Raw genomic sequence first — 57671 nt, 5'->3', positions numbered from 1 at the left:
CAATCTGCGGGAGGATCAGCATCAACGACAGGCTTTCCGGATGGCCCTCCAACGGTAAGCGCTGCGGCATTGGGGGACAGTAATACGGGTATGCATTTATTGATAGGCATACTGACAGCATTATTACACCGTGAAAAAACAGGTAAAGGGCAACGTGTTACGATGTCGATGCAAGATGCAGTGCTTAATTTATGTCGTGTGAAATTACGTGATCAACAACGTTTAGAAAAACTCGGTTTCTTAGAGGAGTATCCTCAATATCCCAATGGAACATTTGGTGATGCGGTTCCCCGTGAGGGAAATGCGAGTGGGGGTGGCCAGCCGGGCACGATGCTCAAATGTAAAGGCAGTGATGTTGATCCAAATGCCTATATTTATTTTATTAATCAAGATCATAATTGGGAAAATACCTGTGATGCAATTGGGCGCCCAGAATGGAAAACTGACCCTGTTTTTGCTACTACACAGGCACGTGCAAGCCATATCCAAGATGTATGGGATGCAATCGAAGAAATCGCCAAAGACAAAGATAAACATGCACTAACCGACTATTTTGATCAGTTTGATGTGCCATGTTCCGCAGTATTAAGTATGAAAGAAATTATGGAAGACCCTTCTTTGCGTCGTAGTGGCTCAATTGTCGAGGTTCAGCAACCAAAACGAGGCTCATATTTAACGGTGGGTTGCCCAATGAAGTTTTCAGCGTTTATCCCTGAAATTAAAAGTGCTCCATTGCTAGGGGAACATAATAATGAAGTGTTAAAAGAGCTTGGTTATAGTGATGAACAAATTATGGAAATGAAAAAAAATAATGTTATTTAATTAATAACATTAAATTCGCTCTTAATATGATTCTCTAAAAAAGAAAATTAATATTAGCGGCTATATTTAGATACTCGATGTACTCAAATATAGCCGCTGCACTCAAGCTATTATTACCTAAATTATTTGGAATTATAGAAATATTCTTCCTGTTTAGTATTTATTTTTATTAATAGCAAAAATTATTTATTTACTAATAAATTCTTTGAATAAGGATTATTGTATGAGTATTGCTGAAATAAAAAAAAGTAGTAAGGTGGCAGCCGTTGATTTTATTCCTGCATGGGGAGATTTAAATGGAAATATTCAACGTTTAGTTGAAGCGGCAGAAAAAGTGGCCGCTCAAGGGGTAAATTATGCCGTATTTCCAGAGACGGCTGTGAGTGGTTATTTATTTTCGGACTCTACAGAATTAGCGCCTTATTTAGATACTATCCCTGGCAAAACGACCGCTGCAATACTACCCGTACTGGCTCGAACAGGAATGTATATGAGTGTGGGTATCGCGGAGCGCGATAGCGAAACTGGGCTGGCTTATAATTCAGCCGTTTTGATGGGGCCGGAAGGCATTATTGGTAAATATCGTAAAATAGGCCTAAATTCTCAAGATCAAAAAGTGTTTGCTCCTGGTAATACCGGCGTCAAAACCTTTGAAACACCGATTGGCCGTATCGCATTACTGATTTGTTATGATGATACCTACTGGCAATATGTACGGTTAGCCGCATTAGAAGGGGCACAAATCATTGGTTGGCATTCAGTATCCGACCGCATGATGCCTAACGCGAGTCCTGCTGAAATGCTTGGGGATCACTCAACCGTTGCGCATGTACAGCATATGAGTGCTTTCAATGGTGTCTGGGTAATTTGTGCAACACGTAGTGGAATTGAAACTAATCCAATTACCAAAGGGCAGCTCTATTATAATGGTGGTTCGAGCGTATGGGCACCATCAGGACATAAAGTGGCTCAATCTCCAGTGCTTAGCCCATTAGAGTTAGAACCGGGATTAAATGGCATATACAGTGCGATGATTGACTTAGATGAAGCGGATAAACAGCGCGATGCATTACTGGCGAAGCGTCGGCCTGAATTATATTTCCCAATGCTTGCTTTTCATCGTAGCCCGACAGATATCAATGCCACATCAACAATAACGCAAACAACGCTGATTGCGGCGCAGTGGGAAAAATCGCTTTCTAAGCTAAACTCAGTCCTAGTGGGAGAAAATGAGTTGCTGGTTCTTCCTGAGCTTTCTGCGCTACCTTATACCAACGATCCCAACATTATTTTGTCTTATGCCGAACAACAAGGGGGCACTTTTGAGCAAACATTGAGTCAGGCGGCTCAAAAGGGGAAAGGGTATATTGTTGGAAGCTACCCTGAAATTGAAACGGATAAATTGTTCCATACGGTGGTGCTTGCAGGGCCATTAGGGGAAATATTAGCGCGCTATCGCGTTACACATCTTAATGAGCGAGATAGTGGCTGGGCAACAGCGGGTAGTTCTGTGAGTGTGACAGCAACGCCAATTGGGCGTATTGCACTGGCGGCTGCACATGAATTAGATGTTCCTGAATTAGGGGGGTTATACAGTACGTTACGCGCTGATATCCTTGCTGCACCAGCCGGTATCCCGAGTGATTTAAAAGTAGAAATTGATAGCCATCTTTTTTCGGTTGAAGAGCCGCCGACAGGACGTGCCGATTTTATCCCTTATGCCATCGCGACATTAAACCAATTATGGGTGGTTTGTGGAGGACGAAACGAACGTGATTCGACGTCAGCGGCTATTTATGGGCCAGAGCCTGTCGTGCTTACTCCAACCTTAACCGCACAACGAGGGGCTGAAGATGTGCGTTTGCAAGCTCAGGTACCTGCTCCTTTTACGTGGATTAACCAAGAACGATTGGTGAGTGGCCAGCAAGCTATTTGGTTTCCCCCGTTAACACAGTAATGTTTATATTTTCCCGTTGTTGTTAGAAAAATAGCAACGGGATCTTATCATGAATAAAAGCCCTATTAATGGCTTCAATAATTAGATTATTAATATGCTGACTTTTCGACAGTTTGGTAGTCAAGAAACGTGGATTAAAACACTTCATTTTTTAGGGATTGTGGCCTCGTTGGTTTTAATAGCGAGTATTTCTATTGAAACCTTTAATCATGACCCCTTTCTCAAGCGGTCAATTTATTTTGATATTCAATTTTGGATCTGCATTTATTTTACATGTGATTTTTTTATTTTTTTATTTATTTCAAAAAACAAAAAAAAGTTTGTCAAAAAATACGCGATTATCGTTTTGTTATCTGTTCCGTATTTAACCATATTGGATTACACATCGATAAAATTTACTGAGGAGCAAATTTATCTTATTCGGTTTATCCCCTTATTTCGTGGTGGTGCAGCGTTTGTCATGCTTATGATGATGGTTGTAAAACGAAATACGACGGCATTATTTTTATCTTATATGATTTTGTTATTTTCAACGGTTTATTTTATTAGCTTAATTTTTTACATTTTCGAACGGGGTCTTAATGTTGATGTTAAAACTTACGGGGATGCCATTTGGTGGGCGGCAATGACTGTCACCACATTGGGTTCAAATATTATCCCAGTGACGAGTGCTGGTAAAGTCATTACCACTATTCTGGCGGCTACTGGTATGACGGTTTTTCCTATTTTTACGGTATACATCACCTCGATTATTAGTCGACTAAGTCAGTCAGAAAAAGAATCATCAAGACAGGTAAGTAAACTATGATTTCCTCTCCTAAAGTCCCTTTTATGCAGTTACCCACGATCGCATTTTTATTAGCTATTGCATCAGGAATGCTTGATGGGTATGCCTTTTTTACGACTAAATCATTCGCTACTTTTCAGTCAGGCAATATTATTATGTTAGGTTATGAGTTTGCTAAGCACGGCCTAACCGCAGTGATGCCTTATATTATTTCTATTATTTCCTTTGGTGCGGGAGCAATGCTGTTGGCATGGATCCGTTATCGCTATAATACTGATGAAAAAACCTGGACATTTACGTTATTGTCATTGGAAATTGTCCTTTTATTATTACTTATTATTTATATTTTCTTATTTAACGTGCAGTCAAATGGGTTTCATGCTGTTTGGGCTCTTTCTTTTATTGCGGGAATGCAAGGTAATGCGTTTCATAAGATTAATGGCATGCTATATGGCAATATTGCGGTGACCTTGAATGTGCAACTGGGCTTTAGTTCATTGGCAGAGTCTATTGCATTTAAAGGTCAAGAAAGAAAAAGTGCATTATATAAAAGTTATTGTTATTTTCTGACGCTATTGGGCTTTGCTGGCGGGGCTTTCATGATGGTGTTATTAGCTGATTATGCAAAGGAATATGCTTTATTTGCCACACTAATTCCATTGTGTTTGATATTTTTCTTTGGACATCAGTTTTCGAAAGAAAATAAAGGAATGCCAATAGATTCAAACTAGTTTGGATGAAAGAGGCGGGGAAGCCCCGCCTGCTAAGATGTTGTTATAGGTCGTGCTGGTGGTTGAGCGCTTCAACTGTTTTTTTGGCACCGTTATCACGTAGTGAAAGGTAGAATGCAGTCACCTTTTCAGTAAATAACGAATTATTAACCAGTTCGTCGGTAAACAAACTGTTGAGAGAAAGCAGTGCGCGAACACGGCTTTCATCATCAGTGCTGTTTGCAACTAGCTCAGCCAATTTTACAGCCTGTGGGTCGCTGACTTGAATTTCTGCGCCATGATCATCTTTTCCGCTGACATAACGCATCCATCCCGCAACCGCTAAGGCTAAATAATCAAATGATTGGCCGTTTTTAAGATGAATTTGGATAGAGTCGAGTAAACGTTGAGATAATTTCAGCGTTCCATCCATCGCGATTTGCCAAGTACGATGTTTCAACCCCGTATTTTTGAAACGCTCAATCAGGGCATTAGCATAGGCGGGTAAATCCACATTTTTGATGGATAACGTTGGTGCTTGCTCATTGACCATCAGGTGATAAGCCGCTTTTTCATAAGCGCTATCCTGCATGCACTCATTAATGTATTGGTAACCAGCCAAATAACCTAAATATGCAAGGAAAGAGTGGCTACCATTTAACATGCGCAGTTTCATTTCTTCAAATGGAATGACATCTGTCACTAATTGAGCGCCCGCTTTTTCCCACTCAGGACGGCCCGCGACAAAATTGTCTTCAATCACCCACTGGCGAAATGGCTCACAGGCAATGGCGACTTTATCGACGATAGGGCCCAGTTGAGATTGAATTTTCTCTGCAGTGTCTGGTGTCATGGCAGGTACAATTCTATCCACCATGGTAGATGGAAAAGTGACGTTGGCTTCAATCCAATTGGCCAGTGTGACATCCTGTTTTGCGGCCATCGCTAAAATGACATTTTTCGTAATATGGCCATTTTCAGGCATATTATCACAGGACATGACTGTAAATGGCGCAATACCTAGTGCTTTACGGCGTTTTAACGCCTCAACAATCAGGCCCGGCAATGATTTAGGGGTATCTGGTGAGGCTAAATCATGTGCGATAGCGGGGTTAGAAAAATCAATTGAGCCTGTCGCGGGTACATAGCAATAACCTTTTTCAGTAACAGTCATGGAAACGATGGCAATGTTAGGATCTAACATGCGATTGATAACAGCATCAATTCCGTGAATGGTTGGGTGTAATGCTTCTTTTACCACCCCCACCGTACGGGTTTGCCAATTATCGCCTTGCATTTCAACTACGTTATAAAGGCAATCTTGAGCGAGTAAATCTTCAATTTGTTGCTCGCCACCGACTAAATTGACTTCGCAAAAACCCCAATTACTCTGCTGTTCTGTGGCTAAAATATCGGCAAAGATGGCTTGGTGGGCGCGATGGAACGCGCCGAAACCTAAGTGAAGCATTTTTACCTTTATCTGCTCCCTATCATAGCTTGGTACTTTGATAGTCGCAGGTAATTGGTTTAGGTTATTGGTTGACAGTTGCATATTTCACTTTACCTTTTTGTTGTTCAGCCTCTTCAACAGCATCCAACGTACTGGTTAAATCACGATCTTTCACTTCAGGCATAATGATGGCGCTGATTAATGAAATGGCAGAGTAAATGATGATCATGATGGCAATTGGCCACCAGCTTCCGGTGACGCTACAGAAAATACCTGCTAGAACTGGGCCTAAGCCAGAGGCAATTAAGCCACCAATTTCTTTGGCCACAGCCATACCGGTGAAGCGGTTACGTGAGTTGAACATTTCAGCCATCGTAATATTTTCTAAGGCAAATAATCCGAGTACTGAACAGTTATGAACGATAATAATACAGATGGTAATTAAGCTAACGCTGTTCGCACCATCGACGATGACAGATAACATCGGGTAGGCGAGCAACATGGCAGATAAACTAAGAATAATATAAGGAATACGACGACCAAATTTATCGGATATCAGACCAATCACAGGAATAGTTAGGAAACCGACAACGGAGCTGATCATGATCGCATCAGTTGGAATACTCTTATCAAACAATAGGCTTTGAACCAAATATCCTGCTAAGAAAGTTTGAATTAACCCAGAGTTACCTGCTTGACCGAAACGAATGCCAGTCGCTAACCAAAATGCTTTAGATTTAAACATGGCAAAGAAACTTTCTTTCGGTGGTGTTTGTACTGCAACTTTGGCTTCTTGTTCTTCCGTATTTTGCACTTTCTCAAATACAGGGCTTTCTTTCAGATTCAGTCGTAACCATACAGCAAACAGCATTACCACGAAGCTTGCCAAGAACGGTACACGCCAGCCCCAAGCCAGTAAGTCTGACTTATCTAACCAGAAGAACATGACTGCCCAAATCGCAGTTGCGCTTAATGTGCCACAGTTTGTTCCCAGACCCACTAATGAGGCCACAATACCACGGCGGCCTTTTGGTGCATATTCTGCCAGCATGGTACCTGCGCCTGAAATTTCAGCGCCTGCCCCTAAGCCTTGAATAATTCGCAAGAGAACTAATAACAGCGGTGCGAGGATACCTACCTGTGCGTAGGTTGGTAATACCCCGATTAATGTAGTACACACCCCCATCATGGTGATGGTGATAAAGAGTACTTTTTTACGACCGATTCGGTCGCCCATTTGACCAAAGAAAATCGCACCAACAATACGTGCGACATATCCGGCACCATAAGTTCCCATCGCAAGAATTAATGCCATTGAAGCGGATTGTTCAGGGAAAAATATTTCATGGAAAACAAGTGCTGCACCTAACGAGTAAAGCTGGAAATCCATAAACTCTAGAGCGGTTCCTAGCCAGCCTGAAACTGCAGCTTTGGTTAGATCGCCAGAACTGCGTTCCACTTTCCCTGATGGGTCAATTGACTGAGTATTCATATTATTATCCTATTAATCACGTAGGGTAGTATCCAAATCGAATTTATTTTTTTTAATTAAATTAAAAGGTTAAAAGAATTTTACAGCAGGTTTTCTGGTCTTTTTCAAAGGTTAAGATTGCCTCTTGTGCTTCAGTGAATGGGAACTGATGCGTCAAGATTTTCGTTGGGTCAATTTTTTTAGATTCTATCCAGCTAATCACCTCAGGGAATTTTTTGGCATTCAAACGTGAAGAAAACAATGAAATCTCTTTGCTGGTGATACTTTGCTGTGTAACGGCACTTGCTTCACTTGAAAAGCCCATAATAGAAACTCTTGCTGCGGGGGAAGCAATCAAGATAGCTTCTTGTAAGATAGCGGGATGGCAAGCGGCATCAAGTACTAACGTTGGGCGAAGCCCCAGTGCTTTGAGTTGCTCTGGTAGTGGGGTTTGTGAGTTATCAATGACAATATCAGCACCACAATCTTTTGCTCTTGCTAAACGTTCAGCCACACGGTCAACCATAATCAAGGTTTTGACTTGATAAACCCCTTTGAGAACCTGTGCGCAGGTTAACCCAATCGTACCCGCACCATAGACTAATGCGATGTCATCTTGAGTTGGGTGAACATGCGAAGTCACGTTGGCGGCAATAGAGTATGGCTCAACGGTAACGGCACATTCATCGCTGATTGAATCAGGAATAGTATAAGCATTGGCCGCAGGGACATTGACATATTCAGTGAACCCGCCATCAGTATGAACACCCAATACTTCTAGTGTTTCACACACATTTGGTTTACCAATTGAGCATGGGTAACAATGACCACAGCTAAGGACTGGGTCGATAGAGACACGTTCACCAACGCGTTTACTGTCTACGTCTGAACCCACTTTTTCAATGACACCGAAAAATTCATGGCCAATCACACGTGGATATTTTGCAAATGGGTTATGGCCACGGTAGATATGGCTGTCAGAACCACAAATACCGGCTAAGCGAACTTTTATTTGTACTTGATTTTCAGCCGGTTCAGGAACTGAACGTTCTTCAATCAATAACGTATTGGGTTCTTTAATTACTACCGATTTTACAGCTTTCATATTTGACTCCGAATAAAATAAAAATTACCAGTTCCACAACGTGCCGTCTTCGAGACGAGCGACTGGAAGATAAGCTGGGTTGTACGGGTATTTCGCTGCCAGTTTTTCATTAAAATCGATACCTAAACCGGGCTTATCACTTGGGTGCATATAACCATCGTTGAACGTCCAGTTGGTCGTAAATACGGACAACATTTCTTCTGAATAGCCCATAAACTCTTGAACGCCGAAATTGGGTACCCAAAGGTCAAAGTGTAAGGCGGCAGCATGGCAAATTGGGGATAAGTCAGATGGACCATGAGAACCAGTTCTGACTTGGTAAAGTGAAGCAAAATCAGCAATTCGGCGCATTCCCGTGATCCCACCAGCATGCGTGATTGTGGTGCGGATATAATCGATGAGTTGCTCTTCAATCAATTGTTTACAATCCCAAATGCTATTAAAAACTTCACCTACGGCGATTGGGGTGACGGTATGTTGACGAATTAATCTAAAACAAGCTTGGTTTTCCGCTGGTGTTGGGTCTTCCATCCAAAATAATCGATAATCTTCAATACTTTTACCGAAGCGAGCCGCTTCAATAGGGGTCAAGCGATGGTGCATATCGTGTAAAAGGTGCTCATTGAAGCCATATTTGTCCCGAACGGCTTCAAACAGTTTGGGCATAAAGTCCAGATATTTTTCGGTTGACCAAAGTTGTTCTTCAGGGTGATGGCCTTTTGTGGCAGGTTCATAAGCAAGGTTTTTTCCTTTACTCTGTCCATAGGTGGTTGCCATTCCTGGAATGCCACATTGCACACGGATCGCTTTAAAACCTTTTTCTTTATATTTTGCGTAGTTATCTAGTGTTTCAGCAATATCGGTACCCGTGGTGTGGCAATAAACCATCACTCCTTCACGAGAAGCGCCACCGAGTAACTGATAGACCGGAAGGTTGGCAATTTTGCCTTTAATATCCCACAGTGCCATATCAATCGCAGAAATGGCGGACATCGTAACTGGGCCTCTACGCCAGTAAGCTCCCTTATAGAAGAACTGATAAATATCTTCAATTTTATGTGGGTCACGGCCTATTAGCTGAGGACAGAGGTGATCTTGAAGATAGGATGCTACAGAGAGCTCTCTCCCGTTAAGGGTGGCATCACCTAATCCATATACGCCTTCATCGGTCGTAATTTTTAATGTGACAAAATTACGACCGGGGCTACATACAAAGACTTCTGCTTTTATGATTTTCATTTTGGCCCGAATCCCTATTACGTGTTAACCAACTGATCAACCAAATTACCGTGAAATACTCAAAGTGGTTTATTTATTGGTTGACCAAATTCTCTTTTTTTCACTCTATCAATCGGTAAATTAAAAAACAATGACTAAAAAGACGACAATAAGTGAATCTGATCACAAATTGGTTAACTAATTTTGCGGAAATAGTGGATAAATTGGTTGACCATTGTAATGAGGGACGATAATCTACAATGGAAGAACTAAATTTAATTCGACAACGCGTTGTACATATATATGAAAACTCAATACCGCTCGTACCAATACCTAGGTCAGCAGTTAAAAGAGCTCATTGCATCTGGTGAATATCCGATAGGAAGTCGTTTAATGCCAGAGCGTGAGATCGCTAAAAAATATGATGTTAGTCGCTCATTGGTACGTGAAGCACTCATCATGTTGGAAATTGAAAAATTGGTTTCTATCAAGAAAGGTTCTGGGGTTTATGTCATTAATCATCCAGACCTATTGATTGATGAAATTAAAAGTTTAGATCATGGCCCTTTTGAAATACTGCAAGCTCGCCAAGTGATTGAAAGTGCGATAGCTGCATGCGCTGCTTTGTCAGCAACAAAAGCTGATATCCAAGAGATCCGCGCATTATTAGAAGATGAGCGAATTAAAGTCGCAAATAATGAAAGTGACGATGCTAATGATCATAAGTTCCACGTGTTAATTGCTCGCGCAAGCAAGAATGACATGATGGCGAAGATTATTGATGATATCTGGGCTGTGCGGTTACAAAGCCCTATGTGGGATAAGCTTCACGAACATATTGACAACACAACTTACCGAAAGAAGTGGTTGGTTGATCATGAAAATATTTTAAATGCACTACAAAAACGTGATCCGGAGTTGGCTAAAAAAGAGATGTGGCAGCATTTAGAGAATGTCAAAAATACGCTAATGCAGCTTTCTGATTTTGATGACCCCAATTTTGATGGTTACCTATTTGAAACAATTCCTTATCAGACTATTTTTGAATAATCGAAGGAGAAGTACTCATGGAGCATACGTGGCGTTGGTACGGTCCTAATGACCCTGTTTCTTTAAGTGATGCTAGGCAAGCAGAGGCGACAGGTATCGTCTCTGCGCTCCACCATATTCCTAACGGTGAAGTTTGGAGTGTCGAGGAGATTTTAAAGCGTAAGGCTATCATTGAAGATGCTGGGTTAGTTTGGTCTGTCGTGGAAAGTATTCCTGTTCACGAAGATATTAAAACTCAACAAGGTAATTTTGATCTCTATATTCAAAATTACCAACAGAGTATTCGTAATTTAGCATCCTGTGGTATTAAGACCATTTGCTATAATTTTATGCCAATTCTAGATTGGACGCGTACTGACCTTGCTTACACGCTACCGGATGGCTCCAAAGCGTTACGGTTCGATAATATTGCTTTTGCTGCGTTTGAAATTCATATTTTAAAGCGTGAAAATGCGGCAGCGAGTTATTCAGAACAAGAAGTTAAAGAAGCAGCTGAGTATTATGCCAATATGTCATCTGATGACATTGAAAATCTGATTAAAACCATCATCGCAGGGCTACCGGGTGCGGAAGAAGGTTATACATTAGACCAATTCCGTGAGTGCTTGGCGCTGTATAATAATATTGATGAAAATCAGTTACGTGAGAATTTACGTTATTTCTTGCAGAAAATCGTTCCTGTCTGTGAAGAAGAAAATGTGGTTTTAGCTATTCACCCGGATGACCCTCCACGCCCAATTTTAGGTTTACCGCGTATTGTTTCTACCATTGAAGATATGCGGTTTATTAAGCAAAGCTGCGATAGTATTCATAATGGGTTTACTATGTGCACAGGTTCTTATGGTGTACGAGCCGATAACGACCTAGTAAAAATGATTAATGAATTTGGTGATCGCATTCATTTCACACATTTACGTTCAACAGTGAGAGAAAATAACCCAAATACCTTCCATGAAGGCAATCATATTGCAGGTGATGTTGATATGTTTGAAGTGGTCAAAGCCATTTTAGCGGTTGAACAGAAACGCTATGCTGCGGGGCTTGCACCCATTCCAATGAGACCAGACCATGGCCACCAAATTTTAGATGATTTGAAAAAAGTGACCAACCCAGGCTATTCTGCTATTGGGCGCTTAAAAGGTTTAGCGGAAGTTAGAGGTTTAGAGCTCGCAATTAAGCGTATGTATTACCCTGAATTACTGAAAGCCTAAAGCTTAGCGGATTATTAACAATATTGGCTTTTTATTTGGTATTTTGATGATACCAAAGGGACTGTTATACCCCTAAAGAAGCAAAACTGTTATTTCATTGTTACGCGACCGAATAGTATTTGGTCGCGTATTCTATTGACCATAAATGCTTTTTATATTTATTTTTATCTAAAAGGTACAGTAGATATGATATTAAATATATTTATGTTTTTATTTATTTCTTATTGAAGAACGGCAATAAAAAACACCTTGAGATAAGAGTGAAATACCTATTCCTGTTGCAAATAGAAGGCTGCTTGCAGCATAAGCTTGTAGTCATAACCACTTCAAACCATAACTTCAGAATTTTTATCCTAGTGATAACAATTTATTTATATCAAATAAAACAATCATCATCCTGATTTACATTTACCTTGATCTACTCCGGGTTAATGGAAGGGATAATTCAGGGGCTAGAGTAGCCTCAAGATGACTTTTGTTTTATCCTGAACATTAGAGAACCGCTTTCGCGGATATAAATATGATGAGCAAAAACGCTTTCGAGAAAATAAATAGCTTTTTCTCGGGAATTGTCGTTATAAAAAAATAGAAAAGAGAGAACGCAATGGGTATTCGTATCGTTCCTAAAGAAGAGTTAGGACAAGAAAGATTGAAAGAAAAAGGAATTGGTTTTATTCCACCAGTTCTGTTTCCTAACTTAAAAAGCTTATATCAGCGCCGTGCTGAGCGACTTAAAGAACTTGGTGCGGGAGAACATCCTTTTGCAGATTATCTGAATTTTGCCGCTGAAGTGGCAACCGCGCAACATAATGCACAGCATGATAATCCATTAGAAATGGATATGGCATCTATCCTTGAGCGTTCAACAAATACCAATAATTCGCCATTGGATGCAAAAACATTTCCACGCACAACACATTGGCACAAGTTATTGACGGCAATTATTGCCGAATTAATGCCAGTCGTGCCTGAGTCTGTTCGCCCTGCGTTAGAAAACCTGAATAAAGCGTCTGAAACAGAACTTGAAACCATGGCAACTGCGCTGCTAAATGAAGAGTTTGAAAAAGTTCCTGCAGATAAATCGATGTTTATTTGGGCTGCATTATCGGTGTATTGGGCACAAATGGCAGCAAATATCCCGGGTAAAGCGCGTGCAGAACATGGTGACCATCGTCATTTCTGCCCTGTATGTAATAGCATGCCAGTGTCGAGTATTGTGCAAATTGGTACATCACAAGGTTTACGTTATTTGCACTGTAATTTATGTGAAACTGAATGGCATATGGTGCGCGTTAAATGCAGTAACTGTGAGCAAACGGGTAAATTGAATTATTGGTCATTAGATGATGAAAATGCAGCAGTTAAAGCTGAAAGCTGTGGTGATTGTGGTAGCTATCTGAAAATCCTTTATCAAGAAAAAGAAGCTAAAGTTGAAGCTGTCGCTGATGATTTAGCGTCAATTATTTTAGATGCTCGCATGGAAGAAGAAGGTTTTGCACGTAGCAGTATTAATCCGTTCTTGTTCCCTGGTGAAAAATAAGCGGTAAAAGAGAATCGTGACTATGGCTGAATCAGACTTGGTTTTATATCGCCAACTTCCTGCGATTGATAAATTATTGCAACTCGATGAAGTGCAAATATTGATTGAACAATCAGGGGCTCACTGGGTCACTGCATGTTTACGTGAGATGCAAGAGCAAGCTCGAACCTGTATTGCACAGGCAGGGAAATTACCTGCCTGGCAGGAAGATTGGGTAAAAGAGTTAGTTCAACGCCATCAAGCTTTAGGGCAAAGTGCCCTAAAAAACGTGTTTAACTTGACCGGTACGGTGTTACATACCAATTTAGGCCGTGCGGTAATGTCGACCACAGCCGTGAATGCGGTTAGCCAAGTGATGAGTTCGCCTATCACATTAGAATATTCTCTAGATGGCGCGATGCGAGGGCATCGTGACCGTGCGATTGCTGATTTACTGTGTGAGCTTACTGGCGCAGAAGATGCGTGTATTGTTAATAATAATGCTGCTGCAGTTTTATTATTGTTAGCAACGGTTGCGAATGGCCAGCAAGTTATTGTTTCTCGTGGTGAATTAGTTGAGATTGGCGGGGCTTTTCGAGTGCCTGATGTCATGGCTCAGGCTGGCTGCCAATTAGTTGAAGTGGGAACAACAAATCGGACCCACTTACGTGACTATGAGAATGCGATTAATGATCAAACGGCACTATTAATGAAAGTGCATACCAGCAATTACAGTATTGAAGGATTTACTGCTGAAGTTGAAGGTGAAGAGCTTGCAGAGCTAGGTAGAAAGTACCAATTACCAACGGCAATTGATTTAGGCAGTGGTTCGATGATTGATATGACGGCTTATGGGCTACCCGCAGAGCCCATGCCACAAAGTTATCTTTCTCAAGGCATTGATTTAGTTTCAATTTCTGGGGATAAACTTCTCGGTGGTCCACAAGCAGGAATTATTTTAGGAAAGAAGAAATGGATTGATGCAATTCAAAAACATCCATTAAAACGTGCTTTACGGGTTGATAAAATGGTTCTAGCTGCACTTGAAGCAACGCTAAAACTGTATTTAACGCCCGAAAAACTCACAACAGAATTACCCACACTACGTTGGCTAACACGAGATCCTGAAACTATTCGTGATAGCGCAGAAAGCATAGTTGTTGCCCTACAAGCCTTTTACGGGGACAAATTTATTGTTGAAGTTGAGCATTGCCTCTCACAAATAGGTAGCGGCTCACTTCCTATCGACCGTCTTCCTAGCTTTGCGGTAACCTTTACACCGTTAAATGGAAAAGGTAGCACATTAGAGCAACTCGCTACGCAATGGCGTCAGTTACCTCAACCAGTGATTGGGCGTATGAAAGAAGGTAAATTGTGGCTTGACCTGCGTTGTCTTGATGATGAACATGCGTTATTACAGGCTTTACTTTCATGATTTTTGCGACAGCAGGCCATGTTGACCATGGTAAAACCTCATTAATTCAATCTATTACTGGCGTAAATACCGCACACCTCCCCGAGGAAAAAAAGCGCGGAATGACCATTGACCTAGGGTATGCCTACTGGCCGCAACCAGATGGTAGCTCGATTGGTTTTATCGACGTTCCAGGACACGAAAAGTTTTTAGCCAATATGTTGGCTGGGATTGGTGGCATAAATCATGCGCTTTTAGTTGTCGCTTGTGATGATGGCGTGATGGCGCAAACCCTTGAACATCTTTCTATTTTAAGACTAGCGGGCTGTGAAAATGTCAGTGTCATACTGACGAAGGCTGACCGAGTTGATCATTCGCGAATTGAACAGGTTACGGAGCAAGTTACCTCTGAGTTGGCTCAGCAAGGTTGGCTAGATGCAAAACTATTTATTACGTCTATCGAAGATGGGCGTGGCATTGATGCGCTACGGTTATATCTGCAACAGCTTCATCAGCAAGGTGGTTCACATCCCAATATCCAACGTCGTTTTCGTTTAGCCATTGACCGCGTTTTTTTGGTTAAAGGTGCAGGGATTGTGGTGACTGGTACCGCGTTAGCGGGAAAAATTCAAGTTGGCGAATCACTTTGGGTGACTGGGGCGGATAAGCAAGTTCGTGTCAGAGGTATTCATCGGCAAAACCAACTATCTGAATTCGCTGTCGCGGGGGACCGTGTGGCTTTAAACTTGACAGGTGATATTGATAAAGAAAATATCACTCGAGGTGATTGGTTACTTGCAGAGCAACCTGCGTTTATTGCGACACGGGTTATTGTCGAATTGGAATGCGATACATTAATTAAGCACTGGCAGCCTGTGCATCTCTATCATGGTGCAAGCCATATCACTGGCCGAGTATCATTATTAGTGGAGCAAGGAGAAACCCCTGTTCTCGCAGAATTAATTTTAGATACCCCATTATGGTTAGTAGAGAATGACCGGTTAATCATTCGTGATATTAGCGCTCGCCAAACGTTAGGTGGGGCTCGAGTGATACGTTTGGTTTCCCCACGCCGAGGTAAAAGGCTCCCAGAGTTTTTGGATTGGTTATCTAGGCTTTGCCGAGAACAAGACGAACTGGCTCACTTTAAGTTACAACTTCCACAAGGTGAACTTAATTTACGGGATTACAGTTGGGCGCGGCAGCTCACCCATGAGGCGTTAGATAATCTATTAGCAAAAATGGATGTGGAACGGGTTGGCAATCACGTTTTATCCACGTTTAAAGCGCAAATAGCGAAAGAACATATCGTTCAAACCCTTGAAAAATTTAATGAAATACACAGTGACCAAATTGGTGTTGGCAAAGCACGTTTAAAACGTATGGCCCTACCTTCAATGAGTGAGGCATTAGCATTTAAATTCATTAATGACTTAGTTGATGAAAATGTTATTAAGCAAACACGTGGTTGGTTGCATATGCCCCAACATGGATTGGTGTTTGATGCGCAACAGCAGTTAATTTGGCAACAAATATACCCACTATTTTCACGTAATGAGGCATGGTGGGTGCGTGATTTAGCATTAGAAAGTGGTTATGAAGAAGATACGATGCGTCGCGTGCTAAAAAAGGCGGCACAAATGGGATTAATTACGGCAATAGTTCGTGACCGCTATTATAGCCATGAGCAAATTAATTATTTTGCTTCACTTATTCATCGTTATTGCTTGGAAAATGAAGCTATTTTTGCGGCTGATTTTCGTAATGAATTAGGGATTGGCCGAAAACTCGCCATTCAAATTCTTGAGTTTTTTGATAAAAGCGGTTTTACTCGTCGTAAAGGCGATGGTCACCATTTACGAGATAAAGGCATTTTCGTTGAATAAATTGAGTGTTTTAATCCGTTATAGTAGTGCCTCATAGCAACCTCCAATATTAAACTTGTGGTAAAACTAATGAAGAAAAAGTTATTTGCAGGCTTTTATCTGGCATTGATCTTTATTGGCTCCCTTTTCTTAGTCTTTGAAAAAGGTAGTGTAATTTATCCTGCACTCATATCGGTCAGTGTATATGCCGTTTTATTCGGTATTTTAATGGTGCTAACAGCCCGCTGGTTATTTTCTGCGATTATTACCAGTACATTATTTATCATCATTAAATTCCTGAACCAGTTAAAAGTTCATTATTACAAAGAACAACTCTTCTTTAGTGATATCAATATCATGACGGACACTTCCAATATGGGCACCTTGGGCCATTACTGGTTAGCGGGCGTCGCATTGGTTGGGTTCCTTATTTTATTAGTCATTAATGGGGTTATTAGCTGGCGGTTGATCAAACCAAGCAAATCAAAGATGACTCGCGTCATTGGTGTCGTTCTTATTGTTGCAGGTTACTTTGGTATTAACTTCACAAGCTCACATTATTATGACAGATGGTCCCAGACGTTGCCAAAAGGCCGAGGGACAGTGACCAATATTATTATGTCAGCACAAAATGCGAGTTATCAATCCCCTGAATTTGCCGGTTCAGCCGATTACTTTGTGGAAAAAGCGGCCTCTATCTCCCTAGAAAATAATGCGGTATCAGAAAAACCAGACATCGTTTTATTACTACAAGAATCTACGGTTGACCCACATATTTATGATTTACCTGAAGGAACCAAGCTTCCCGATTTATTTATGTTCCAGCAAGATAATGGCGTAAGTGCGCATAGTCAGATGCGGGTGCAAACTTTTGGTGGGGGAACTTGGTTATCTGAATTCTCCGCCCTAACTGGCTTAAATAGCGATGATTTTGGTGCACAAAAAAGCGGTGTATTTTATTTTATCGTTGACCACCTTAAAAATAGCTTATTCAAAGAAATGAAGGCCAACGGTTATTATACCGTGGTACTTACCCCCTTTAATAAAGGTGCATACCATTCCGGCCATGCCTATGAAACGCTTGGGGTTGATAGAATTATTCAACCACAAGAACTTGGCTACCCAGGAAAATTACAAGATAACTTATGGACGATCAGCACCGATGATATGCTGAAATACGTAAAAGAAATCTTAGCTCAAGAAACAGATAAACCTGTATTTATTTTCTCTCTTACCATGTATGAACATGGCCCCTATAAAGAGAGTCATAGTGATGACTATGGCATAAAAGATAAAATTAAAAATCCAGATGCTGCAGGTGAATTTAGCCATTACATGGACAAAATCGTCACTTCAGATGCATCAATACGTGATTTTGCAGACTTTATTGAAAAACGTGAGCGTCCGTTGATGTTTTTATATTTTGGTGACCATCAACCAGGCATTAGTTTAAATCAGTATGATTCTTCATTTTCATCCCCCGCTTATTTAACACAATTTACCTTACGGGATAATTTGAAGTCAGGCGCGGTGATAAAAACGGGCCAGTTAACTGATATTTCCTTCTTAGGCGGTATCTTATTGGAAAGGGCAAATTTAAAAATTTCTCCATTTTATGAGGCCAACATCAAGATGCGTCACTTATGTGATGGCAAGCTGAATGATTGTGAAGACCAGAAGTTACTGGATAGCTACCGTAACTATGTTTATAAAATTTTAGATGCAGCCAATGCCAATAAAGGCGATATTCATTAGTATGTGATTATCAGCCGTAGATATTTACGGCTGATACCTTCTTTTTATGATTCCCCACCTAAAATATTAATATTTTCTTAAAATTTATTATTTTTTACGCTTTCTGGTTTTCATAATAAAACCATTTGTTATTTTTTTTGTCTTAATTCTAGTTAATTTTTCTGTGACTTAGGTGCTCATTTAGAGCTTTAGAATGGTTTAACGCTAGAAGACAATCAATATGAAATATTTGGTTACGGGAAGTGCGGGTTTTATTGGTTTTACGCTTTGCCAGCGTTTATTAGAGAATGGGCATGAAGTTGTCGGAATTGATAACTTAAATGCGTATTATGATCAGGGGCTTAAACAATCCCGTTTACATTTATTGGAGCAGTTCCCTTTATTTCGCTTTATTCATCTTGACCTCACTGACCGTGAAACCGTTCGGGTATTGTGTACCCAAGAACAATTTGACCGAGTCGTTCACCTAGCGGCACAAGCGGGCGTTCGTTACTCGTTGGAAAACCCATTTGCTTACGCAGATAGCAATTTGACTGGCCACCTCGCTATTTTGGAAGGCTGCCGCCAGGCAAAAGTGAAGCATTTGGTCTATGCCTCTTCAAGTTCGGTGTACGGCGTAACCGATAAGACGCCATTTACCACAGACATGGCAACCGATCACCCTATTTCACTGTATGCGGCAACAAAGAAAGCCAATGAATTAATGGCACACTCATATTCACATTTATACCAGCTTCCAACGACTGGATTGCGCTTCTTTACGGTTTACGGCCCATGGGGGCGCCCAGACATGGCTTTATTCAAATTTACGAAAGCTATTTTGGCGGGCGAGCCTATCGATGTCTATAATAACGGCAATCTCAGCCGTGATTTCACTTTTGTTGATGATATTGTCGAAGGTGTGATCCGTATTTCAGATATAATTCCACAAGCAAACCCGAATAACTCTTCGGCATCACCAGCAGAAAGCAGCGCGCCATATCGAATCTATAATATTGGTAATGGGCAGCCCGTTAAGTTGATTGAATTTATTTCTGCACTGGAAAAAGCACTGGGTAAAGAAGCGATTAAAAACTTTTTACCCATGCAAGCGGGTGATGTGTACACCACTTGGGCGGATACAGAAGACTTGTTTAATGTAACAGGTTATCGCCCACAAGTTTCTATTGAGCAGGGTGTTCAAGCATTTGTGGATTGGTATCGTTCTTATTACCACCAATAATATCAATAAGCTGTAACATCCTTAGCAGGATTTGAGAGGCAAGTTTGAAAATAGCAATCGCAGGAACCGGCTACGTCGGCCTATCTAACGCCATGTTGCTGTCACAACACCACGAAGTGGTCGCCGTGGACATCATCCCTGAAAAAGTGGCGATGTTAAACAACCATCAATCACCGATTGTTGATGCAGAAATTGAGCAGTTTTTAACGGAAAAGACCCTCAATTTTCGTGCTACAGAAGATAAAACAGAAGCCTACACAGGGGCTCAGTACGTGATTGTGGCGACACCAACTGACTATGACCCCAAAACCAATTATTTTAACACCCAGTCAGTTGAATCTGTTATTCATGACGTGAATGGCATTAACCCTGAAGCGACTATCATCGTGAAATCCACTATTCCGGTGGGCTTTACCGCGCGTTTACGTGAAGAATTTGGTTATACCAACGTGATTTTCTCTCCTGAATTTTTACGTGAAGGCCGCGCTTTGTGGGATAATTTGCACCCGTCCCGTATCGTGGTGGGAGAGCGTTCAGAGCGCGCGAAAATTTTTGCGGATTTACTACTTGAAGGTGCGATTAAAAAAGACGTTCCCGTATTATTTACGGATGGCACCGAAGCCGAAGCCATTAAGCTGTTTGCCAACACCTATTTAGCGATGCGTGTGGCATACTTTAATGAGCTCGACACCTATGCAGAAAGCCGTGGTTTAAATGCACGCCAAATTATTGAAGGGGTATCTTTAGACCCACGTATTGGCAGCCATTATAACAACCCTTCATTCGGTTACGGTGGTTATTGTTTACCAAAAGATACCAAACAACTGTTAGCTAACTACGATGACGTGCCAAATAACTTGATTAACGCCATTGTGGAATCAAACCGTACCCGCAAAGACTTTATTTCCGATGCGATTATTGCTAAAGCACCACGTAAAGTCGGTGTTTATCGCTTAGTCATGAAAGCGGGCTCTGATAATTTCCGTGCCTCTGCGGTACAGGGTGTGATGAAGCGTATCAAAGCGAAAGGTATCGAAGTGGTGGTGTATGAGCCAGTCTTAAAAGAAGAAGAGTTCTTCCGCTCTAAAGTTATTCGTGACTTAGAGACTTTCAAAGCAGAAAGCGACATTATTTTAGCCAACCGGATGGTGCCTGAGCTGGAAGATGTGGCAGAGAAAGTCTATACCCGCGATTTATTCGGTAACGACTAAGCGGTTTTTATGAGAGTAAGTTGGCACTATGGTGACTTGCTCTCATAGATAGAGCTGTACAGCTTTTCTAAAACCTTACCAATTTTGTGGTATATCGCACAACTTACCTATTTTTAGACGCCATTTTGCAACAATCGCTAAGAAATGTCGTTTGCCATTTGCTAGCATCCGTCAATTGATTAAAAATTGGCTATTTTGTTATGCAGAATATCATAAAAAAACAAAGAGACGGTTTTATCACCTTTCAAAAAGAAGGTGAGATAGATTTTTGGCAAATTGTTAAAGATTATATTGATGGGAATGTCACGGGTAAGAATTTAAGCAGCGGAAATATTGATAGAAGTGTTGCTCGTATTCATATAAATGGGCAAAACTATATTATTAAATGTGAGAAAGAACGTGATAAGCGCATTGAAAAACGGTTAATGCGCATTGTTTCAGGCCCTTTTTACTCTCAGTTATTAATGCGATTAGTCTCTGCTCAAAATAAAGGTTGTATGGTAACCAATGACATCTATTTCGTTGCTGAAAAAATGGTCGGTCGTGAGTCAGTAGAAACATGGATTATTGCGGAATATGTGGAAGGAACGGTTTTATCTGAACTGGATGATATTACGCCTTACTATGCAGAAATGAAGTCTGTCATTAACCAATTACATAACTATGGTTTATCTTCTAATGATATCCATGCAGGGAACTTTGTTGTCACCAATGAGGGGCTAAAGGTTATTGATTTATCAGACTATGGTAATTTTGCTATTTGCAAAGCGAATGATTTAATTGCATTACAGCGTTTTTATGATATCGAGCCTGATAGCAAAAATTTTGCTTATCGTTTTATTCGTTTTAGAGATAACTTTCGCCATTGGTCAAGAAAAATAAGAGGAAAAAAAACTCGGCTTTAGTGCGCTATGCCAAGTTTTCATTACAATAAAGTTATCAATGACAACAAAGCTATTGATAAAGCGCATCTAAAAATTCAGGGATAAAACTGCCTGTCCCATGGCAGCGCTGGGTTGCGGTTTCTCCGGCTTGCTTCATGATAGCGCAAGCAGCGGCAACATTTTGCAGCCTGTCACCAGGTAGAGCACAACAGGCAGCAACCACCGCAGAAAGAGCGCATCCCGTACCGACCACCCGAGTCATTAAAATATGGCCGCCAATCACCGCAAAGGAGCGTGTTCCATCGGTGATGTAATCCACTTCACCGCTTATCGCAACAATAGTCTTAGTTTGTCTCGCTAATAATTGTGCTGCGGGGAGTGCATCATCAGTGGAGTTAAGGGAATCAACGCCTCTGCCACCTGCACTGCTTCCTGCTAACGCCATAATTTCAGAGGCATTACCGCGAATAGCGGCAGGCTTGAGTGTCAACAATTCATGGCAAAAATGTGTACGAAAGCTGAGCGCACCTGCAGCGACAGGGTCAAGTACCCAAGGTTTTTGTGCTTGATTGGCACTGTTAACCGCACATTTCATCGCATATCGACGCTCTGTTGTTAATGTGCCCACATTAATGAGTAAGCCATGTGCGATAGCGGCAAACTGCTCCGCTTCTTCGGGTTCAATCACCATGGCAGGGGAGCAGCCGAGTGCTAATAAGACATTGGCAGTGAAGGTCTGAACAACATCGTTTGTCATGCAATGAACAAGAGGGGATTGAGAATTAAGTTGCTGTAGTACCAGTGATTTTGTCGTGTTACTGATGTGTTCAAATTCTAACATGATCCCCTCATTAATAGTGATAGAGTATAGGTTTGTTGATTTATTCTACACTCTATCTGTTTTAATGAAAGAACCGCTTAATCAGCAAGGTACTTCTCCATTACCATTCCACCAGCACCCTGAGCAACAATTTCATATGAATCATTGGCGGGATAAATGCGTGTCTTAATATGAGGAAAAATAGCGAGTTTTTCTTCAATCGACTTTTTGGTCATCTCAAAAAAGTGATTTTTAGGTGTTAGGGTGCCACCGCACACCACCACATCGGCTTGAGTCGTTAAAATAGCATTAGCGATGGCGATACCATAATAATAGGCCGCTTCACTCAGCGCTTCGAGGCACAGGGCATCGTCCAATGTGAGAGCTTGGAAAATAGTATGGTAGCTAATTTCAGACTCATTATTAACTAACTCATTGATTATTGAATTTTTACCCAGCCTGAGTTGCTGGATCACTCGTGATTTAATCGCAGACAGTGAACTATATTGCTTTAAACAGCCAAATGACCCACATTCACAGCGCTGGCCATTAATATCAATCGTTGTATGGCCAAAGGCTTGAGCTGTACTAATGGGGGCCGGAGCGTATTGGTTATTGATGATGGTGCAACTGCGAATATCAGTATCACAAGTTGTGAATAAAAATCGTTGACTATCAGAAGTATAGCGCAAACGATACTCAGCAAAAGCCGCAAAACTAATCCCACTTCCGAGTAACACAAAGCAAGGAACTTTACTGGAAATGTAGTCGTGAAGTTCTTTTATTCTTGCGTGGTATTGATGATATGGCAGTTTATCACGTTCTAAAATATGGTCGATGGCGATGCCGATACCCAACAAGCTTTCTACGCTAAGTCCATGTTCAGCTAATAAAATATCTAATTTGTTGAGCAGATGAACTATCATATTTTCTGCGGTTTCTAGATGCTCATATTTCACTTTTACCATACCTAAAATGTCCAATTTTAGGTTTTGCAAAACAATCGTTGAATATATATCACTCATTTCAATGCCAACAAGATAACCATCTGCGGCATTAATATTATAGAGGATTGGTTTACGTCCACCGGTCGACTCTCCGAGCTCAGAAGTCGAAATTAAGTGATTTTTCCCCAATTCGTCGAGTAACCGAGCACAGGTTGCTGGCTTCATGCTAGCGAGTGATGTCAACGTCTCTGCCCTAATGGGGCCGTGGTTTAAAATTAACCGGTAAAGAGTTTTGAGTTTTTGTGTTTTTGAATTTTTTGAGGTGCGAAATTCATTTAATAGTGTATGTAACAAGCGCCTCGCTCCTTTTCATTCCGACTCTATCGATAAAGACTAGCAAATATACGCATAAGATTCTGCTTCATGTGACACATCATATCGAAATACTTTTTATTAAAATGAGATTAAGATCGCTGTTCTGTTTCTAAATTGCTTTATGATCGATTTTAACAATTTTTAGTCGATGTCAATTTGGAGACAACCATGCATCATACAAAAGATATTCTAGAAAGCTTGAGTTTTATTCACTCTCGTACAGATATTAAACCAACAGTGGGTATTATTCTGGGTTCAGGACTCGGCCCATTCGCGGATACATTAGAAAATGCAGTGCATATTCCTTATAGTGAAATTCCACACTTTGCCAAATCTGAAGCAGTAGGGCATGCCAATGAATTGGTGATCGGTACCATCGCAGGTAAAAATGTGGTTGCCATGAAAGGCCGTTTCCACTACTACGAAGGCTTTACCCTTGACCAGGTCACTTTCCCTGTACGTTTGATGAAAGCGTTGGGTGTCGAAAAATTGATTATCACCAATGCCTGCGGTGCGGTAAATACCGACTTCAACCCAGGTGATCTGATGATTATTACCGATCATATTAATTTAACTGCAAATAACCCACTGATGGGGCCAAATAACCCTGAATTAGGGGTGCGTTTCTTGGATGTCAGTGAGGTGTATAACAAAGAATTACGCCAAACAATCAAGGATGTAGCGGCTGAACAAGGTATTTCTGTCCGTGAAGGTGTTTATGCATGGTGGACAGGCCCAACTTACGAAACTCCTGCCGAAATTCGTATGATCAGAACCTTAGGCGCAGATGCTGTTGGTATGTCTACCGTACCAGAAGCTCTGGTTGCTCACCATTCACAAATTAAAACAGTAGGCATTTCCTGCTTAACTAATATGGCTTGCGGTATTTTAGAACAGCCTCTTAGCCATGATGAAGTTATTGAAACAGCAGAGAAAGTTAAAGCGACCTTCTTGAAATTAGTAACAGGTGTGATTGAGCGCTTCTAGTTTTTTAGATTCTTTTTATCAAAATAATATAAAGATGGCCATGACGCTAAATAAGGTGAATATTGAAATGAAATTTAAAGGTCTAATTTTAGTTTCTTTAGGCGCTTGTAGTTATGGCATCCTTTCAACACTCGTCGTGTTGGCCTACCGCGCAGGGTATTCCTTGAATGATGTTATCGGTAGCCAAACGGTATTAGGTGCGATTTTACTGTGGTTTTTTGTTGTCGCAGGCGCATTAGTTAAAAAAGTACGTCTAGTATGGCCAACACGCCGGCAAGGCCTATTAATGTTACTCACTGGGACGACAACCGGGTTAACCGGGCTTTTGTATTATGCATCATTGCAATATTTATCCCCTGCACTTGGTGTCGTACTCTTTTTGCAATTTACATGGATGGGGGTTGCAATTAACGCATTTATTGACCGCAAAATTCCTCCCGTAATGACCATGGTGTCAGTTGTGGTGATATTAATTGGGACAGTATTAGCGACAGGCTTGTTAAACAGCTCAGGGATCGTGTTTCACTGGCTTGGTGTGCTATTAGGATTATGTGCAGCATTATCGAACGCTATTCGTGTTTATGTCAGTGGAGCATTAGCGGTTAAAACAGATCCTATGATGCGTTCTGCAATTATGGTAACAGGGGGCGCAATTTTGACATCAATTGTTGTTCCGCCAACATTCTTATTGAGCGCATCAACGTTTCAATCTCTATTTTTCTCATATGGATTACCTCTGGCTTTCTTTGGTTCTTTCTTCGGTATGTGGATGTTTGCCAAAGGTACTCCACTGATTGGTACCAGTTTAGCGACCATTGTTAGCTCAATGCAGTTACCTGTCACGATTTTATTATCCGTAACGGTATTGCATTTACCTCTTGAATTCATTCAGTTTGTTGGTGTTGCTGTCATCCTTATGGGTGTTGCCATTGCTGAGTTGAAAATAAAAACAAATAAATATAACTCCAAACGGAGCCTTGTATGAATATTAAATCCCGCTTGAAAATCATGCTTTTCCTGCAATATTTTGTTTGGGGAAGTTGGTTAGTTACACTCGGCTCGTACATGATGAAAACATTGAGTTTTTCAGGTGCAGAAGTCGGTATGGTGTATAGCTCAAAGGGTATTGCTGCCATTTTAATGCCTGGGCTTATCGGAATCATTGCAGATAAATATATTCCAGCAAATCGTTTATATATGATTTGCCATTTGATTGGGGCTGCTGCATTGTTTTATGCCGCAACAGTCACAAGTTCAACTATCATGTTCTGGGTGATGTTAATTAATGCAATGGCCTTTATGCCAACAATTGCACTCTCAAATAGCATTAGTTATTCATCATTAAGTCAATATCAGCTCGATTCAGTGAGTAACTTCCCACCTATTCGTGTGTTTGGTACGGTAGGCTTTATTGTTGCAATGTGGAGCATTAGCTTATTGAAATTTGAGCTAAGTAGTATGCAGCTTTATATTGCAGGTGGTTGTTCATTGCTTTTAGCGCTTTATTCACTAACTTTGCCAAAAATTGAAGTTAATAAAAAAGCGATTTCAAGTAGCTGGATCAGTAAGCTAGGTTTAGATGCTTTGGTGTTATTCAAAAAGCCCATTATGACGGTATTTTTCTTATTCGCTATGTTACTTGGCGCCGTTTTACAAATTACCAATACGTTTGGTAATCCATTCTTGCATGACTTCGGCCTGAACCCGCTATACCAAGATAGTTTGGTGGTACAGTATCCATCGATATTATTATCGATCTCTCAGATGGCTGAAGTGTGTTTTATCTTAGCAATTCCATTTTTCTTGAAACGCTATGGCATTAAAACGGTCATGTTATTAAGTATGTTCGCTTGGACACTACGCTTTGGTTTCTTTGCGTTTGGCGACCCATCAGCCATTGGTTTGATGTTCTTGATCATGTCGATGATTGTTTATGGCTGCGCATTTGATTTCTTTAATATTTCAGGCTCTATCTTTATTGAAAGAGAAGTGGATACACGTATGCGCGCGAGTGCCCAAGGCTTATTCATGACGATGGTTAACGGTGTTGGGGCCTATTTTGGAGCGATATTAAGTGGATTGGTTGTCGACTATTACACAGTGGATGGTATTAAAGATTGGCAAATGATTTGGTTAGTTTTTGCTTCTTATACTGTTGTATTAGCAATAATCTTCCAATTTACGTTCCATTATCACCATGATAAAGACGCAGCATTGAAAGAAGCCAAATCTAGCTAAGATAAATCGTTATAAATAATATTCAATTTAAGAGAAAACCATAAATTTGGTTTTCTCTTTTTTGTTAGTTTTAACATTAAACATAATTACGTTTACCGCGTAAAATATGCTCAGTCAGCGTTTCTTCCGCAAGGGTAAATTCTTTTGCTTTGAGTTGCTCAACCAATTGCTGATGTTGGCGTGTAGATTCATAATAATATTCATTGCGATAAATAGGGTCGGGCTGAAAATAGACTCGCTGGCGAATATTGTCCGCTAAATCTAAGAAAACTGAGTTATCCAATAATTCTAAGAAGAAACGGTGGAATCGTTCATCTTCTTTTATCCAACCTTGATAGTCATTTTCCTTCAATAATTCATTTTGCTGCTCAATAATGGCCTCTAAAATAGAAAAATGCTCATTAGTTAAATATTCACGCACTAATTTAATTGCATGAGACTCAATTGCTAAGCGTAAATCATAATTATCTCGAGTCTCTTTTAACGATAGTTTCTGAATAAAAACACCTTTTCGAGGGATAATTTTGACTAAGCCTTCATTTTGCAATTGATATAAGGCTTCGCGAATTGGGGTGCGGCTCATACCGAGTTCTTCAACTAAGCTATTTTCAGAGGTATAACTTTCCTCTCCAAATTGCTTACTGAGAATTTTATGCTTAATTGCGGTATAGGCTTGTTGGCTTAGTGGTTTATCTTTCATCAGGATTTTGTGTTAATAATAGAAATTTTAGTGAGTATAGAAAGGAATAGACTGGTATACAAGTAATGCACTAGTTTTATATTATTTAGGGCGCTGTTAAATTTTGGTGGGTAATTGAACTTAACTTGTTGAATAAACCAGCATCCTTGCCAGTTTTTTAGACTAATACAGTTCAGGGCGCCGGTTTTGCATGCAAGGTAATTTTTCTCGTGTTTCTGCCGTATGCTGCGTTGATATTTCAGCAAAAAATAGTGTTTCATCGTAGCCAGCAGAGGCAATGGTTACGCCAAGCGCATCACAAACAAGGCTGCGGCCAATAAAAATGTTACCAGTTTGGTCACATGCACAGACAGGAATTGTGTTCTCCAAAGCGCGTGCTTTAACTAATGTTTGGTAATGCTCCTCTTTAAGCGGCCCACTTACCCATGCCGTAGGAACGAGTATAAGGTCTGCGCCAGCTAAGGTTAGTTTTCGAGCAACTTCTGGGAAACGCAACTCATAACAGACTAAAACGCCAATTTTGCCAAATTCAGTTTCCACAGGTTTTAACGCATTATTACTTTGAATAATGTTGAGGGATTCCTGATATGAGAAGGCATCGTACAGGTGTGTTTTTTGGTAATGATAGATAAGCTCACCTTGGCGGTTCAACATAATTGTTGTGTTGAATGCTCTTTTCGGCTCATTCGGGGCACTTTCATAAATTCCACAAGTCACATAAATACCGCATTGTTTAGCGGTTTTTGCCAACTCAGAGACAAAAGGACCATCAACAGACTCTGCGACATCGGCATAGCTAATACCGCTATCTGCAGGAACGAATGCCATAAACATTTCCGGCAATAGGACGAGGTCGGCACCGCCTTGAGCGGCTTTTTGTATGGCGTCACAGGCCTTTTTTAAATTTAGAGCTTTATCTGGGCTACTGGCAAGCTGAGCAATTGCAATTTTCATGGAGTCTCCTTATTCAAAATATTTAGCTGCACCTGAAATCGCTGCTAATGTTTCACCAGCATCAATACGTTTTTTAACATCAATTTCAGCATGCTGAGCATTAAGGGCTCGTTGGCGATATTCTTGCAGGGTAACCTCATCGGCGACTAAAATGCCATCACCATCTGCGATGATTAAATTACCGGGATGAATCGTTACGCCATCTATACTAATTGGCACATTAATTGCGCCTTCAATACCTAAGATTCGCGTCGTCAACGGGCTCACTTTACGTGCATAAATAGGAACACCAATCTCACGTAATGCTTTGATATCAGTGACACAACCATCAATAACTGCGCCAGCAATTTTCTTTGCCCGTGCCATGTAAGAAACCATTTCGCCCCAACAAGCACGATCATAATCCCCAGACATATCGATACAGACAACATCGCCTTCTTGCACGATGTCGAAAACCTTATGTACAGCAGATGAATCCATATGTGGAATACGTACAGTTACAGCATTACCAATAAATTGGCATTGTTCAATTTGTGGGCGTAATGTTTTGAGAAAACCGAAGTCAGTCATGTGTCCAATAGTTGACGGGCAAACATCATGGCAACTTTCGATAACTTCTGGGCTAAAACAGGCAACTCGAGGATTTAATGTAAACATAGGGACACCTTTATTTATTGAATATAATGTGTTTTGGGTAAAAATTAGTCAGGGTTAACGGCAGCAGCTAAAGGTTTATCAGGCTGAATGAAAAACCAGCAAACAATCGCTAAACTGATAGGTATCACATTGAAAAGTAAAGCGACGGTCCAACCAAAATGCTGTGCAAGCCAGCCACATAAAATAGGGGAAATAACACCACCGAGATTACCCCACAAGTTCATCCATCCACTGACAGAGCCAGCATATTGGCGGCCTTTATCTGCTGCGATTGCCCAAGAGGTCACAACTGGTAATCCTAGAGAACCGAGCGCAAGGGTTAGCCATGCAACACTGGCAATGGCACTTTCAGTTTGAGCTGCGCCGCAAATCCCCACGATAAATAGAATAAAACCGGCAATCGCGATATAGCCCCTAGCGACTAACTGCGAGTACCCTTTGTTGAGTAACCAATCAGAAATTGAGCCTGCAGTGAGTACTGCGATACAAATTGCTAACCAAGGAAAACTGGCGGCTACGCCCATTTGGGTTAATGAAAAGCCTCGAGCTTCTTGTAAGTAGGTGGGTAACCAAATCATGAATAAAGTGGTCATATAGGCAACAAAAAAATATTGGAAGCCAACAGCCCAGAAAGGACGTTCTTTCATAAATTTGCGCCAAGGGGCTTTAACATCAGTACCGCCTTGCTCACTAATTGTTCGGCCTTCATGGATGAATGCGATTTCACTTTGAGAAATTTTAGGGTGTTGCTCAGGCTTATTTCTGGCAAAAAAATACCAAACCATGCCGATAAGAATGCCAATCACACCAAATATATAGAAAACGGCATGCCACCCGAATGAAATCATAATAAATACGGTAAGGGTGGGGGCAATCACAGGCCCAAAATAGGAACCGGCAAGTAGGAAGCTAGCGGCTCGTGCCTTTTCGTTTTGGCGAAACCACCATGTATTAAAAACGGCATTTGCAGGGTAGAGCGGCGCTTCTCCAACGCCGAATAGGAAGCGTACGATGCATAGCCAAATATAGGTAGGAGCCACGACAGTTAAGATGGTAAATGCAGACCAAATATAGAGGCTAATAGTCGCGATCAGTCTGCTACCAAACCGTTCTGCAAGTATACCGCTTGGGATTTGGGCTAGTGCATAGCCAAGAGAAAATAATGCCCCCAAAAAGCCAAATTGAACTTTGCTCATTCCTAAATCGGTCATCATATGTTCGGCCACAATGGAAATATTGGCGCGGTCCATATACGCAATCAAACCGATAATAAAAAATATTGCTGCTAATCCCCAACGTAAACGCCCTGGTGAGTCTTTCGTTGTTGGTGTTACAACAGAATCATTATGTGACATAGAGTTACCTTTTTATTGGTTTGTCGAGGTAATCAACCTTATTGTATTTATATTGAATTCAACTTGTATACAAGATGGATGTTAATAAGCAGTTATTGAGGTGTCAAAGATCTGTTTTGTTATCTGTGACTGAACTCAAAACATTTGATTGATTTATGAGCGAGATCTTATTTTTAGGAAAATAGATAGGTAATAAATTTTATTATGAAAAATCAAGTTGTTATGATTTCATGGGAAACGATTTAATCGACGTTACTAATTATTTGAGAAAGAATAATTAATACTGCTTCGGTATAAATTTTTTAATATCGTCGAAGGGTTGTTGTGGAATATAGCTTCAAAAATCGTGACAACTAGCACCTATTTCGAGTAAATATTGAGAATATCTCCCCAAAAAAAAAGCCAAACGATAATTAAGGTCGATTGGCTTTTTATGGATTAAAATCATCAAAGAGTGATTATTCAATATTTTGAATTTGTTCTCTCATTTGCTCGATTAATACTTTGAGTTCAACTGCAGAGGTTGTAACTTCGCTATTAATTGATTTTGACGCTAGCGTATTAGCTTCGCGGTTGAATTCTTGCATCATAAAGTCAAGGCGGCGACCAGTTGCCTCTTTTTTCTTCAAGATGTTACGCGTTTCTTTAACATGAGCTTCTAGTCTATCCAGTTCTTCTGCAACATCAACACGTTGAGCCAATAGAATAAGTTCTTGTTCCAGGCGGTTGTTATCCACTTGAATATCAGCTTCTTCTAACTTATTTTGTAAGCGTTCGCGTTGCCACTGTAAAATTTCTGGCATATGTTGACGTACTTTTGCGACTTCAACTAAGACGCCATCAAGGCGCTGTTCGATGAGTGTATGCAATGAAGCACCTTCAGCTTCACGGCTTTGAATGAAAGCATCAATAGCTTCATCTAAGCCCGCCAGTAATTGCTCGCTGATGATATCTAAATCTTGTTCGCCTGCTGACATCACACCCGGCCAACGCAAAATTTCTAATGGGTTTATTTCACCTTCATGGCTGTAATTTTTAACCCAATTCGCAGCACTGATTAATTGGCGTGCTAATTGTTCATTTAGGATTAATTCACCACGATTTGCACCGTCTAACTCAAAGCGTAGACTACATTCTACCTTTCCACGTGTTAGGCGAGAACGCAGACGTTCGCGAATGACGGGCTCAAGGCTTCTGAATTGCTCAGGTAAGCGAATATACGTTTCTAAATAACGTTGGTTCACGGAACGCAGCTCCCAGGCCGCATTCCCCCATTCACCCTTGATATCCCGACGGGCAAAAGCGGTCATACTACGGATCATAATTCGTTCCCATTATCGTAAAGATTTAGGGGATTATAACGCTATGCAGGATGACAGGATAGGCATTATCGCTTGAACAACGTATAATGCGTCCCAATTTGAGTTGATAATGGAGATAACACCATGCGCCCAGCAGATAGACAAGCAGACCAAATGCGCCCGATTACCATCACGCGCAACTATACTAAGCATGCAGAAGGCTCTGTTCTTATTGAGTTTGGCGACACGAAGGTGTTATGTAATGCAACTGTTGAAGAAGGGGTTCCTCGCTTTTTAAAAGGGCAGGGGCAAGGTTGGGTTACAGCGGAGTATGGCATGTTACCGCGCGCAACAAACTCACGTAATCAGCGTGAAGCTGCACGAGGAAAACAAACAGGCCGTACGATGGAAATCCAACGGTTAATTGCTCGTTCTTTGCGTGCAGCGGTTGACCTTAAAAAATTAGGTGAATACACCATTACTTTAGACTGTGATGTTATTCAAGCGGATGGCGGTACACGTACAGCCGCGATTTCTGGTGCTTGTGTGGCACTTGTTGATGCGCTGAATAACATGGTTGAACAAGGTAAAATTGCAAAAAGCCCACTAAAATCAATGGTTGCTGCCGTTTCGGTTGGAATTGTAAACCAAGAGGCTCTATGTGACCTTGAGTATATTGAAGATTCTGCAGCGGAAACCGATATGAATGTTGTCATGATGGATGATGGCCGAATGATTGAAGTGCAGGGCACTGCAGAAGGCGAACCGTTTAGTCATGAAGAGTTATTAGCCTTATTGGCGTTAGCTAAAACAGGTTTAAATACCATTTTTGAAGCTCAGCGAGAAGCGCTGAAGTAAGTTAATCATTAATTAGGCGGCTGAAAAGTCGCCTTTTTTATGCCTGCTGGTTCATCAACGAGTGTGCCAGCTTTGAGAATAGATAAATAATCATCAACGAGGAGAATGACCAATGAAAGCCTATCAGCGCGATTTTATTGAACTTGCCATGAAAAAACAGGTACTTAAATTTGGTGAGTTTACGCTGAAATCAGGTCGTAAAAGCCCTTACTTTTTTAATGCGGGGTTATTTAATACAGGGCGTGATCTGGCACTTGTCGGTCGTTTTTATGCACAAGCATTACAAGATAGCGCAATTGAGTGTGATGTCATTTTTGGTCCAGCGTATAAAGGGATCCCCATCGCAACGACGACAGCGGTAGCACTTTCTGAGCACCATGACATCGATATGCCATACTGCTTCAACCGCAAAGAAGCTAAAGACCATGGGGAAGGCGGCGTGTTAGTAGGAAGTCCTTTACAAGGGCGTGTTGTAGTAGTTGATGATGTGATTACCGCAGGGACGGCAATTCGTGAATCAATGGAAATTATTAAACAACAACAAGCCACGTTGAATGGTGTTCTGCTATGCCTTGATCGCCAAGAAAAAGGGAAAGGTGAAATTTCAGCAGTACAAGAGGTTGAGCGTGATTATGGTTGTAAAGTTTACTCAATTATTACCATGAACGATTTAATCACCTATCTTGCTGAAAAGGAAGGTATGCAGGAACATTTAGCGGCTATGAAGGCTTATCGCGAACAATACGGAATTGAATAAAAAAAAGCCCTCGCCCAATGATGGGCGGGGTGAGTAGTATAAATAATCGGTTATTGTAACTGAGCTAGAATTAAAGGCCAGCGCGATTCAAACTCGACGGTTGGCCGATAACGAAACTCAGAACGCACAAAACGAGAGAGCATCCCTTCACAAAAGGCTAGTAACTGAGAAGCAAGTAATGACTCATCATGAATAAACCCATGGCCATCACGTATTTTTTTCTCTTTTAACACCTGCCGTAATTGTGATTCTATACGTTCAAATAATTGGTTAATACGATCTTGCAGCCTATCTTGCTCAAACATTAGAGCATGGCCTGTCATTATACGCGTTAGCCCAGGGTTTTTCTCAGAAAACCCAAGTATTAGGGCAAGTATTAGTTTAATTCTAATTATCGTATCTTTTTCATCAGTTAAAATCAGATTAATGCGCGAAACCAATGAGTCTTCAATAAACCCAATAAGGCTATCGAACATTTTCATTTTACTTGGAAAATGACGATATAGCGCGGCTTCTGATACACCAACCGTAGCAGCAAGTTTTGCTGTTGTAATACGTTGGCTGCCATCACTACTTTCTAACATTAACGCAAGAGCCTGTAAAATCTCATCACGTCTGTTACGTTTTTGTGTTATCGCTTTTTCTGCCATGTCTAATAAGACCCCTGCTAAAACAGCAAAACAAACTATCCAAAATTTTGCTCTTAGTAAAGAGAGTTTCGAAGCAAAATGGATTTAAAAAATGTTTAAAATATAAGTAATGTTGAGCAAGCTTCCTGAAAGAAAATATGCGGCTGATTGTTTTTATTCATAAAGATAGAACCTAATTTAGGTTCTATCTAGCATATTAGTTATCAGGATATTCTATTTATTGACGGCCAGAATGACCGAAACCGCCAGTTCCACGCTCAGTTGCGTCAAAATCATCAACAATATTAAATTCCGCCTGAACAACTGGGACAAACACCATTTGTGCCATGCGTTCGCCAGGTTCAATGGTAAAAGCTTTGTCACTCCGGTTCCAGACAGACACCATGAGCTGGCCTTGATAATCGGAATCAATGAGGCCAACGAGGTTGCCCAGTACAACGCCATGTTTATGACCTAAACCGGAACGAGGTAAGATGACCGCAGCAAGACTTTCATCTGCAATGTGAATGGCTAAACCTGTTGGAATAAGCTCTGTTTGACCTGGTGCCAAATCGATTGGTGCATCAAGGCATGCACGTAGGTCTAAACCAGCAGAACCAGTGGTGGCATAGGCTGGTAGAGGAAATTCATTACCGATACGGCTATCAAGGATTTTTAGGTCAATTTTTTTCATAACGTTGAAGTATCTCGTCAAGTAAATAGTGGCTTAATTCGTTTTTATTACAGTGAGGCAAACGGATATCACCGTTAGCATCAAAAAGATGTAACGCGTTGTTATCGCTATTAAACCCGTTGTCTGCTAGTGAGACGTCATTGGCACAAATGAGGTCGAGTTGCTTTTGTTGTCGTTTTTGGCGTGCATATTCTTCCACATTTTGGGTTTCAGCTGCAAACCCAACAACATATGGCCTATTGTGTTTTAGGCTTCCGACACTAGCCACGATATCTGGATTTTTGATAAGTGTAATCGAAACTTCATCACCTTGTTTTTTTATTTTATTTTCAGCAATGTTTTTTGCGCGATAATCTGCAACTGCAGCGCAACCAATAAAAATATTTTGTTCAGCAATGGTTTGATGCACTTGTTCATACATCTCTAAGCCACTCATGACATCAATCCGGTTAACCCCTTCTGGTGTTTCAATATTTACAGGGCCCGCAATCAAAGTGACGTCGGCACCACGTTGACTGGCTGCTTTAGCAATGGCAAAACCCATTTTCCCCGAACTATGGTTACTAATAAAGCGAACTGGGTCTAGCGCTTCCCTTGTTGGGCCAGCAGTGATCATTAATTTGATGCCTTGTAAGTCGAGTTTAGGGGTAAAAAACTCACTGGCTAGACGAACAATTTCTAGTGGGTCAATCATGCGACCAGGGCCAATATCACCACAGGCTTGGCTGCCTGCATCTGGCCCCCAAATCATACATTGGCGTTGTTGCAGTTTGATTAAATTTTCTTGAGTTGCTTTTGCTCGGTACATTTGTTGGTTCATTGCTGGCACAAGTGCAATCGGTGCTGCGGAAGCAAGGCAAACTGTTGTGAGTAAGTCATTTGCCATTCCTGCACTGAGGCGAGCAATTAAATCCGCAGTAGCAGGCGCTAGAATAATAAGGTCAGCCCATTTAGCGAGTTCAATATGTCCCATAGCCGCCTCAGCGGCTGGGTCTAGCAGGTCATCAGAAACAGGATGTCCTGAAACGGCTTGCAAGGTTAAAGGCGTAATAAAGGCTTTTGCACCTTGAGTCATCACAATACGCACAATCGCACCTTTATCGCGCAAACGGCGGGTGAGTTCAGGGATTTTGTACGCAGCAATGCCCCCACTAATGCCAATAACTATCTGCTTACCTAATAGTGACAGTTGATTCATTATTTTTATCCAATTCGGTCAACATGGGAGGCATATTACCACAGAGAAGCGCGAGGTGGCGCGCTCGATTTTTCATCACAGTACTATTTTTGCGAAGCGCTACGCAAACCCTTATGAGAGCGGTTGTGAATGTTTTTTAGCCTAGATAAAAAGGAAGCAAGAGATTTAGGGACAAAGAATATGATGAGTGAACATCTAGACCTACCACCAAGAGAAAAGCTACTCGCATACGGGGCTGCTGCGTTATCTGATGCTGAGCTGCTCGCTATTTTTCTGCGTACAGGGAGTCAAGGCGAACCCGTTTTACAGCTTGCGAAGCGTTTAATACAGGAGTTTGGTTCAGTATATTTGCTTCTACAAGCAGACTACGAAAAACTCAAGCAATGTAAAGGAATGGGGAGTTGTAAATTTACCCAATTACAGGCGGTGAGTGAATTAGCTCGCCGTTTTTTCTCTGAACAATTTTTACATGAAGATGTGATGACTGGGCCTGAGCAGTTGAAAGCAAAGTTGTTGGATTTATTTGCAGGGCAAGAGCGTGAAGTTTTTGTCGTGATATTTTTAAATAATAAAAATCAAATTATTTGTCATGAAGAGTTGTTTAAAGGTACTTTAAACAAAGTTGAAGTTCACCCCAGAGAAATCATTCGCTTTGCCATAAAAATGAACGCAAACGGGATTATACTCGCCCATAACCATCCATCAGGTAACCCGGAACCAAGCGTAGCAGACAGGCAAGTGACAGAGCGTATCCAACGTGCTTGTACTATTATGGGGATTAAACTGCTTGACCATTTTGTCGTTGGCCATAAGCAATGTGTGTCATTTGTGGAGCGAGGATGGCTATAAAATTATTTTTTTGCCTAAAAAATGACAACTTTCTTTGCGTTGGGCTTGAGTGAAAACGATGGAAAGCGTATACTACGCCACCTTTAAGGATCTTGGGTTTGGCGAGAAGGGCCTATCTCAGTAAATTTTTACGTTTTAGTAAAGTAAATCTTTATTTAGGTATCAACGGTTTTTTCAGTCAATGAAAGTTTGCTGAGATGGGCTCCTAAGCCTGACGAGGCGGCCATACCCAGAACAAAAAAGCTCGAGCTGATTAGATTTTTGGAGAATAGACATGTCACGAGTCTGCCAAGTTACTGGCAAGCGTCCAATGAGCGGTAACAACCGTTCACACGCATTAAACGCGACCAAACGTCGTTTTTTGCCAAACCTGCACTCTCACCGTTTCTGGGTTGAGTCTGAGAAACGTTTCGTAACACTGCGTGTATCTGCTAAAGGTATGCGTGTTATCGATAAAAAGGGTATTGATGCTGTTCTTGCTGAACTGCGTACCCGTGGTGAGAAGTACTAAGGAGCTAAAAAATGGCTAAAGGTATTCGCGAGAAAATCAAGCTAGTCTCTTCTGAAGGTACAGGTCATTTCTATACCACTACGAAGAACAAGCGCACAATGCCAGAAAAACTGGAACTGAAAAAATTCGATCCAGTTGTTCGTAAGCATGTGATCTACAAAGAAGCAAAAATCAAATAATTTTGCTTTCTGCGTTAAAAACTCAGCTTCGGCTGAGTTTTTTTTTACCTAAAATTTGGGCTGTCGCGGATATGCGCATTCGAAGCTATGACCATGATTATGAAAGTAGTAACATAGTGAGTATTCATTGAATTAATAATGATATTTGTTGTCGAATGACTATTGTCTTTTACATATAGACTTGATTAAGAGTGCCTGGTGAAAAAACAGTTTAAAAAAATTCTTGTGATCAAGATGAGGTTTCATGGGGACATGTTGCTGACAACACCCGTTATCAGCTCATTAAAACACCGATATCCTGATGCTAAAATTGACGTTTTGCTTTATCAGGATACTATCCCGATTCTCTCTGAAAATACTGAAATTAACGCTTTATACGGCATGGCGGGGAAAAAAAGTAGTGGCCTAAGTAAAGCATGTAATTTTATTAAGCTACTGCTAAAGCTGCGTAAAAATAAATACGATTTAGTTGTTAACCTCGCAGATCAGTGGATGGTGAGTGTATTAGTTCGGGCTATTCCTGCTGACACAAAAATTTCCCATCAATTTACCCATCGAGATTCTAAATACTGGCGTAATAGTTTTACGCATTTGACAGAACCTGAAGGCGAACACGTTGTTCTGAATAACCTATCAGTGCTCAAGCCGTTAGAAATAAAAGAATTAAAAACACATCTAACGATGTCTTATTCAGAGCAGGATTGGAAAAATATTGATGAAAGGTTACTAAGCTTAGGTGTCCATAGCAGCTATGTCGTTATTCAACCAACAGCGCGCCAAGCTTTTAAGTGTTGGGATAATGAAAAGTTTTCAGCGGTCATTGATGCATTGCAGTCTCGTGGTTATCAAGTAGTTTTAACTTCGGGGCCGAGTAAAGAAGATTTAGAATGTATCAGTGATATTGCAAATGGCTGCCAAACAACGCCTGTTACTGAGCTTGCAGGAAAGACTTCATTTCCAGAGTTAGGCGCACTGATTGCTCATGCCGCTTTATTCATCGGTGTTGATTCAGCACCGATGCACATTGCTGCTGCAGTCAAAACACCAATTGTGTGTCTTTTCGGTGCGACAAATCATATTTTTTGGCGGCCTTGGAGCGATAATAGTGTGCAATTCTGGGCCGGAGACTATGAACCTATGCCTCCGCGAGATGAACTTGACCGCAGTAAAAAGTATTTATCTATTGTCCCTGCATCCGATGTAATTAAAGCCACCGAGAAAATATTGCCGATGAATATTCGCTCTATGATGACAAGGTATTAACATGAATCTGGCATTTTGCTTATATAAATACTTTCCGTTTGGTGGGTTACAGCGGGATTTTCTACGTATTGCAACGGAATGCCAATCACGTGGGCATCAAGTACGTGTCTATACCCAATCATGGGATGGTGATAAGCCTAGCGGCTTTGAAATTATTATCGTGCCGGTGACATCAAAAACGAATCATGGGCGAAATGCACAATATTGTGACTGGGTGTTGGCACATTTAAAGCAGCATCCTGCTGAGCGGGTAATTGGTTTCAATAAAATGCCAGGGCTGGATGTGTATTATGCAGCAGATGTCTGCTATGCCCAGAAAGTCGCTGAAGAAAAAGGTTTTTTTTATAAGCTGACGCCTCGTTACAAACACTATGCCGCATTTGAAAAAGCTGTTTTTGCAGTGGGAAAACCGACACAATTACTCATGTTAACGCCACATCAAATTCGTCATTTCAAAAAGCATTATGGAACTGAAGAAGGACGTTTTCATATGCTGCCTCCCGGCATTGCCCAAGATAGAAAGTATGATAAACAAATTGCAGATGCTAAAAAAGTTTATCGTGAAAAAAATCAAATAGCTGAATCTGCATTTTTAGTATTGCAGGTGGGCTCTGACTTCAAACGTAAAGGTGTTGACCGTACCATAAAAGCCATTGCGGCATTGCCCGATGACATTAAGAAAAACACGCTATTGATGGTAGTCGGCCAAGATAAACCGGTGAAATACCAACAGTTAGCGAAAACGTTAGGAATCGGCTCACAAGTCTCTTTCTTTAGTGGACGTAATGATATTGCAGAATTAATGGCTGCAGCCGATATATTAATGCATCCGGCTTATCAAGAAGCTGCGGGTATTGTGTTATTAGAGGCAATTACCGCGGGTTTACCGATTATTGTCACAGAAGTGTGTGGATATGCTTCATTTATTAGCCAAGCCAAATGCGGTATTGTGGTAAATGAGCCCTTTGAACAAACGGTTCTGAACTTGGCTCTAAAAGATAGTTTAAAAAATCCGGCTCAATTAGCACAATGGGCAAGTAATGCGCGATATTTTGCTGATACAGAAGATTTGTATAGTTTACCAGAAAAAGCCGCAGATATTATTTTAGGGGAAGCGAATGATTGAGTTAAAACCCCCTTTCAGTGAATTGTGGAAGAATAAAGATCCATTTATCGAGGCGGATAAGCTACAAGGTGAAGTTTTTCGTGCGTTAGAATCGCGTAAAACTCTGCGTTTTGAACTTGAGGGGCGCAGTTATTTTGTGAAAATTCATTATGGGACGACACTAAAGGAAGTTCTTAAAAATCTATTTTCTTTTCGGTTGCCGGTATTAGGCGCTGACAGAGAGTGGAATGCTATTCATCAGCTGACTCAAGTGGGAGTTGACACGATGAATGGTCGAGCTTTTGGGCAAAAAGGGATTAACCCTCTTCGTCGCCACTCCTTTATTATTACTGAAGATTTGACTCCGACGGTGAGTTTGGAAGATTATTGTGCAAATTGGCTAGATAACCCGCCAACTTTTAGTACCAAACAAATGATTATTCGTCGAGTTGCGAAGATGGTGCGCAAAATGCACGCAACGGGTATTAACCATCGTGATTGTTATATTTGCCATTTTTTACTGCATTTGCCATTTACGGGAAATGAAGAACAGTTAAAAATATCAGTAATTGATTTGCACCGAGCACAACTCAGAAATTCGGTTCCAACCCGTTGGCGCGATAAAGATTTAATTGGTTTATATTACTCATCATTAAATATTGGGCTTACTCAGCGTGATATTCTTCGTTTTATGAAAATCTATTTTGGTTTATCGCTGCGAGTTATTTTGCAACAGGAAAAACGTTTAATCCACAAAGCGGGCTACAAGGCTAAACGAATCGAAAAAAGAAGTGAAAAGTATCGTTTATAACTAGTGTATGGGTTACATGAATATAAAACTATTACTTATCATTTAGATGATTGAAGTTGGTAAAGGAAAACGAAAAATGATAAACCACGAAATGATCAGAACTCAAATTAAGATTAATGAAAATGATGTGAGTGAAGACAACTATTTTCATATAGCGTATGGTGTTGATGATAAATTTCTCTATGGAGTAGGAACGTCGATTTCATCGGTGATGATTAATAATCAGGATACTCATTTCCATTTTCATATCTTTGTCGATAATTTAAAAGATGAAAATCTTTTTCGTGGACTAGTTGCAAATAGCCAACATAAAATCACTATTTACTTAATAGATAACGAAAAGTTTAAAAAGTTGCCACTTCCTTCGCAAGCTTGGAGTCATGCAATTTATTTTAGATTAGTAATTATCTCGTTTTTATCGACAAAAATTGACAAACTTCTTTATTTAGATGCAGATATTATTTGTAAAGGAAATTTATCTTCTTTAAAAGAATTAGAATTTAATAATGATGTTTTCTTGTATGCAGTAAAGGATAAATTTATTAGCGATAAAAAAACACTACCAATGGATATGGATAAATATTTTAATTCCGGATTTCTGTATATGTCAATTAAACGGATGGCGGAAAATAATATTCCTAATCGTGTTATTGAATTGGTAAGTGAAAATGACTTTACACATCCTGATCAAGATGCATTGAATATTTTACTAAATAATAAGCTTGTCAATATTAGTGAAAACTTTAATTTCATGTTCTCGCTTGATTGGTATATTACTAGTAAAGGGCATATTACCAAAATACCAGATGAAGTCGTCTTTATTCATTTTGTTGGCTTAACCAAACCATTTCATGAATGGGCTAATTTTTACCAAGAATATGCTTTTTTTGAAGTAGCTAGAGCTCATTCTCCATGGAAAAATGTACCATTAATGAAACCTGAAGGGTATAAACAATTATCTCGTAAAAAATCACATTTAAGAAAAAATGGCGACTATATCGGGTTTATAGTTACCACAATAAAATATTTAGTGAAAAAAATCATTAAATAATCTGTAATACCGTATTGATAAAGCCTCGTAATTGTTCAGAATACGAGGCTTCATACTATCTAGATAATACTTTTTTAATCAAAATAGCAGTTAATATATTATACAAGATGAAGATATCGATAAAAATAAACTCAAACAAGCAGTAAACTAAAAAATAACCAATAGATGATACAAATATACCTACATTAAGTATATTTTTTTCTATCCTAATATCTTTGAATAAATCTTTCATGTTAATAAAAAATGCGATTAGGAATAAGGCTAACCCTATAAAACCGATATTGTAAGTGATATTTAAGAAAAAAGGGTCATCATTATGATATACATATATCTTTTTTTTCTCAGAGTAACGTCCAATCTTTTTTTCTGCATTATTATCAAGCAAATATTGGCTGTATGCTACAGAACCATAACCGATTCCAACGAGTTTTATTTTATTTTCATTCATGAAAATAGGGAGTCGGGTAGTGATAATTTTATCTCTACCTGATGTGATATTATTAGAGTAAATAGTTTGATCGATCTTATTCTTAACTTGGGGTAAGGTATAGTATGATACCAATATAATTGATATAGCTAAAATACCCAGTCTAAAGCTATTGATAATTAAATTCTTATAATTAGATGACAATAGTAATAGGATAAAAAAAGATTCAATAACGACAGCAAGTATACCACCACGACTGCCTGTATATAGCAAAAATAAAAATGCTAAGATTGATAAAAATAACATCAGCGTTCTTAAAAATTTCGTTTTAAATAGAAAAAATGCACTGAATGTAAATGGAAATAGCAACGACATATAGTGTGCAAAACCATATCTAAGCTGTAGATATAAAGGTAAATCACTATCTTTAAACTGTTTTAATATTGGGATAATAAATAAGGTGAAAGCGAGGGTACAGATCAGAGCATAGGTAATCGTTTTACTTGATTTTGGCAATTCGCTTTTGAAAACGACTAAGAATAAAGAAATAATAACGACGTAACGCCAGTCATCAAAAAAAGCTTTTAATGCGGCTAATGTAAAATCAGCATATGTGAAAAATAGTGCACAAAATAACCCCCAGGCACCAAAGAGAAACAACATTTTCCGAGTTTTAACGATAGTGAGTATGTCATGCCAAGGGTTGATTTTATTTTTGACAGCGGTGTAGATAGTATATAGTAGCAATATGACCGCGGAAACATTCAATACCCCTTGAGTATCATTAGTAAACATCCCTAGTATAACTAGAAAAAGTAGTAAAAAAGGGAATTGAGACACGACATAACTGTTATTTTTCACGACATTACCTATTTTTGGTACGAAACTGACAATATTGTTTTAAAAAAGCTAATTGAAGTCTATCTTTTAATTTTAAATATTTTTTGAAAATACACGTTGCTTGTTTTATTTGGTATATCTCTTCATGAGTAAGAGGTGCTGCTGTATTTCTGGAGATAGATTTTTTCAGTAAGTGTAACGTTTCGGACAGTGTTTTGCTCAACATTTTCGTTACTTCATCACCATAAATAAGCGCAATAAAGGAAAGCTCTGCCATTACATAAATGAGGCTATTAATATCACTTCGCCTAAACGTTTGGGTAATACTAGTTTCATTAACACGATAATGAATTAATGTTTTGTTAATGCTATAAATATTTTTGCTTTTTAGGTAAAGCTTTGGGGTTGTTGCCATATCTTCATAGAGAACTCTATCAGGATAGTGTATGCCAATGAGTTTAAATAAATCACTTTTATATATTCTAGACCAAGCAAACCATTTTTTATTTTTGAAGACGGGGTATAAGTCTTGAACACAGTCTATTGTTGTTGCCCCACAATAGTGAGTGGTTGAAATGATTTTTGTTTTAGATGGCTCGCTATCTTCGAACTTTACAGTATCAAATTCAATAATATCATAAATCGAGTGTGAGATAATGGGGGATATATTTTGATAAAAATTGTCATCAAAATAGTCATCTGCATCTAAAAATGCAATATATTCACCAGAAGCAACAGAGATACCGTGATTTCTGGCTTTAGATAACCCGCCATTTTCTCTTTTAATGTAGTGAATATTCTTATTATCATATTTATGTAATATATTATGAATGATATTTTCGCTACTATCCGTTGAACCATCATTAATAATTATTAATTCAACGCTGTTATCCATAAATGATAATACAGAGGCCAAACATGCCTCAATATATTTTTCTGAGTTATAGCAGGGTACAACGATAGATAACTTAATATTTGTCATAAAAAACATACCAGTTTTTAAACTTAGTGCTATGGTCAAATATCAATTATATTGATGGAAAGGTGCTTAAATGTAAATACGTATCTTATCATTTGTTCCTATTGGTGATGATACAAATGTGTTATCAGCCAGTCTGCATTATATTTGAATTTATAACATAGCCGTGGTTTAGTAACATAAATTTATTATGAGTAGCATAAATAGCTGGGAATAGATAATGCCAGAACTACCCGAAGTTGAAACCAGTCGTCGTGGGATAGAGCCACATTTAGTTGGTAATACAATCTCTTACGCCATTGTGCGTAACGGTCGTTTACGTTGGCCGGTTAGTGAACAAATTAAAAGTTTATCAGATGAAGCGGTTTTAAGTGTCCAACGTCGAGCCAAATATTTGCTGATTGAATTGCAAAAAGGTTGGATTATTGTTCACTTGGGAATGTCTGGTAGTGTGCGTATTCTGACCGAAGAATTGCCTGAAGAAAAGCATGACCATGTGGATTTAGTCATGCGAGACGGTAAGGTTTTGCGCTATACGGATCCTCGCCGGTTTGGCGCTTGGCTCTGGTGTGATGATTTAGAAAACAGTTCGGTACTTGCACACTTAGGGCCTGAGCCATTATCAGACGCCTTTAACCCGCAATATCTTTATGAATTAGCGCAAAAGAAAAAAGTGGCCGTTAAGCCATGGTTAATGGATAACAAAGTGGTTGTTGGTGTGGGTAATATTTATGCTAATGAAGCATTATTTGCGACAAAAATATCACCTGAAAAAATTACAAATACCTTAACGTTAACTGAAATTACTGAACTAGTGTTGCAGATCAAAAAGGTGTTACAGCGCTCTATTGAACAAGGTGGTACGACACTAAAAGATTTTTTACAGTCGGATGGTAAACCGGGCTACTTTGCCCAAGAACTGTTTGTTTATGGAAAAAAGGGTGAACCTTGCTCAATGTGTGGCACGCCAATAGAAAGCATTAAACAGGGGCAACGTAGCACCTTCTTTTGTCCGCAATGTCAAAAATAGCGAGATCTAGCTATTTTTTATTGAGTTTCTTTAGCATTGCCTCAGCAACCACTGGGGGTAGGAAAGACGAAATATCACCATCGTGAAGTGCAACATCCTTGATTAATGAAGAAGAAACAAAGGATAAACTTTGCGATGGTAATAAAAATACGGTTTCCAAGTCAGGAACAAAGTGCCGGTTCATATTTGCTAACTGCCACTCATATTCGAAATCAGCTACAGAACGAACTCCACGAATAAGAATATTGGCGCCATTTTTTTGCGCAAAATTAGCCATAAGCTCAGAAAACCCAACAACTTCAACATTATCAAGGTGAGATGTCACTTCTTTCGCAAGGGCGACGCGCTCATCAAGGGAAAACATCGGGTTTTTTCGTTGGCTATTAGCAATAGCCAACAGGATATGGTCAAACATTGCTGCTGCTCGGGTAACAATATCAACATGTCCTGATGTTACTGGGTCGAACGTACCAGGGTAAATAGCCTTGTGTATCATGATGATAGTATCTCGTTGTTTGTATTATCTATTCGAAAAAATAGCATGAATAAGCGTTAACAGTATCGGCTATCTAGTAGGGTTGCAACTGTAGATGAGATTTTACTGCTATTTTTAGGTGCATATTCTACACACTTTTATTTGCGCTTTATGATAAGATAGCGCCAATTTTGGTAAGTGAATCAGATCGAATGTTATTGCTGCGTCTATATCAGGTACTTCTTTATCTTATCCAACCATTTATATGGGTTCGCCTATTGCTGCGCAGCCGTAAAGCGCCTGCGTATCGTAAACGCTGGGGTGAGCGATACGGCTTTTGTGCGGGAAAAGTAAAACCTCAAGGCATTTTATTACATTCAGTTTCTGTCGGGGAAACCCTCGCAGCCGTTCCACTAGTCCGCGCACTTCGCCATCATTATCCGTCTTTGCCAATAACAGTAACCACGATGACGCCAACAGGCTCAGAGCGTGTGCTTTCTGCATTTGGTGACGACGTCGACCACGTTTATTTACCCTATGACCTTCCTGGCTCAATGCACCGCTTCCTGAAACAAGTTGACCCAAAACTTGTGATCATAATGGAAACTGAGCTATGGCCAAACATGATTAACCAATTGCATAAACGTAAAATTCCATTGGTTATTGCAAATGCAAGACTTTCTGAGCGTTCTGCTGCAGGGTATCAAAAGCTGGGTAGCTTTGTGAAACGAATGCTTCGTAATGTCACTATGGTCGCAGCACAGCATCAGGAAGATGGTGAACGTTTCGTTCAATTAGGGTTGCGGCGAATGCAATTGAGTGTCACGGGGAGCCTGAAGTTTGATATCTCTGTGACGCCTGAATTAGCTGTTAGGGCAATAACTTTACGGCGCCAATGGGCGGCGCATCGCCCCGTTTGGATAGCGACCAGTACTCACGAGGGTGAAGAAGCGATTGTCTTAGAAACACATCAAAAATTATTATCTCGTTTTCCTGATTTATTGTTAATTTTAGTCCCTCGCCATCCAGAACGCTTTGCCAAAGCAGAAGAACTAACTCAAAAAGCCGGTTTAACCTTTATTCGTCGCAGTGCGAATACGATTCCGTCCGCAGATGTTCAAGTGGTGATTGGTGATACCATGGGTGAACTGATGCTGTTATATGGAATTGCAGACATTGCTTTTGTCGGGGGAAGCTTGGTCGAAACTGGGGGGCACAACCCGCTCGAAGCGGCTGCTCATGCGCTACCCGTGTTAATGGGGCCTCACACATTTAATTTCAAAGATATTTGTGGAAAATTAACTCAAGCAGATGGCTTAATTACGGTGACAGACAGTGAATCAATGGTCCAAGCCGTGACCAGTTTACTTTCTGATGAAGATTACCGGTTATATTATGGGCGTCATGCCGCCGAGGTTCTTCATGAGAACCAAGGTGCTCTTCAACGATTATTAAAACTGTTGCAACCCTATTTACCTCCGAGAGAGCAATAAAGCTAAGTAATGTCTTTTTTTGAGTATTAACTTGAACATTACAGCAATGAATTGCGAATATTTTATGGCACATCCTAGTATTGCATTTAAACTATAGTAGACTGCGTCGTTTATTATAGAGTCATTCGATTTGGTTTATTACTATAAGGGTAGTATCCAAATGGAATGTTGGAACTTTTGCTTATCTTTCTAAGACTATATGCCAGCCACTAATCAATCAATTTCAAATAAATATGTTTATTTATGGGTCATAAGCTATGCCATCGTTTGGATCTTAGCGAGTTTTTATTTCGACCCAACCGTACCTTATGACACAGTAGAAGCAGTGAACTGGGGAATGAATGGAGAGTGGGGATCACCTAAAAACCCATGGTTTGTTGGCGTGATGATGTGGCCTGCAATTTATCTTGATATCTCCTACAGCTTTTATTGGTATTTTAGCCATTTTGTGGGTATTGCATTTGGCTTACTTGGGGTATGGAAGCTAGCTTTTCGTTTGACTGGGCGTCGTGATTTCGCTTGGTTTGCAATGCTAATGTTGAATTTATCTGGTGTCATTAATTTCGATATCATTCCTTATAATGATAACTATATTTTAGTGACATTATGGCCTTGGGTTATTTATTTCTTTTTACGTGCTGTTGATGATAACCCAGCATGGTGGTTACCATTTGCCTTATTTGCGGGTCTTGCAACTATGGGTAAATACTCAACCTTGGCGCTAGTTGGGTCTGTTTTCTTATTGACCCTATTTGTAAAACAAGTTCGCCAAAGCTATCGTCATCCTGTTTTTTACCTAGCGATAGTTTTGTGGTTTGCTTTGGTATTGCCAAATTTCTTTTGGTTGATGGCAACGGATTTTTCGGCTTTCAAATGGGTAGATTCACAAATCGACCCTGGGTTTAATCTTCACACCACACAAGCCGCACTTAGCGTGTTTTATCCGTTAGTGATTGCTGCGATTATTGTTTATTGCAGTGGTGGAAAATTAGGGTGGCCTAAAGCGTTGCCTAACCGCATGGCTAACTTTATTCTTCTTTTTCCACTGGTTGTGATATACGGCTGGTTCTCTTTCCACGATGGTGGTCGAATAACTGAATGGTTGCAGCCATTTATGGCTATTAGTGCGCCTTTATTTGTTGGCTCAATAACCGTGATGCCAAGAAAACCGTTTAAGAAGTCATTAGTTGGTTTTGCCATTTTTGGTGTTTTAGTAGTGGTTGGTTATATCACGGTTCAGGCTGCGAATATCCGTGGAGCAGGGCAAAAATTTATTGGCGTAAAAACCTTGATAGCAGACGGGGAACAACGTTGGTACCAGCGCTATGGCACACCGGTTAAATATGTTGGCGGCGAAGATAACCAATATCAATGGTTTATTATTTATGGGAAAGATAGGCCGCATGTGATCCAACCTTGGTCAATGGAAAAACATATGCCGCCAAATGTGTACAACCGGGATATTACTGAAGCCGAAATTCGTCAACATGGTGCATTATTGCTGGGCAAGAAATACGATGATTGCGCCCATGAAAACTTTGCCAAGGTGCGTAAGTTCTGGCCGCAGTTTACGATAGAAAAAGAAGATGTGATTTATCGTTCTGAACCGGATGCCGCCCCTGAAACCATGTGCTTTGGGTTTATTGCGCCGGAAAATATGAAATAGGGCATAGTAAGCTGGTATAAATAAACGGTTACTTTATATTCAAAAGTTAACCGTTTACTTTATCTTGTTAACCAGGTGCCGATAAACTTCGTCAGCTCTAATACTTGCCATCGAATTATCAACTGACCTAATTTTATGCTGCCCTTGCCCATATCCCCCAATCAAGCCGGGGTCAGTAGGCCCAAACAGGGTAAAATTAGGTTTATCAAGTGCCGCTGTTAAATGGCTAAGCCCAGTATCGACAGAAACCACCGCTTTAGCGTTTGCAATTTGCTTTGCAACTTCAGCTAATGTGAGTTTAGGTAAGACCTCAACAAAATCAAAGCCTTTTGCTAATCGTTCTGCTCGTTGCTGCTCATGAGGTGCTCCCCAGGGCAATTTAATTTTGATACCACTTTCAGCCATCAGTCCAATAAGTTCTCGCCAATTTTCTTCAGGCCAATGTTTATCATCACGGGTAGTTGAATGCAAAAAAATGACATAAGGGCTTTGATGCTCTTCTGCTGACTGTAAAAAGTGTCGAGCAATCGCGTAATCGCCTTGTTGTGTTGGGCAAGTGTAACCAAGGCTTTTGGCAAATAACTGGCGAATACGTTCAACGGCATGTTGTTGTTTGCTGATTGCATAACGATGGTCATAAAAGAAGCTGGCTAATGGTTCGCGAATACTATGGCGGTCATAGCCATGTTTATCGCCATGCGCTAAGCGGGTGACAAGAAAAGCGCTCTTTAATAACCCTTGTGCATCAATGACAGCATCATAATGTGTTGCTTGTAATTTCTTGCGAAATTCAGCACGTTCGGCTCTGATCGGCGCAGAAAACCAATTTTTTCGCCAGCGGCGAATGGCCACAGGGATCACTCGGTTAATAGCGCTGTGCCATGTTGGAATTTGCGCAAAGCCTTCCTCAACGACCCAATCGAATTGAATACCCGATATGGCTTGCTGTGCATCGGTCAGTGCAGGTAATGAGTGTAAAACATCTCCCATTGAAGATGTCTTGACTAATAATACTCTCATCATTCAATACCTATATTTAACCGAGCTAACGCATCGATAACTAATTGAGGTTGGATATCAATTAAACTTTGGTGATAACCACTTTCACCGTCACCTTTACGCACTTTGTGATACCCCGTAATTAGGCGGATTACTTCTGCTTTATCTGATAATGGCGGGGTAAAATCAGGGCTACTTGGGCCATACAGGGCGACAAGCGGTTTACCTAGCGCTGCCGCGACATGCATCAAACCAGAGTCATTACTGACAACTGCAGTACAGGCATCAATTAGATTAACGGCTTGTTCTAAAGATGTTTTTCCTGAAAAATTATGGCAATGTAATTTCGCATCATCGGTCAGCTCTAAACGGATGGCTTCACCTGCCTCGTGGTCTTTTTGTGAACCAAATAGCAGTACTTGATAGCCTTTTTGGCTAATCAGTGTTTGAGCAAGAGAGGAGTAGTGATAGTGAGGCCAACGTTTGGCGGGGCCGAACTCTGCGCCTGGGCAAAAACCAATAATAGGGCGAGAACCATCAACCCCAAAAGTTTGCAGGGTGTTAGTAACTTCTTGCGGCACCGTCACTAGTTTAGGCGGTAAAATGGGTGTCGGAATATCGGAAGCTGATTTAATAGTTTGCTTATCATAAGCAAGAGCAACATATCTCTGCACCATTAAAGGAAAAGCTTCTTTATTTAGTGGACGAATATCATTGAGTAGGCCATAGCGCATTTCTCCACGCCATCCCGTTCTTTTAGGGATTTTTGCAAAGAAAGGCACAAATGCAGACTTTAAGGAATTTGGTAACACAATAGCTTGATCATAGCCATTTGCCCGCAAACTCTTACCTAATCGACGACGTTCCCCAATTTCCAAAGCACCATGTCCGAGAGGCATAGGAATGGCTTCGTTAACCTCGGGCATTTTGGCGAGTAAAGGACGGCACCATTGTGGTGCCATCACATCAATCTGTGCATGGGGATGTAAGGCCTTGATCGTACGATAAAGGCTTTGTGACATCATCATATCCCCTACCCATGAGGGGCCGATCACCAATATTTTCATAAATGATTCTTCAGAAATAAGCGTTATGCGTCTTTATTGAGCAAATGCATATATTCGGTGACACCTTCTGCAACCGTTTTAAAGGGGGCAGTATAGCCGGCGGCACGTAGCTTAGTGAGGTCAGCTTGTGTGAAGCTTTGGTAGCGACCTTTTAATTTTTCAGGGAATTCAATGTATTCGATGGCCACATTTTTATCTTTATGAAATTCAGTGACTGCATCAGCAACGGCTTGGAAAGATTCCGCACGCCCTGTTCCGCAGTTAAAAATACCTGAGACATTATTTTCCCAGAACCATAAGTTTACCGCGGCCACATCACCCACATAAATAAAATCACGGCGGAAAGTATCGCTCCCTTCGAACAGTTTTGGACTTTGCCCTTCATTAATTTGTTTATTTAAATGATAAGCAACGCTTGCCATGCTGCCTTTATGGTCTTCATTTGGCCCATAGACATTGAAATAGCGGAAACCACAGACTTGTGAGTTAGTTTCTGGCAGGATTTCACGCACATATTGGTCAAATTGGAATTTCGAATAACCATAGACATTTAATGGTTTTTCGAATTGGCGCTCTTCAATAAAGTTATCGCTACGACCACCATAGGTTGCTGCAGAAGAAGCATACAAGAATGGGATTTCGCGATCTAAACAATAGTGTAGTAACTCTTTCGAATACTGATAGTTATTGTCCATCATATACTTGCCATCCCACTCCGTGGTTGACGAGCAAGCACCTTCATGGAATACCGCATCGACATCACCGAAATCGTCACCCGCAATGATACTGCCAATAAAATCTTCTTTATCTGCATAATCCGCAATATCAAGGTCAACAAGGTTAGCGAATTTAGTCCCGTCTTTCAGATTATCAACGACTAGGATATCTGTACGGCCGATTGCATTTAGGGCTTTAATAATATTGCTACCAATAAAACCAGCTCCGCCAGTGACTATGATCATTGGGTATACCTCAAATGGGTTAAGAAAATAGAATCGTAATTGGTGACTATAATAACATCTCTTGGCGCAGACGGTAGCATTGATAGAAGAGAATTGAGCTGACACTTAAATGAGAACAAGGGAAATATCGTGATCTTGGCAGCAAACTTGACTTATTTATGCTGTGAATATCGCCACTTGTAGAGACTATTATTAAACTCTATTAATAGCCACTTCACAGGAAGAAATCATGTCAGAAAGATTTTATCAGCAGATCCAAGAGCAATTGGTGCAAATTGAAGCCGACGGGTTATTCAAAAATGAACGCATTATTACTTCGTCACAAGATGCTGACATTGAAATTGTTGGCGGTCAACGGGTTATTAATTTCTGTGCTAACAATTACCTAGGGCTTGCAAACCATCCGGCATTGATTGAGGCAGCAAAGCAAGGAATGGATAGCCATGGCTTTGGCATGGCATCGGTAAGGTTTATTTGCGGGACTCAAGATAGCCACAAAGTACTAGAAAGCAAAATTGCTGACTTTCTTGGGATGGAAGATGCCATTCTTTACTCTTCCTGTTTTGATGCGAACGGAGGGTTGTTCGAAACGTTGTTAGGCCCTGAAGATGCCATTATTTCAGATGCATTAAATCATGCGTCAATTATTGATGGGGTTAGGTTAAGCAAGGCTAAACGTTACCGTTACAGCAATAATAATATGGTGGAATTAAAAGCACGTTTAGAGGAAGCCAAAACGGCAGGGGCTCGCCATATTTTGATTGCCACAGATGGTGTGTTCTCGATGGATGGTGTCATCGCGGATTTAAAATCCATTTGTGACCTTGCCGACGAATACCAAGCATTGGTGATGGTGGATGATTCACATGCTGTTGGTTTTGTTGGGGAAAATGGCCGTGGTAGCCATGAGTACTGCGATGTGATGGGGCGTATTGATATTATCACGGGGACATTAGGTAAAGCCCTTGGCGGTGCATCTGGTGGTTATACGGCAGCGAAAAAAGAGGTTGTTGAATGGCTGCGTCAGCGTTCTCGACCTTATTTATTTTCGAACTCACTCGCTCCTGCAATTGTAGCCGCATCTATCAAAGTGATCGATATGATGAAAGAAGGTCACTCATTACGTGAGAAGTTATGGCGTAATGCTGTGTTATTTAGGGAAAAAATGACAGCAGCGGGTTTCAGCTTGGCTGGAGCAGACCATGCCATCATCCCAGTCATGTTAGGCGAAGCTAAACTCGCCCAAATTTTTGCAAAAGAGCTACTTGATGAAGGTATTTATGTCACGGGCTTTTTCTATCCTGTTGTGCCGCAAGGTCTGGCACGTATTCGCACTCAAATGTCTGCAGCGCATAGTGAGGAGGATATTTTACACGCTGTTGATGCATTCACCCGCATTGGTAGAAAACTAAAAATAATCAAATAAAAGGTCTTTTATGAAAGCACTGTCCAAACTGAAAGCTGAACCAGGTATATGGATGACGGATGTTCCGAAACCGGAACTCGGGCACAATGATGTGATGATCAAAATTCGCAAAACGGCAATTTGTGGTACGGATGTACATATCTATAACTGGGATGAATGGTCACAAAAAACTATTCCTGTCCCAATGGTTGTCGGTCATGAGTATATAGGGGAAATTGTTGCAATTGGGCAGGAAGTCAAAGGCTTTAAAATTGGTGACCGAGTGTCAGGGGAAGGGCATATTACTTGTGGCCATTGTCGAAATTGTCGCGGCGGGCGTACCCATCTTTGCCGCAATACAATTGGAGTTGGGGTTAACCGAGAAGGGTGTTTTGCTGAATATTTGGTGATCCCCGCATTTAATGCTTTTAAAATTCCCGATAACATTCCTGATGAAATAGCGGCGATTTTTGACCCATTTGGTAATGCAGTTCATACGGCACTTTCTTTTGATTTAGTGGGGGAAGATGTGCTGGTTTCCGGCGCTGGGCCTATTGGTATCATGGCAGCCGCAGTGTGCCGACATGTGGGAGCACGCCATGTTGTTATCACGGATGTGAATGATTATCGACTTGAACTCGCGAAAAAAATGGGGGTTTCCCGTGCCGTGAACGTCAGTCGTGAAAATTTAAAAGACGTGATGAACGAATTGGGAATGAAAGAAGGTTTTGATGTTGCATTAGAAGTTTCTGGTGCGCGAGCCGCTTTTCAGACCATGTTAGACACCATGAACCACGGTGGCAGAATCGCCCTATTAGGGATTCCGCCTGCCTCAATGGCAACGGATTGGAGCCAAGTGATCTTTAAAGGGTTATTTATTAAAGGGATCTACGGCCGAGAAATGTTCGAAACATGGTACAAAATGGCGACACTCATTCAATCTGGTTTAGATTTATCACCAATTATCACTCATCAATTCCCCATTGATGAGTTCCAAAGAGGCTTTGATATCATGCGTTCAGGCCAATCTGGTAAAGTGATTTTAAACTGGGATTAAATTTTTATCATATCCAGTCCCCTTCTTGGCTTTTGCACTAAGAAGGGGGAATACAAATGGCTTACTGCTGTTGCTTGAAAAGCGGGCGTTTTTGCGCTTTATCGCCCGAAACCAGCAGGGGTTGTAAAGCCTTATCGTTATAAATACTCTCAACAACAAACATAATAAAATCAATTCCCTGTCTCTTAGAGGTTGGTAATGTAAACTCACATATACCAAGCTCTTGCGGAATAATTACATTTTCTGGTTGGCTAACGGTCTCAGGTTGCCCAATAACAGCTTCTTCGATTGGCGCTGTTTTTATTTCATTTTGCATTGATTGTTCGGACTGAGGCTGTGCCTTCTTCGCTTCCTCAGATAACATTCTTAACGATGTTGGTTGTTTAGTTTTAGATTGAGGGCTCAGCAGAGCACTAACGGCAACTAATTCAACATCAGCAGGAAGTTGGGCAAGGTATTTTTGCAAGGTCCGAACGGTAGATGGGTGCGGATGGCCAATGGCAACCGCACTGCCGTGTTTACGTGCATAAGCAACGGCTTTATTCAACTGAGTGCGCGTTTCTTCTTCCGATTGGTGGTTATCAATAAAAATATGGCGACGTAACGTGGGAACGCCGTATTCCTTGGCGGCATTACCTGCTTGGGTATTGCCAATAGTCACGCTATCGAGGAAAAATAAGTTTGATTTTGACAGGCTGTGCATCACATGGCGCATTCCTGCCAAGTTAGACGTCATCTCACTTCCCATGTGGTTATTCATGCCTTTTGCATAGGGAACCCGGCTTATCGCATTCTTAATAATACGGTCAATTTCCTCTGCACTCATCGATGGGGCTAATGTGTCTTTCTCTAATGGTTGCTTGCTCAATGGTTTCATTGGCATATGGATAAGAATATCGCGTCCTTGCTGGTGCGCTTTTTCTGCGACTTCACGACCATGAGGAGAGCTTGGCAAAATGGCAATAGTCACCGCTGGGGGTAAGGCTAAAATTTGGTTATCTTCCTTGACGCGATATCCGAAATCGTCAATCACAATCGCTAATTTTGCAGCACTCACCGGTAGACACATCATTAATAATGAGAAGAGAATGAGTGGCCGAAAGGGTAGGTGCTTCAACATAACGTTATCCTAATTAATTGAATTTAAAATTTATCGTCCTAACCATGGACGAGGGTTCACGGTTTTACCTTGTCTGCGAATTTCAAAATAGAGGGCCGGACGTTCTTGGCCGCCACTGCTACCCACTAAGGCGATAGGTTGGCCTGCTCTAACCTCTTGGCCAACATTCACTAAGGCACTTTGGTTATAACCATACAGGCTCATATCCCCTTTACCGTGTTCAACGACGACAACGAGCCCATAGCCTTGTAACCAGTCAGCCAGTAACACGCGCCCATCGGCGATGGCCTTGACTTGCGTTCCTTCATTAGCGGCGATAACCATGCCTTTCCAACGCAGTTCGCTGGAAATGACATCACCATAGTTATGGAGCAATGAGCCGCGAACTGGCCAAATAGCTTGCCCAGCAGGGCGCCCTAAACCGCCAGTACGAGACATCAGTGAACGTTCGCTCTCTGACGGTTTATAGGTTGAGCCTTTCTGTTTGGCTTGACGTTCTTTTTCAGCGACTTGTGCGCGAATACGTGCGGCTTCTTTGGCCTCTCGCTCTGCTCTGGCCTTAGCTTCACGTTCGGCGCGAGCAATTTTGTCGCGTAATCTCGCTTCGTTTTGTTTTAGAACAGCAAGATTTTTTTGGTCTTCTTTTAATGTACTTTCAAGAGCGTTTAAGGTTTTTTGCCGCGAAGAGCGTGCATTATCCAGCTTGCGTTTTTCTTGTTGTTGGCGAGCCAGCGTTGTTTTTTGTTCGGCTTGTTTTTTTTGTTCGAGTTGTTTTTGTTCTTGTAGCTCTTTCGTGGTTTCTTCTAAAGCAGCAATGTTTTTTTCACGCGCCTGATTTAAATAGCTGTAATAGGCCAAAATGCGTTCTTCTCGTTGGCCTTCTTCACCTTTGAAAATGAGGGTTAACCCTTGGTGTTTACCTAACCGGAAGGCAGCGTCTAGTTGGTCAGCTAATAATTTTTCTTGTTGTTGTTTTTTGGTTTGTAGCTGCTTGATATTGCTATTTAAGGAAACAATTTCTTTATCTAATTGTTTTAGCTGATTTTGAGTTTCATGCAGGCTACGCCCTGCGGCGGAAATACTTTGTTCTTGTTGTTTAAGTTGCTCAAGCAGCGCTGAGCGCTTGGCTTGTTGTTCTTTTACGCTTTTTTCTTTTTCAGCAATACTTTTGAGTAAATCATGTAATTGCCCTTTATTTTCAGTGATCTGGTTGGCAAACACAGCTTGTGTTGGGGCGAGCACAAGCAACCCTAACCCAAAGAGAGCGCTAATAGCCTGACGAATAAATGAAACTTTCATTCGATGATGTGTATTGGCCATCGTGATAAATCACCTCAATTAAATGCAATAACTGATTATTTCATCTGCAAGTGATGGTTTCCAGCACTGTCTAACAAATAGTATTGAAAACATTTATAAATTCGGACTTTTGCCCTGAATCAGAACTATATTAAGTCAAATAACACAGTTTTATTATCACTGATTTATTTTGTATAGCCAGTATTCAATACTTTTTTCTTATTCACTGCCTATTTGAAGCACGATTTAGACCTGTTTCGCACGTTTATGATAAAATATTTGCGTACCGCTTCGAAACAGAAAAGCGATTTTTCAGTGAACGGTGTTAATTTTGCGTGCCTTAGCGCAAAAAAAATAAGCTAGTTTGCGGGAATTGGCTGTAATTAGCTCAACACAAAGGTATACTCAGAACCCTTTGATATTCGTTTTTAACTAACGGGAGTGATTGCCCCCCATGATCCAAGAAATCATGCAATTTGTAAGCCGGAACATGTTATTGAGTCTGGTTTGGATAGCGCTATTAGTTGCTGTGGTTGTTATGACCTTTAAAGGCCTTTTCTCTAAAACGAAAGTGATTGCTCGTTCACAAGCGATTACACTGATTAATAAAGAAGAGGCGGTTGTTGTCGATTTACGTTCTCGCGATGATTTCCGTAAAGGGCACATTATTGATTCTATTAACTTAACACCGTCTGAAATTAAAGAGAATAATTTAGGTGAATTAGAAAAACACAAACAGAAACCAGTGATTATCGTTTCTGCGAGTGGTATGGAATCAGGTAAACCTGCTGAACAGCTGGCACAACACGGTTTTGAAAAAGTCTTTGTCCTGAAAGAAGGGATCTCTGGCTGGGCAGGTGAAAACCTTCCGCTAGCTCGTGGTAAGAAGTAGTTATCCAGCATGTATTTGCTCCCAAGTTATATTCGCAGTATGTGACTTGGGTAGTGTAATGCAGCGAACA

At 40.7% G+C, this 57671-nt stretch carries 53 protein-coding genes (1 of these 53 running past the window's edge); 31 read left to right on the top strand and 22 right to left on the bottom strand.

Annotation, left to right across the window (positions count from 1 at the left end):
• The 4 genes from frc to PSF28_RS15365 form a co-directional block, all read left to right on the top strand.
• Nucleotides 1-822, top strand: partial view of a formyl-CoA transferase gene (gene frc, locus PSF28_RS15380; RefSeq protein WP_272685304.1) — the 3' portion only. Its footprint begins 435 nt before the window's first position; the window shows 822 of its 1257 coding nt (coding positions 436-1257); its start codon lies beyond the left edge, outside the window; it ends in the stop codon at nucleotides 820-822.
• A 223-nt stretch (nucleotides 823-1045) separates the two neighbouring features.
• Entirely contained in the window at nucleotides 1046-2779 is a 1734-nt protein-coding gene (locus tag PSF28_RS15375; protein WP_272685303.1) for a nitrilase-related carbon-nitrogen hydrolase, read from the top strand.
• A gap of 94 nt (nucleotides 2780-2873) precedes the next feature.
• The gene (locus PSF28_RS15370; protein WP_196718927.1) at nucleotides 2874-3587 is read left to right on the top strand and encodes a potassium channel family protein; all 714 of its coding nucleotides are present in this window, start codon (nucleotides 2874-2876) and stop codon (nucleotides 3585-3587) included.
• On the top strand, nucleotides 3584-4297 hold the full coding sequence (locus tag PSF28_RS15365) for a YoaK family protein (protein ID WP_210836497.1): 714 nt from the start codon (nucleotides 3584-3586) through the stop codon (nucleotides 4295-4297). The genes PSF28_RS15370 and PSF28_RS15365 overlap by 4 nt, the downstream gene beginning before the upstream one ends.
• Nucleotides 4298-4340: 43 nt before the next feature.
• Here PSF28_RS15365 and PSF28_RS15360 read toward each other — a convergent pair whose 3' ends face one another.
• The 4 genes from PSF28_RS15360 to manD all read right to left on the bottom strand — a co-directional run bounded on the left by PSF28_RS15360 (nucleotide 4341) and on the right by manD (nucleotide 9541).
• Entirely contained in the window at nucleotides 4341-5828 is a 1488-nt protein-coding gene (locus PSF28_RS15360; protein WP_210836495.1) for a mannitol dehydrogenase family protein, read from the bottom strand.
• Entirely contained in the window at nucleotides 5809-7218 is a 1410-nt protein-coding gene (locus tag PSF28_RS15355; protein ID WP_004906844.1) for an MFS transporter, read from the bottom strand. The genes PSF28_RS15360 and PSF28_RS15355 overlap by 20 nt, the downstream gene beginning before the upstream one ends.
• A 61-nt stretch (nucleotides 7219-7279) precedes the next feature.
• Nucleotides 7280-8302 carry a Zn-dependent oxidoreductase gene (locus tag PSF28_RS15350; protein ID WP_210836493.1) on the bottom strand — a complete coding sequence of 341 codons (1023 nt, stop codon included), beginning with the start codon at nucleotides 8300-8302 and terminating at the stop codon, nucleotides 7280-7282.
• A gap of 24 nt (nucleotides 8303-8326) precedes the next feature.
• The gene (gene manD, locus PSF28_RS15345; protein ID WP_210836491.1) at nucleotides 8327-9541 is read right to left on the bottom strand and encodes a D-mannonate dehydratase ManD; all 1215 of its coding nucleotides are present in this window, start codon (nucleotides 9539-9541) and stop codon (nucleotides 8327-8329) included.
• Between the two features lie 282 nt (nucleotides 9542-9823).
• Between manD and PSF28_RS15340 the strand changes: the two genes are divergently transcribed.
• From PSF28_RS15340 to PSF28_RS15300, 9 genes are all read left to right on the top strand, one after another.
• Nucleotides 9824-10570, top strand: coding sequence for an FCD domain-containing protein (locus tag PSF28_RS15340; RefSeq protein WP_042851476.1), 747 nt, complete (start codon nucleotides 9824-9826; stop codon nucleotides 10568-10570).
• Between the two features lie 17 nt (nucleotides 10571-10587).
• Nucleotides 10588-11781, top strand: a complete 1194-nt coding sequence (uxuA, locus tag PSF28_RS15335; RefSeq protein ID WP_272685302.1) for a mannonate dehydratase — start codon at nucleotides 10588-10590, stop codon at nucleotides 11779-11781.
• A 604-nt stretch (nucleotides 11782-12385) separates the two neighbouring features.
• Nucleotides 12386-13321 (top strand): formate dehydrogenase accessory protein FdhE, encoded by a 936-nt coding sequence (gene fdhE, locus PSF28_RS15330; RefSeq protein WP_210836486.1) that lies wholly within the window; start codon nucleotides 12386-12388, stop codon nucleotides 13319-13321.
• 22 nt (nucleotides 13322-13343) lie between these two features.
• A complete protein-coding gene (gene selA, locus PSF28_RS15325; RefSeq protein ID WP_210836485.1) occupies nucleotides 13344-14735 on the top strand; it encodes an L-seryl-tRNA(Sec) selenium transferase in 1392 nt (463 codons plus the stop codon).
• Nucleotides 14732-16600 (top strand): selenocysteine-specific translation elongation factor, encoded by a 1869-nt coding sequence (gene selB / locus PSF28_RS15320; RefSeq protein ID WP_272685301.1) that lies wholly within the window; start codon nucleotides 14732-14734, stop codon nucleotides 16598-16600. Before selA ends, selB begins: the two co-directional genes overlap by 4 nt.
• Before the next feature lie 69 nt (nucleotides 16601-16669).
• Entirely contained in the window at nucleotides 16670-18334 is a 1665-nt protein-coding gene (locus PSF28_RS15315) for an LTA synthase family protein (protein WP_210836483.1), read from the top strand.
• A gap of 220 nt (nucleotides 18335-18554) precedes the next feature.
• The gene (locus PSF28_RS15310) at nucleotides 18555-19556 is read left to right on the top strand and encodes an NAD-dependent epimerase (protein WP_210836480.1); all 1002 of its coding nucleotides are present in this window, start codon (nucleotides 18555-18557) and stop codon (nucleotides 19554-19556) included.
• Between the two features lie 44 nt (nucleotides 19557-19600).
• Nucleotides 19601-20767: a nucleotide sugar dehydrogenase gene (locus tag PSF28_RS15305; RefSeq protein WP_210836479.1), complete on the top strand. Its 1167-nt coding sequence runs from the start codon at nucleotides 19601-19603 to the stop codon at nucleotides 20765-20767.
• Nucleotides 20768-20967: 200 nt separating this feature from the next.
• Complete coding sequence (locus PSF28_RS15300) at nucleotides 20968-21672, top strand: lipopolysaccharide core heptose(II) kinase RfaY (RefSeq protein WP_210836477.1); 705 nt, start codon at nucleotides 20968-20970, stop codon at nucleotides 21670-21672.
• Between the two features lie 49 nt (nucleotides 21673-21721).
• Here the strand turns inward: PSF28_RS15300 and thiM are convergent, their stop codons facing one another.
• Both thiM and PSF28_RS15290 read right to left on the bottom strand, forming a co-directional pair.
• On the bottom strand, nucleotides 21722-22492 hold the full coding sequence (gene thiM, locus PSF28_RS15295) for a hydroxyethylthiazole kinase (RefSeq protein WP_272685300.1): 771 nt from the start codon (nucleotides 22490-22492) through the stop codon (nucleotides 21722-21724).
• A gap of 77 nt (nucleotides 22493-22569) precedes the next feature.
• Nucleotides 22570-23643, bottom strand: a complete 1074-nt coding sequence (locus tag PSF28_RS15290; RefSeq protein WP_272685319.1) for an ROK family protein — start codon at nucleotides 23641-23643, stop codon at nucleotides 22570-22572.
• A gap of 318 nt (nucleotides 23644-23961) precedes the next feature.
• Between PSF28_RS15290 and PSF28_RS15285 the strand changes: the two genes are divergently transcribed.
• From PSF28_RS15285 to PSF28_RS15275, 3 genes are all read left to right on the top strand, one after another.
• Nucleotides 23962-24780 carry a purine-nucleoside phosphorylase gene (locus PSF28_RS15285; RefSeq protein ID WP_272685299.1) on the top strand — a complete coding sequence of 273 codons (819 nt, stop codon included), beginning with the start codon at nucleotides 23962-23964 and terminating at the stop codon, nucleotides 24778-24780.
• 67 nt (nucleotides 24781-24847) lie between these two features.
• On the top strand, nucleotides 24848-25765 hold the full coding sequence (locus PSF28_RS15280) for a DMT family transporter (RefSeq protein ID WP_210836469.1): 918 nt from the start codon (nucleotides 24848-24850) through the stop codon (nucleotides 25763-25765).
• Nucleotides 25762-27018 carry a nucleoside permease gene (locus PSF28_RS15275; protein WP_210836468.1) on the top strand — a complete coding sequence of 419 codons (1257 nt, stop codon included), beginning with the start codon at nucleotides 25762-25764 and terminating at the stop codon, nucleotides 27016-27018. Before PSF28_RS15280 ends, PSF28_RS15275 begins: the two co-directional genes overlap by 4 nt.
• A gap of 76 nt (nucleotides 27019-27094) precedes the next feature.
• Here the strand turns inward: PSF28_RS15275 and PSF28_RS15270 are convergent, their stop codons facing one another.
• From PSF28_RS15270 to PSF28_RS15250, 5 genes are all read right to left on the bottom strand, one after another.
• On the bottom strand, nucleotides 27095-27718 hold the full coding sequence (locus PSF28_RS15270; protein ID WP_004906871.1) for a GntR family transcriptional regulator: 624 nt from the start codon (nucleotides 27716-27718) through the stop codon (nucleotides 27095-27097).
• A 162-nt stretch (nucleotides 27719-27880) separates the two neighbouring features.
• Nucleotides 27881-28672, bottom strand: a complete 792-nt coding sequence (locus PSF28_RS15265) for a carbon-nitrogen hydrolase family protein (RefSeq protein ID WP_210836466.1) — start codon at nucleotides 28670-28672, stop codon at nucleotides 27881-27883.
• A gap of 9 nt (nucleotides 28673-28681) precedes the next feature.
• Nucleotides 28682-29329, bottom strand: a complete 648-nt coding sequence (locus tag PSF28_RS15260) for an RraA family protein (RefSeq protein ID WP_272685298.1) — start codon at nucleotides 29327-29329, stop codon at nucleotides 28682-28684.
• 44 nt (nucleotides 29330-29373) lie between these two features.
• Nucleotides 29374-30684 (bottom strand): MFS transporter, encoded by a 1311-nt coding sequence (locus PSF28_RS15255; RefSeq protein ID WP_117162976.1) that lies wholly within the window; start codon nucleotides 30682-30684, stop codon nucleotides 29374-29376.
• Between the two features lie 458 nt (nucleotides 30685-31142).
• A complete protein-coding gene (locus tag PSF28_RS15250) occupies nucleotides 31143-32006 on the bottom strand; it encodes a YicC/YloC family endoribonuclease (protein WP_102140562.1) in 864 nt (287 codons plus the stop codon).
• A 123-nt stretch (nucleotides 32007-32129) separates the two neighbouring features.
• On the opposite strand from PSF28_RS15250, the gene rph reads away from it, so the two are divergent.
• Both rph and pyrE read left to right on the top strand, forming a co-directional pair.
• Nucleotides 32130-32843, top strand: coding sequence for a ribonuclease PH (rph, locus tag PSF28_RS15245; protein WP_102140561.1), 714 nt, complete (start codon nucleotides 32130-32132; stop codon nucleotides 32841-32843).
• A gap of 112 nt (nucleotides 32844-32955) precedes the next feature.
• Entirely contained in the window at nucleotides 32956-33600 is a 645-nt protein-coding gene (gene pyrE / locus PSF28_RS15240) for an orotate phosphoribosyltransferase (RefSeq protein WP_102140560.1), read from the top strand.
• A gap of 50 nt (nucleotides 33601-33650) precedes the next feature.
• Here pyrE and slmA read toward each other — a convergent pair whose 3' ends face one another.
• The 3 genes from slmA to coaBC all read right to left on the bottom strand — a co-directional run bounded on the left by slmA (nucleotide 33651) and on the right by coaBC (nucleotide 36121).
• Nucleotides 33651-34250: a nucleoid occlusion factor SlmA gene (gene slmA / locus PSF28_RS15235; protein ID WP_004906897.1), complete on the bottom strand. Its 600-nt coding sequence runs from the start codon at nucleotides 34248-34250 to the stop codon at nucleotides 33651-33653.
• Between the two features lie 217 nt (nucleotides 34251-34467).
• Nucleotides 34468-34923, bottom strand: a complete 456-nt coding sequence (dut, locus tag PSF28_RS15230; RefSeq protein WP_272685297.1) for a dUTP diphosphatase — start codon at nucleotides 34921-34923, stop codon at nucleotides 34468-34470.
• Entirely contained in the window at nucleotides 34910-36121 is a 1212-nt protein-coding gene (coaBC, locus tag PSF28_RS15225) for a bifunctional phosphopantothenoylcysteine decarboxylase/phosphopantothenate--cysteine ligase CoaBC (RefSeq protein WP_210836462.1), read from the bottom strand. Before coaBC ends, dut begins: the two co-directional genes overlap by 14 nt.
• Before the next feature lie 180 nt (nucleotides 36122-36301).
• On the opposite strand from coaBC, the gene radC reads away from it, so the two are divergent.
• The 7 genes from radC to PSF28_RS15190 all read left to right on the top strand — a co-directional run bounded on the left by radC (nucleotide 36302) and on the right by PSF28_RS15190 (nucleotide 41890).
• Nucleotides 36302-36970, top strand: coding sequence for a RadC family protein (gene radC / locus PSF28_RS15220; RefSeq protein ID WP_004906900.1), 669 nt, complete (start codon nucleotides 36302-36304; stop codon nucleotides 36968-36970).
• Between the two features lie 274 nt (nucleotides 36971-37244).
• The gene (rpmB, locus tag PSF28_RS15215; RefSeq protein ID WP_004265123.1) at nucleotides 37245-37481 is read left to right on the top strand and encodes a 50S ribosomal protein L28; all 237 of its coding nucleotides are present in this window, start codon (nucleotides 37245-37247) and stop codon (nucleotides 37479-37481) included.
• 11 nt (nucleotides 37482-37492) lie between these two features.
• Complete coding sequence (rpmG, locus tag PSF28_RS15210) at nucleotides 37493-37660, top strand: 50S ribosomal protein L33 (protein ID WP_004265124.1); 168 nt, start codon at nucleotides 37493-37495, stop codon at nucleotides 37658-37660.
• 198 nt (nucleotides 37661-37858) lie between these two features.
• Nucleotides 37859-38923, top strand: a complete 1065-nt coding sequence (rfaQ, locus tag PSF28_RS15205; RefSeq protein WP_272685296.1) for a lipopolysaccharide core heptosyltransferase RfaQ — start codon at nucleotides 37859-37861, stop codon at nucleotides 38921-38923.
• 1 nt (nucleotide 38924) lies between these two features.
• Nucleotides 38925-40049 carry a glycosyltransferase family 4 protein gene (locus tag PSF28_RS15200; RefSeq protein WP_272685295.1) on the top strand — a complete coding sequence of 375 codons (1125 nt, stop codon included), beginning with the start codon at nucleotides 38925-38927 and terminating at the stop codon, nucleotides 40047-40049.
• A complete protein-coding gene (gene rfaP, locus PSF28_RS15195; RefSeq protein WP_102140555.1) occupies nucleotides 40042-40839 on the top strand; it encodes a lipopolysaccharide core heptose(I) kinase RfaP in 798 nt (265 codons plus the stop codon). The genes PSF28_RS15200 and rfaP overlap by 8 nt, the downstream gene beginning before the upstream one ends.
• A gap of 76 nt (nucleotides 40840-40915) precedes the next feature.
• Nucleotides 40916-41890 (top strand): glycosyltransferase, encoded by a 975-nt coding sequence (locus PSF28_RS15190; RefSeq protein ID WP_272685294.1) that lies wholly within the window; start codon nucleotides 40916-40918, stop codon nucleotides 41888-41890.
• A 55-nt stretch (nucleotides 41891-41945) separates the two neighbouring features.
• Here the strand turns inward: PSF28_RS15190 and PSF28_RS15185 are convergent, their stop codons facing one another.
• Together PSF28_RS15185 and PSF28_RS15180 are read right to left on the bottom strand one after the other, a co-directional pair.
• A complete protein-coding gene (locus PSF28_RS15185; RefSeq protein ID WP_272685293.1) occupies nucleotides 41946-43178 on the bottom strand; it encodes an O-antigen ligase family protein in 1233 nt (410 codons plus the stop codon).
• A 4-nt stretch (nucleotides 43179-43182) separates the two neighbouring features.
• Nucleotides 43183-44139: a glycosyltransferase family 2 protein gene (locus PSF28_RS15180; protein WP_272685292.1), complete on the bottom strand. Its 957-nt coding sequence runs from the start codon at nucleotides 44137-44139 to the stop codon at nucleotides 43183-43185.
• 217 nt (nucleotides 44140-44356) lie between these two features.
• Between PSF28_RS15180 and mutM the strand changes: the two genes are divergently transcribed.
• Entirely contained in the window at nucleotides 44357-45166 is an 810-nt protein-coding gene (mutM, locus tag PSF28_RS15175) for a bifunctional DNA-formamidopyrimidine glycosylase/DNA-(apurinic or apyrimidinic site) lyase (protein ID WP_272685291.1), read from the top strand.
• Between the two features lie 10 nt (nucleotides 45167-45176).
• On the opposite strand, the gene coaD is transcribed toward mutM, so the two are convergent.
• Nucleotides 45177-45662, bottom strand: a complete 486-nt coding sequence (gene coaD / locus PSF28_RS15170; RefSeq protein WP_210838305.1) for a pantetheine-phosphate adenylyltransferase — start codon at nucleotides 45660-45662, stop codon at nucleotides 45177-45179.
• Nucleotides 45663-45853: 191 nt separating this feature from the next.
• Between coaD and waaA the strand changes: the two genes are divergently transcribed.
• Both waaA and PSF28_RS15160 read left to right on the top strand, forming a co-directional pair.
• Nucleotides 45854-47134 carry a lipid IV(A) 3-deoxy-D-manno-octulosonic acid transferase gene (gene waaA / locus PSF28_RS15165; protein ID WP_102140551.1) on the top strand — a complete coding sequence of 427 codons (1281 nt, stop codon included), beginning with the start codon at nucleotides 45854-45856 and terminating at the stop codon, nucleotides 47132-47134.
• 199 nt (nucleotides 47135-47333) lie between these two features.
• On the top strand, nucleotides 47334-48800 hold the full coding sequence (locus PSF28_RS15160) for a glycosyltransferase family 39 protein (RefSeq protein WP_210838307.1): 1467 nt from the start codon (nucleotides 47334-47336) through the stop codon (nucleotides 48798-48800).
• Between the two features lie 54 nt (nucleotides 48801-48854).
• Here the strand turns inward: PSF28_RS15160 and rfaC are convergent, their stop codons facing one another.
• The 3 genes from rfaC to rfaD are packed head-to-tail and all read right to left on the bottom strand — an operon-like array spanning nucleotide 48855 to nucleotide 51828.
• On the bottom strand, nucleotides 48855-49820 hold the full coding sequence (rfaC, locus tag PSF28_RS15155) for a lipopolysaccharide heptosyltransferase RfaC (RefSeq protein WP_272685318.1): 966 nt from the start codon (nucleotides 49818-49820) through the stop codon (nucleotides 48855-48857).
• Nucleotides 49820-50866, bottom strand: a complete 1047-nt coding sequence (gene rfaF / locus PSF28_RS15150; RefSeq protein ID WP_102140721.1) for an ADP-heptose--LPS heptosyltransferase RfaF — start codon at nucleotides 50864-50866, stop codon at nucleotides 49820-49822. Before rfaF ends, rfaC begins: the two co-directional genes overlap by 1 nt.
• A 23-nt stretch (nucleotides 50867-50889) precedes the next feature.
• On the bottom strand, nucleotides 50890-51828 hold the full coding sequence (gene rfaD / locus PSF28_RS15145; protein ID WP_102140720.1) for an ADP-glyceromanno-heptose 6-epimerase: 939 nt from the start codon (nucleotides 51826-51828) through the stop codon (nucleotides 50890-50892).
• A 229-nt stretch (nucleotides 51829-52057) separates the two neighbouring features.
• On the opposite strand from rfaD, the gene PSF28_RS15140 reads away from it, so the two are divergent.
• Together PSF28_RS15140 and tdh are read left to right on the top strand one after the other, a co-directional pair.
• Nucleotides 52058-53254: a glycine C-acetyltransferase gene (locus PSF28_RS15140; protein WP_102140719.1), complete on the top strand. Its 1197-nt coding sequence runs from the start codon at nucleotides 52058-52060 to the stop codon at nucleotides 53252-53254.
• Between the two features lie 10 nt (nucleotides 53255-53264).
• Complete coding sequence (gene tdh, locus PSF28_RS15135; protein ID WP_102140718.1) at nucleotides 53265-54290, top strand: L-threonine 3-dehydrogenase; 1026 nt, start codon at nucleotides 53265-53267, stop codon at nucleotides 54288-54290.
• Nucleotides 54291-54351: 61 nt separating this feature from the next.
• Here tdh and PSF28_RS15130 read toward each other — a convergent pair whose 3' ends face one another.
• Together PSF28_RS15130 and envC are read right to left on the bottom strand one after the other, a co-directional pair.
• Complete coding sequence (locus PSF28_RS15130; protein ID WP_102140717.1) at nucleotides 54352-55410, bottom strand: divergent polysaccharide deacetylase family protein; 1059 nt, start codon at nucleotides 55408-55410, stop codon at nucleotides 54352-54354.
• Nucleotides 55411-55440: 30 nt separating this feature from the next.
• Nucleotides 55441-56730, bottom strand: a complete 1290-nt coding sequence (envC, locus tag PSF28_RS15125) for a murein hydrolase activator EnvC (protein ID WP_102140716.1) — start codon at nucleotides 56728-56730, stop codon at nucleotides 55441-55443.
• A 433-nt stretch (nucleotides 56731-57163) separates the two neighbouring features.
• Between envC and PSF28_RS15120 the strand changes: the two genes are divergently transcribed.
• A complete protein-coding gene (locus tag PSF28_RS15120) occupies nucleotides 57164-57601 on the top strand; it encodes a rhodanese-like domain-containing protein (RefSeq protein WP_004265159.1) in 438 nt (145 codons plus the stop codon).
• Nucleotides 57602-57671: the final 70 nt, after the last annotated feature.

This window comes from Providencia sp. PROV130 (genome assembly GCF_028482225.1).
GTDB classification, from domain to species: domain Bacteria; phylum Pseudomonadota; class Gammaproteobacteria; order Enterobacterales; family Enterobacteriaceae; genus Providencia; species Providencia rettgeri.
The sequence above is the reverse complement of the archived record's forward strand: the minus strand, read 5'-3'. Positions and strand labels throughout refer to the sequence as shown.

Bases quoted from the DNA above. Each gene is read 5' to 3' on its own strand.
- PSF28_RS15375 (WP_272685303.1), top strand. From the start codon at position 1,046: ATGAGTATTGCTGAAATAAAAAAAAGTAGTAAGGTGGCAGCCGTTGAT.
- PSF28_RS15370 (WP_196718927.1), top strand. From the start codon at position 2,874: ATGCTGACTTTTCGACAGTTTGGTAGTCAAGAAACGTGGATTAAAACA.
- PSF28_RS15365 (WP_210836497.1), top strand. From the start codon at position 3,584: ATGATTTCCTCTCCTAAAGTCCCTTTTATGCAGTTACCCACGATCGCA.
- PSF28_RS15360 (WP_210836495.1), bottom strand. From the start codon at position 5,828: ATGCAACTGTCAACCAATAACCTAAACCAATTACCTGCGACTATCAAA.
- PSF28_RS15355 (WP_004906844.1), bottom strand. From the start codon at position 7,218: ATGAATACTCAGTCAATTGACCCATCAGGGAAAGTGGAACGCAGTTCT.
- PSF28_RS15350 (WP_210836493.1), bottom strand. From the start codon at position 8,302: ATGAAAGCTGTAAAATCGGTAGTAATTAAAGAACCCAATACGTTATTG.
- manD (WP_210836491.1), bottom strand. From the start codon at position 9,541: ATGAAAATCATAAAAGCAGAAGTCTTTGTATGTAGCCCCGGTCGTAAT.
- PSF28_RS15340 (WP_042851476.1), top strand. From the start codon at position 9,824: ATGAAAACTCAATACCGCTCGTACCAATACCTAGGTCAGCAGTTAAAA.
- uxuA (WP_272685302.1), top strand. From the start codon at position 10,588: ATGGAGCATACGTGGCGTTGGTACGGTCCTAATGACCCTGTTTCTTTA.
- fdhE (WP_210836486.1), top strand. From the start codon at position 12,386: ATGGGTATTCGTATCGTTCCTAAAGAAGAGTTAGGACAAGAAAGATTG.
- selA (WP_210836485.1), top strand. From the start codon at position 13,344: ATGGCTGAATCAGACTTGGTTTTATATCGCCAACTTCCTGCGATTGAT.
- selB (WP_272685301.1), top strand. From the start codon at position 14,732: ATGATTTTTGCGACAGCAGGCCATGTTGACCATGGTAAAACCTCATTA.
- PSF28_RS15315 (WP_210836483.1), top strand. From the start codon at position 16,670: ATGAAGAAAAAGTTATTTGCAGGCTTTTATCTGGCATTGATCTTTATT.
- PSF28_RS15310 (WP_210836480.1), top strand. From the start codon at position 18,555: ATGAAATATTTGGTTACGGGAAGTGCGGGTTTTATTGGTTTTACGCTT.
- PSF28_RS15300 (WP_210836477.1), top strand. From the start codon at position 20,968: ATGCAGAATATCATAAAAAAACAAAGAGACGGTTTTATCACCTTTCAA.
- thiM (WP_272685300.1), bottom strand. From the start codon at position 22,492: ATGTTAGAATTTGAACACATCAGTAACACGACAAAATCACTGGTACTA.
- PSF28_RS15290 (WP_272685319.1), bottom strand. From the start codon at position 23,643: ATGAAGCCAGCAACCTGTGCTCGGTTACTCGACGAATTGGGGAAAAAT.
- PSF28_RS15285 (WP_272685299.1), top strand. From the start codon at position 23,962: ATGCATCATACAAAAGATATTCTAGAAAGCTTGAGTTTTATTCACTCT.
- PSF28_RS15280 (WP_210836469.1), top strand. From the start codon at position 24,848: ATGAAATTTAAAGGTCTAATTTTAGTTTCTTTAGGCGCTTGTAGTTAT.
- PSF28_RS15275 (WP_210836468.1), top strand. From the start codon at position 25,762: ATGAATATTAAATCCCGCTTGAAAATCATGCTTTTCCTGCAATATTTT.
- PSF28_RS15270 (WP_004906871.1), bottom strand. From the start codon at position 27,718: ATGAAAGATAAACCACTAAGCCAACAAGCCTATACCGCAATTAAGCAT.
- PSF28_RS15265 (WP_210836466.1), bottom strand. From the start codon at position 28,672: ATGAAAATTGCAATTGCTCAGCTTGCCAGTAGCCCAGATAAAGCTCTA.
- PSF28_RS15260 (WP_272685298.1), bottom strand. From the start codon at position 29,329: ATGTTTACATTAAATCCTCGAGTTGCCTGTTTTAGCCCAGAAGTTATC.
- PSF28_RS15255 (WP_117162976.1), bottom strand. From the start codon at position 30,684: ATGTCACATAATGATTCTGTTGTAACACCAACAACGAAAGACTCACCA.
- PSF28_RS15250 (WP_102140562.1), bottom strand. From the start codon at position 32,006: ATGATCCGTAGTATGACCGCTTTTGCCCGTCGGGATATCAAGGGTGAA.
- rph (WP_102140561.1), top strand. From the start codon at position 32,130: ATGCGCCCAGCAGATAGACAAGCAGACCAAATGCGCCCGATTACCATC.
- pyrE (WP_102140560.1), top strand. From the start codon at position 32,956: ATGAAAGCCTATCAGCGCGATTTTATTGAACTTGCCATGAAAAAACAG.
- slmA (WP_004906897.1), bottom strand. From the start codon at position 34,250: ATGGCAGAAAAAGCGATAACACAAAAACGTAACAGACGTGATGAGATT.
- dut (WP_272685297.1), bottom strand. From the start codon at position 34,923: ATGAAAAAAATTGACCTAAAAATCCTTGATAGCCGTATCGGTAATGAA.
- coaBC (WP_210836462.1), bottom strand. From the start codon at position 36,121: ATGAATCAACTGTCACTATTAGGTAAGCAGATAGTTATTGGCATTAGT.
- radC (WP_004906900.1), top strand. From the start codon at position 36,302: ATGATGAGTGAACATCTAGACCTACCACCAAGAGAAAAGCTACTCGCA.
- rpmB (WP_004265123.1), top strand. From the start codon at position 37,245: ATGTCACGAGTCTGCCAAGTTACTGGCAAGCGTCCAATGAGCGGTAAC.
- rpmG (WP_004265124.1), top strand. From the start codon at position 37,493: ATGGCTAAAGGTATTCGCGAGAAAATCAAGCTAGTCTCTTCTGAAGGT.
- PSF28_RS15200 (WP_272685295.1), top strand. From the start codon at position 38,925: ATGAATCTGGCATTTTGCTTATATAAATACTTTCCGTTTGGTGGGTTA.
- rfaP (WP_102140555.1), top strand. From the start codon at position 40,042: ATGATTGAGTTAAAACCCCCTTTCAGTGAATTGTGGAAGAATAAAGAT.
- PSF28_RS15190 (WP_272685294.1), top strand. From the start codon at position 40,916: ATGATAAACCACGAAATGATCAGAACTCAAATTAAGATTAATGAAAAT.
- PSF28_RS15180 (WP_272685292.1), bottom strand. From the start codon at position 44,139: ATGACAAATATTAAGTTATCTATCGTTGTACCCTGCTATAACTCAGAA.
- mutM (WP_272685291.1), top strand. From the start codon at position 44,357: ATGCCAGAACTACCCGAAGTTGAAACCAGTCGTCGTGGGATAGAGCCA.
- coaD (WP_210838305.1), bottom strand. From the start codon at position 45,662: ATGATACACAAGGCTATTTACCCTGGTACGTTCGACCCAGTAACATCA.
- waaA (WP_102140551.1), top strand. From the start codon at position 45,854: ATGTTATTGCTGCGTCTATATCAGGTACTTCTTTATCTTATCCAACCA.
- PSF28_RS15160 (WP_210838307.1), top strand. From the start codon at position 47,334: ATGCCAGCCACTAATCAATCAATTTCAAATAAATATGTTTATTTATGG.
- rfaC (WP_272685318.1), bottom strand. From the start codon at position 49,820: ATGAGAGTATTATTAGTCAAGACATCTTCAATGGGAGATGTTTTACAC.
- rfaF (WP_102140721.1), bottom strand. From the start codon at position 50,866: ATGAAAATATTGGTGATCGGCCCCTCATGGGTAGGGGATATGATGATG.
- rfaD (WP_102140720.1), bottom strand. From the start codon at position 51,828: ATGATCATAGTCACTGGCGGAGCTGGTTTTATTGGTAGCAATATTATT.
- PSF28_RS15140 (WP_102140719.1), top strand. From the start codon at position 52,058: ATGTCAGAAAGATTTTATCAGCAGATCCAAGAGCAATTGGTGCAAATT.
- tdh (WP_102140718.1), top strand. From the start codon at position 53,265: ATGAAAGCACTGTCCAAACTGAAAGCTGAACCAGGTATATGGATGACG.
- PSF28_RS15130 (WP_102140717.1), bottom strand. From the start codon at position 55,410: ATGTTGAAGCACCTACCCTTTCGGCCACTCATTCTCTTCTCATTATTA.
- envC (WP_102140716.1), bottom strand. From the start codon at position 56,730: ATGGCCAATACACATCATCGAATGAAAGTTTCATTTATTCGTCAGGCT.
- PSF28_RS15120 (WP_004265159.1), top strand. From the start codon at position 57,164: ATGATCCAAGAAATCATGCAATTTGTAAGCCGGAACATGTTATTGAGT.